Consider the following 55,914-nt stretch of genomic DNA (forward strand, 5'->3'; position numbering starts at 1 on the left):
GGGCCTATTTTATCACAAAAGATAAGAGAAAGCTATGTGGGATGTCAGAGGAATACTTTTAAATCAGGAAAGTAGTAAAAAAGCAACCGTACCTGCAGTTGCTTTTATAATTCTCTTAATAACGTGTTGGCCCTGCACTTGCGCTGCGGATGTTCAAGCGTTTTTTGAGATAGAAGCGAAGGGCTAGGAGGGCTGCTCCGATAATAGCCAGTGGCAATGGAGCAAGTACTGGATTAAGGCTAGCTGGTAGGAAGCTTGTTGCAAAGAAGACAAGCAACCAAAGGAACATAGAAGCTAGGATAACCAGTACAGATTTCCAGAAAGGTGGGCGTTGACTGCGATCCATGTCTGGTCCATAATACTGGTAAACAAAGTAGTACATCAAGTAGAAGGCAAATCCACCAACCAGTCCAACTAATAGGAGAGTAATTAAACCGTAACCGATAGCTTGATCTGCTGAGAAGAAGGTTGTGAGAGCGCTGACGAGGGCAAAGAGGCTAGTGATGAAAAGGGCTGAATCCATAATCATGAGTTTTGGATCATCATTTTCTTTTGGATGCTCTTTTTCGTACTGCTCTTTGACAGTAAAGCTATGAGCCCAGTGAGTTGGCGCGCCATAGAGGGAACGAGCAGTCGTACCCTTGGCTTGCTCTTCAAGGATTTGGGGAATGACTTCCTCAAAAATAGTCTTGATTTCAGCGTCTGATTTCCCATCTTTGATGAATTGTTGGGTAGCGATGTGGATAAATTCTTGGTTTTTCTTAGTTAATTTTTGTAGATCAATCTGAGACATAGGAACTCCTCTTAGAACCATTTTTTATGGATGAGATAGAGAGTGAGCGAAACACTCATAGCAAAGGCGATAAAGACGATTAACCAGAAGGCATTTGGCTCTCCGTTTAGGGGGATTTCATTATCCTTAAAGTTCATCCCGTAGGCAGAAAAGACCATGGTTGGGATGGACATAACGATGGTCACAAGGGCCAAGGTTTTCATGATGTTGTTCTGGTTGTTAGAAATGATAGAGGCGAAGGTCTCTGTCATAGAATGCAAGACGTTTCCATAAATATCTGCCATCTCGATGGCCTGTTGGGTTTCAATCAGGGTATCTTCAAGCAGGTCCTCGTCTTCAAGGTATTTCTTGATATTGCTGGTTGAGCTGGTCAATTTCTTAATCACGCGCTCATTTGTTTTGAGGGAAGCCTTGAAATAGACGATAGTTTTTTCTAATTCCATGAGCTCAATCAATTCTTCATTACGAGTTGATTGATGCAGTTGACTTTCGATTTGTTCACTCTTACGGTCAATCGAACGAAGGGCTGTTAGGTATAGTTCTGCATTGCGATAAAGAATCTGGAAGATAAAACGCGAACGCATAAAAGTATAGAAATTACGCAATCGACGGTTGATAAAGACATCAAGGACAGGTAATGGTTCCAAACACGTAGTGATAATGGTTTCCTCAGTGATGATAATACCAAGCGGGATGGTTACGTAGTAGGTGCGGTTATTTCTTTCCTCTGTGACCGGCACGTCAACGATAATCAGGGTATACTCGTCTTCAATGGTAATACGAGACATTTCTTCCGCATCGAGCGGTGCTCGAAGGTCCGCAATATCGATATCGAAGGCGTTAGCGATTTCGAGTGATTCATTTTGAGTCGGATTGACGAGATTGATCCAAGTACCCGGTTCAAGCGTATCGATCTCTTTAAATTCAGTTGTTGTAGAGAGAAAAACTTGTTTCATATCCCTTATCCTTTCTCATTTTTCAGATTTTTTCACACCGTACTATTATACTACAAAATCGGCCTTTTGGGTAATAGAATCTCACTTTTTTTGGTATAATGGTAAGCAATAATGGACTAGAAAGAACAAAAATGCAAGATAAAATTGTCATTCATGGGGCGCGTGCCCATAATTTAAAAAATATTGATGTGGAGATTCCGCGAGACAAGCTGGTTGTCGTGACCGGCTTGTCAGGTTCAGGGAAATCCAGTCTGGCCTTTGATACCCTCTATGCGGAGGGACAACGTCGCTATGTGGAGAGTCTATCAGCCTATGCTCGTCAATTCTTGGGAAATATGGAGAAGCCTGATGTAGATGCTATTGATGGTCTCAGCCCAGCTATTTCCATCGACCAGAAAACGACTAGTAAAAATCCTCGCTCGACCGTAGGAACCACGACTGAAATCAATGACTATCTGCGTCTCCTCTATGCGCGTGTGGGGACGCCTTACTGTATCAACGGGCATGGAGCTATCAAGGCTTCTTCTGTGGAGCAAATCGTGGATAAGGTTTTGGAGTTACCTGAACGCCAGCGCTTGCAGATTTTGGCCCCTGTCATCCGCAAGAAAAAAGGCCAACATAAGAGTGTTATCGAGAAGGTTCAGAAAGATGGGTATGTTCGTGTCCGTGTGGATGGGGAAGTCTATGATGTGACCGAAGTGCCAGAGTTGTCTAAGAGCAGGCAACACAATATTGATGTCGTGGTTGACCGTATTGTCATCAAGGAGGGTATTCGTAGTCGTCTCTTTGATTCCATTGAGGCTGCCCTTCGTATTGCAGAAGGTTATGTCATTATCGACACCATGGACGACTCTGAGTTGCTCTTCTCTGAGCATTATGCCTGTCCAGTTTGTGGCTTTACTGTTCCAGAGTTAGAGCCACGTCTCTTCTCATTCAATGCTCCTTTTGGTTCTTGTAGTGAGTGTGATGGCTTGGGCATCAAGCTGGAGGTGGATACTGATTTGGTAGTGCCTGATGCCAGCAAAACCTTACGTGAGGGAGCCTTAGCTCCTTGGAATCCTATCTCATCCAACTACTATCCAAATATGCTAGAGCAGGCTATGACAGCTTTTGGAGTGGATATGGATAAACCTTTTGAGGACTTGTCAGAAGAGGATAAGAACTTGATTCTCTATGGATCTGATGGTAAGGAATTCCATTTCCACTATGAGAATGAATTTGGTGGTGTGCGCGATATCGATATTCCTTTTGAGGGAGTTGTTAATAATATCAAGCGTCGCTATCACGAGACAAACAGCGATTATACTCGCACCCAGATGCGCCTCTACATGAATGAACTGACCTGCGGAACCTGTCATGGTTATCGCCTCAATGACCAGGCTTTGTCTGTACGTGTTGGTGGTGAGAAAGGACCACATATCGGAGAAATTTCAGACCTGTCTATCGCAGACCACTTGGACTTGGTGAGCCAGTTAACCTTGTCTGAAAATGAAGCCATCATTGCTCGACCTATTCTCAAGGAAATCAAGGATCGTTTGACCTTCCTTAATAACGTGGGTCTTAACTATCTGACCCTGTCTCGTTCGGCAGGAACTCTTTCAGGTGGAGAAAGTCAGCGTATTCGTTTGGCAACCCAGATTGGCTCAAACCTATCAGGTGTCCTTTATATATTGGATGAGCCGTCAATCGGTCTCCACCAGAGGGACAATGATCGTCTGATTGCCAGTCTCAAAAAGATGCGTGATTTGGGTAATACTCTCATAGTAGTGGAACATGATGAAGATACCATGCGTGAGGCTGATTATCTGATTGACGTTGGTCCCGGTGCCGGTGTTTTTGGTGGGGAAATTGTTGCGGCAGGTACGCCCAAGCAGGTGGCTCGCAACAGTAAGTCTATCACAGGCCAGTACTTGTCAGGCAAACGTGCCATTCCAGTGCCAGAAGAGCGACGTGTCGGAAATGGTCGTTTTATCGAGGTGACAGGAGCGCGTGAGAACAACCTGCAAAATGTCACAGCTCGCTTCCCACTAGGAAAATTTATCGCAGTGACAGGGGTATCAGGTTCAGGGAAATCGACCCTAATCAATAGCATTCTCAAAAAAGCTATTGCTCAGAAGCTCAACCGTAATTCAGACAAGCCTGGTAAATTCAAGACCATCACAGGGATTGAGCATGTAGACCGCTTGATTGACATTGACCAAAGTCCTATCGGACGAACGCCGAGGTCCAACCCAGCTACCTATACAGGAGTTTTTGACGATATACGTGACCTCTTTGCCCAGACAAACGAAGCCAAGATTCGAGGCTACAAGAAAGGGCGTTTCAGTTTCAACGTCAAGGGTGGTCGTTGTGAAGCCTGCTCAGGTGACGGGATTATCAAGATTGAGATGCACTTCTTGCCAGATGTTTATGTGGCTTGTGAAGTCTGCCACGGAACCCGCTACAACAGTGAAACTCTAGAAGTTCACTATAAGGAAAAAAATATCTCGCAGGTCTTGGATATGACCGTCAACGATGCGGTAGCATTCTTCCAACACATTCCAAAGATTCAACGCAAACTTCAGACCATCAAGGATGTGGGGCTGGGCTATGTGACGCTAGGGCAACCAGCTACCACCCTTTCTGGAGGAGAAGCCCAGCGTATGAAGCTGGCTAGTGAACTCCACAAACGATCGACAGGAAAATCTTTCTACATTCTGGACGAGCCGACGACAGGGCTTCATACTGAGGACATCGCTCGCTTGCTCAAGGTTTTAGCTCGCTTTGTAGACGATGGCAATACAGTCCTCGTTATCGAGCACAATCTAGATGTTATTAAGACGGCAGACCATATTATTGACTTGGGACCTGAGGGCGGTGTCGGTGGTGGAACCATCATCGCAACAGGAACTCCAGAAGAAGTAGCGGCCAACGAAGCCAGCTACACAGGACATTATTTGAAAGGAAAGTTACATCATGAATAAACGTGTACAAGCATTTCTAGCTAAAATGCAAGAAAAAGAACTAGATGGCATCATCATCAATAACCTTAAAAACGTCTATTACCTGACTGGTTTTTGGGGTTCAAACGGAACAGTCTTTATCAGCCGTGACCGTCAGGTCTTGGTGACAGACTCTCGCTATATCATTGCAGCCAAGCAAGAAACCAGTGGTTTTGAGATTGTGGCTGACCGTGATGAATTAGCTGTCATTGCAGGCATTGTCAAGGACATGGGCTTGTCTCGAATCGGTTTTGAGGACGAGATTTCAGTATCTTATTACCACCGTATGCAGGCAGCTTTTGCAGGTTTGGACTTGTTTCCACAGACTCAGTTTGTCGAAGGTCTTCGAATGATTAAGGATGAAGCGGAGATTGCAGCGATTCGCAAGGCTTGTTCTATCTCAGACCAAGCTTTCCGCGATGCGCTTGACTTTATTAAGCCAGGAAAGACTGAAATTGAGATTGCCAACTTCCTTGACTTCCGCATGCGTGAGTTGGGAGCATCTGGCTTGTCTTTTGATACGATTCTAGCTAGCGGTATCAATTCTTCTAAACCTCATGCCCATCCTATGCACAAACCAGTAGAGTTAGGGGAAGCTATTACCATGGACTTCGGTTGCCTTTATGACCACTATGTCAGCGATATGACACGGACTATCTATCTAGGGCATGTTAGCGATGAGCAGGCAGAAATTTACAATACGGTTTTGAAAGCCAACCAAGCCTTGATTGACCAGGCTAAGGCAGGATTAGGTTTCCGTGACTTTGACAAAATCCCTCGTGATATTATCATTGAGGCAGGTTATGGCGACTACTTTACTCACGGTATTGGCCACGGTATTGGACTGGATATCCATGAGGAACCATACTTTAGCCAAACTTCTACAGAAACTATTAAGGCAGGTATGGCCTTGACAGATGAGCCAGGTATCTATATCGAAGGCAAATATGGCGTTCGTATTGAGGATGATATCCTGATTACAGAGACAGGTTGTGAATTATTGACCCTAGCTCCAAAAGAGTTGATAGTTATTTAAGAGTCAAACAACTCAAATGATTGACTTTTAAATTTTAAAGGTTTATACTGAAAGACGAAAACGGTAGGTGAGGCTACCATAGGGATACGGATGACTACCGCAAAGCAGTGGAGACACTACTCGTTGGTCAACAGTCCTGGTCGCGAAGGCCAAGACTAAGCTCATTACATTGCCCTATGGAGTTAAAGCTTGAACGAAAAACAGATAATTAGTTTTTTAATCCTGCCATTTTATGGTGGGATTTTCTACTGTTTAAATCAAAGAAAGGAGATAAACGATGCAAATTGACGATCATCCGGAACCGCACATACACAGCCAATCGCTGATTTGTGTCGTTCTGTCCTTATAAAGTGATTGGTCTCTGTGTATGAAACACATCATTCATACAGATAGGAGAAACCAATGAAAACTACAAAAGAAAGATTAGCAACAGCTATTCATACATCTTTAAACGAAACTCTATCTTTTTATAAGACAAGTCTAACAGGCCTGACTGAGGAGCAGGTGGAGAAAAATCGTGACCTATATGGCGAAAATACCATCACAAAGGGTCAAGAAGACAGTATCCTCAAAAAGATTTACGAATCCATTATCAATCCTTTTACAATCATCTTGCTGGTCATCGCCGTGATTTCCTTGGTGACCAATGTCTGGTTGGCAAAACCAGGTCAAGAAGATCCGACAACTTCCATTATCATCGTTGTCCTAGTCCTCATTTCTGGTAGCATACGCTTTGTCCAAGAACTCCGTAGTGATAAGGCTGCGACCAATCTATCAAAAATGATTGTCAACACAGCGACTGTCATTCGTCAAGGAGAAATCCAAGAAGTACCTATCGATGATTTGGTAGTGGGTGACGTGGTTAAATTAAGCGCTGGAGACATGATTCCAGCAGATCTTCTTTTATTTGAGTCGCGCGATTTCTTTGTACAACAGTCGGGCTTGACAGGTGAAAGTGAATCGGTTGAAAAATTGGCCTTGACCAAGGCAACAGTTCAACAATCTGATAGTCTGCTAGAAGCAGAAGCGCTCGCTTTTATGGGCACCAATGTCTTATCTGGTAGTGCCAAGGCCGTGGTTTTAGCAGTTGGTGATGATACCATGATGGGAGCCATTGAGCAGACTTTGAACACCTATGACGAGCCTACTTCGTTTGAGCGGGAGATGAATAGTATTTCGTGGCTCTTGATTCGTTTGATGCTGGTCATGGTGCCCATCGTTTTCTTGTCCAATGGTTTAACAGATGGCGACTGGTTAGAAGCTGGCGTATTTGCTTTGAGTGTTGGTGTTGGATTGACACCTGAGATGCTTCCTATGATTATCACGGCCAGTCTAGCAAAAGGCTCCATCATTATGGCCAAGGAAAAAGTGGTTATCAAGAAACTCAATGCCATACAGGACTTAGGGGCGATTGATATTTTGTGTACAGATAAGACAGGAACTCTAACCCAAGACGAAATTGTCCTTGAATATCCCTTGGACATCCACGGACGCTTGGATTTGACCGTCTTGAGACGAGCTTATCTCAATTCTTATTTTCAAACGGGCTTGAAAAATTTGATGGACAGAGCCATCATCAAACGGACTGAAAAGGAAGCCAAAGAACACACCCTCTTGCAAAATCTGGCTCAAACTTTTCAAAAAATAGATGAGCTTCCCTTTGATTTTGAACGTAGACGGATGAGTGTTATCGTTAAGGATGAACACGAAGTTGTTAGTTTGGTAACCAAGGGTGCCCTAGAGGAAATGTTGACGATTTCTAGTCATGCAGAATACCAAGGAGTGATTACTCCCTTGACAGATATTATTAGAGAAGAAATTTTAGCAGAAGTCCGACAACTAAATCAACAAGGTTTGCGTGTCTTGGGAGTGGCCTATAAGTCAGGTTTGAGGGAAGGTCATGCCTATACAGTTGATGACGAAGGGGATATGATTCTAACTGGTTATTTAGCCTTCCTAGATCCTCCTAAACCATCTGCAGCACCAGCAATTAAGGCACTGTTAGAACATGGGGTTCAAACAAAGATTTTGACGGGAGACAATGAAAAAGTTACCCAAGCAGTCTGTGAAAAGGTTGGATTAGATATTAATCAGATGCTGTTAGGGTCTGAAATTGACCAGATGAGTAATCAAGAATTGGCCCAAGCTGTAGAGGAGGTAACAGTCTTTGCCAAACTTTCTCCTGACCAAAAAGCAAGGATTATTTTGCAATTTAAAGCCAATGGTCATGCTGTTGGCTATATGGGAGATGGAATCAATGATGCCCCTTCTATGAAAGTAGCAGATGTTGGGATTTCTGTTGATACAGCAGTAGATATTGCCAAAGAAACAGCTGATGTTATCCTACTTGATAAGGATCTCATGGTGCTTGAAAAAGGACTTGTTGAAGGGCGTAAGGTCTATGCCAATATGACCAAATATATCAAAATGACAGTGAGTTCTAATTTTGGAAATATCTTATCCCTATTGGTCTCTGGAATCTTTTTACCCTTTTTACCAATGGCACCAGTCCATTTGATTATCCTAAATCTAGTTTATGATTTGTCTTGCATTGCCTTGCCTTTTGACAAGGTGGACAAAGATTTTTTGAGAAATCCGCATACCTGGGAAGCCAAGTCCATCACACGTTTCATGGTTTGGATGGGGCCTATCTCTTCTGCCTTTGATATTTTGACCTTTATTTTGCTCTATTTTATCATTGTACCCATGACGACAGGTCATGCCTATGTTCATGGAGCAGAGTCGGCCGTAGGCTTTATTGTCTTGTTCCAGACAGGTTGGTTTATCGAATCTATGTGGTCACAAACTATGGTTATCCATATGCTGCGTTCAGCCAAAATTCCCTTTTTACAAAGTCGTCCAGCTTGGCTAGTCCTTGTGACAACCTTATTGGCTGCAGCCTTTGTGACCTTCCTTCCCTACAGTCCACTAGCTAGCCTTCTCCATCTAACTCCTTTAAAACCGATTTATTTCATCTTTTTACTTTTCATCATTATTTTGTATATGATTAGCGTGACAATTGTGAAAAAAATCTATATCAAAAAATATCAAGAATGGCTGTAAATTTCATTTTGTCAAGAAAAAAGTACGAAAATGACGAAAAAAGTCAAAAAAATTTAAAAATAGGTCGCAAGTCGGATGTTTTTTATGGTATAATAGACTAAACTGATAGTAACATGTAGCGAAAGGGGTAGGTACATGATTAAAATTTATACAGTCTCAAGTTGTACTAGCTGTAAAAAAGCAAAAACCTGGCTCAATGCCCACCAGTTAAGTTATAAAGAACAAAACCTTGGTAAAGAAGGAATTACGAGAGAAGAATTACTGGATATTCTAACTAAAACAGATAACGGAATAGCCAGCATCGTTTCATCTAAAAATCGCTATGCCAAAGCCCTTGGAGTGGATATTGAAGATTTGAGTGTCAACGAAGTCCTCAATCTGATTATGGAAACACCGAGAATTTTAAAGAGCCCAATTCTTGTGGATGAAAAACGTCTGCAAGTTGGCTACAAGGAAGACGATATTCGTGCCTTCCTACCACGCTCTGTCCGTAATGTAGAAAATGCAGAAGCACGTTTGCGTGCAGCTCTATAAACATCAAGGCTGGGAGCAACTCCCAGTCTTATTTTAATTTCAAAAAGAAAGAAGAAAGAAATGAAAAAAATAGTTCTTGTTAGCCTAGCTTTCCTTTTTGTCCTGGTTGGTTGCGGACAGAAAAAAGAAACTGGAACAGCTACAAAAACAGAAAAGGATACGCTTCAGTCGGCGTTGCCAGTTATTGAAAATGCCGAGAAGAATACAGTTGTGACCAAGACTTTGGTCTTGCCCAAGTCAGATGATGGTAGCCAGCAAACTCAAACCATTACTTATAAAGACAAGACTTTTTTGAACTTAACCATTCAACAAAAGCGTCCAGTCTCAGATGAGTTGAAGACCTATATTGACCAACACGGAGTGGAAGAAACTCAAAAAGCTCTTCTGGAGGCAGAGGAGAAGGATGAGGCTATCATAGAAGCTCGTAAATTAGCAGGATTTAAGCTTGAAACTAAACTATTGAGTGCAACCGAACTTCAAACAACGACTAGTTTTGATTTTCAAGTTTTGGATGTCAAGAAGGCTTCTCAGTTAGAATATTTGAAGAACATTGGTTTAGAAAATCTCCTGAAGAATGAACCAAGCAAGTATATTTCAGACAGATTGGCAAATGGTGCGACAGAACAATAGAAAATCCAAATAAATAGACTGCCTGAATTGTAGAACGTAAGGAATTATGCTATAATGGTACTATTCTAAGGAAAGAGGGTGTTAGAATGGGATTTACTGAAGAAACAGTACGTTTTAAATTGGACGATTCCAATAAAAAAGAAATTAGCGAAACTTTGACTGATGTCTATGCTTCGTTGAACGATAAGGGCTACAACCCAATTAACCAAATCGTAGGTTACGTATTGAGTGGAGACCCTGCCTACGTTCCTCGTTATAATAATGCACGAAATCAAATCCGTAAATATGAGCGTGATGAAATCGTTGAGGAATTGGTCCGCTACTACCTTAAAGGACAAGGAGTCGATCTATAACCTATGAGAATTATGGGATTGGATGTTGGTTCAAAAACGGTAGGGGTGGCCATTAGCGATCCGCTCGGTTTTACAGCTCAAGGACTTGAGATCATCCAAATCAATGAGGAGCAAGGCCAATTTGGTTTTGACCGCGTTAAGGAGTTGGTTGATACTTACAAGGTGGAACGATTTGTAGTGGGCTTGCCTAAAAACATGAACAATACAAGCGGACCGCGCGTGGAAGCTAGTCAAGCATACGGAGCAAAGCTAGAAGAGCTTTTTGGTTTACCAGTAGACTATCAAGATGAACGCTTGACAACAGTGGCTGCTGAGCGCATGTTGATTGAACAAGCAGATATCAGTCGCAATAAGCGAAAGAAAGTCATTGATAAGTTAGCAGCTCAGCTGATTTTACAAAATTATTTAGATAGAAAATTTTAATATAAAGGAGAGGCTATGTCACACGATCATAACCACGACCACGAAGAACGTGAATTAATTACACTAGTAGATGAGCAAGGAAATGAAACCTTGTTTGAAATCCTTTTGACGATTGACGGAAAAGAAGAATTTGGTAAAAACTATGTTCTTCTAGTACCAGTTAACGCAGAAGAAGACGAAGACGGACAAGTTGAAATCCAAGCTTACTCATTCATCGAAAACGAAGATGGAACAGAAGGCGAATTGCAACCAATCCCAGAAGACTCAGAAGACGAATGGAACATGATTGAAGAAGTCTTCAACAGTTTTATGGAGGAGTGATACAGTCTGGGAGACTGTATCACCCCAACTCCCAGAAATTGGGAAGAGTTGGAACATCCAGTGGACGTTTTTAGCCTGACGCTAAAAATAAAAACCGTCAGTAAGTTTGGGGGATGTTTTTAGCCCAGCTCTTTGAAATAAAAAAGAGCTGGTAAGTCTGGGAGACTGTATCAGCTCAACTCCTAGAAATTGGAAGAGTTGGAACATCCAGTGGATGTTTTTAGCCCACGTTAACATTTATAGTAGCTAGTTATTAGCTAACCAGGTGAGAGGTCGGGACGAAAATCCTGGCCTCGTTTTGTTATCTACGGAATTTTGCTAGGTAATTGATTAGACTTTTATAAAGGAGATGTGTATGTTTGAAGTAGAAGAATGGCTTCATAGTCGGATTGGTTTGAATTTTCGATCAGGTTTGGGCCGAATGCAACAAGCGGTGGATTTGTTAGGAAATCCTGAGCAGTCTTACCCTATTATCCACGTAACAGGGACTAATGGGAAAGGATCTACCATTGCTTTTATGAGGGAGTTATTTATGGGGCATGGCAAAAAAGTTGCGACCTTTACCTCCCCTCATATCATTTCCATCAATGACCGAATCTGCATTAGTGGGCAACCTATAGCAGACACAGACTTCATCCGTTTAGCTGAGCAGGTCAAGGAGATGGAAAAAACGCTTCTGCAAACCCATGATCAGTTGTCCTTTTTTGAATTGCTGACCTTGATTGCTTTTCTTTATTTTAGAGAGCAAGAGGTGGATTTGGTTTTATTAGAAGTGGGAATTGGAGGCTTACTTGACACGACTAATGTGGTAACTGGAGAGATTGCTGTCATCACCTCCATCGGGTTCGATCATCAAGAAACCTTGGGTGATAGTCTAGAAGCAATTGCAGAGCAGAAAGCTGGTATTTTCAAGGCTGGTAAAAAGGCAGTGATTGCGAAATTGCCTCCAGAAGCTAGGCTTGTCTGTCAGAAAAAAGCCGAATCTTTAGCTGTTGACCTTTATCAGGCAAGCCAAGATTTTTCAATGCTGAATGGGGATTTTTCAAGTTCTTTACTAAATATTTCGCAGTTGAAAATAGGCTTAGAAGGAGCTTATCAGCAGGAAAATGCAGCTTTGGCGTTGCAAACTTTTCTTCTTTTTATGGGAGAAAGAAAGGAATCTGTTGATGAGCAGGTTGTAAGAAAGGCTTTGGAGAAGACCCATTGGGCTGGTCGCTTGGAGCGTATTCGCCCTCAGATATACTTGGACGGTGCCCATAACCTCCCTGCCTTGACTCGCCTGGTGGAGTTTATCAAAGAAAAAGAGCAGGAAGGATATCGTCCTCAAATCCTCTTTGGAGCCTTGAAACGGAAGGATTATCAAGGAATGTTGGGTTATCTGACTGAAAATTTACCTCAGGTGGAACTCAAGGTGACTGGTTTTGACTATCAAGGTTCTTTAGATGAGACGGATGTAACAGGTTACGATATAGTTTCTTCTTACCGAAAATTTATTAGCGATTTTGAAGAAAGGGCAGATGCCCAGGATTTGTTGTTCATTACAGGATCTCTCTATTTTATTTCAGAAGTACGGAGCGACATACTGGGGCATGAGCAGATAAATTGACCTCTCTAGCAAGTCTTAGTCTCTTAGTAGCTTGTTCACAAAGAGTTCAACAGGTTCAACAACCAGCAGCTCAACCGCAAACACAACAAACTCAGCAATCTCAATCTGCTGCTTCATCTTCCACAGAAAATACAAACCGGGCAACGACAAGTTCTTCACAAAATGCGCCTGAGGCTCAACCAACTAATATTGATGGGACTTATACCGGTTAGGACGAAGGAGACCGTATCACTTTAGTGGGAACTGGAACAACTGGTACATGGATACAGGTAGAAACTGATGGGGAACAAGAAATCAAGCAGGTTAGCTTCGACGCCGCTAATCAACGCATGATTATTGGGGATGATGTCAAGATTTATGCAATCAATGGTAATCAGATGATTATCGACGATATGGATAGAGAAGCGTCTGATCGCATCGTTTTATCAAAATAGACTAGAAGGAGACTGGATTTTTTGGTCTCTTTTGCTTTTGCTCAGAAAAATGATTATAAATACTTGCCTTCTACCGAATACCTGAGTTATACTAGTTTTAATTACCTGTTTTTATCATTCAAAATATCAAGGAGGGGATATGAAATATAGAAAATTTCAATTATTGATGTCCAAGTATGGCTTTAGTCTTTCGATTATGCTACTTGAACTTTTTCTTGTTTTTGGTCTCTTTCTCTATTTAGGGCGTATGGCCCCTATTCTTTGGGTTATTCTCTTAATCTTTATGAGTATGGCGACTATTGTCGCAATTGTCAATCGTTCCATGGCGCCTGAAAGCAAAGTGATGTGGTTAGTGGTGACTTTTGTTCCTGTCATTGGCCCCTTGCTCTATCTGATGTTTGGTGAAAGACGATTATCCAAAAAAGAAATCAGGCAGTTGGACAAACTTGGTTCTATGCATTTTCGGGAGGATAACAGTAAAGCTCTCCGCCAGAAATTGAAGGAAGATGATAAGGCGGCTTACGGAGTTATCAAATCTTTGTTAAGTATGGATAGTAACGCCGATGTCTATGATCGAACAGACTCACAATTCTTTTCTTCGGGTGAAAGCATGTGGCAATATATGTTGGAAGACCTCAAGAAAGCTGAAAAGTTTATCTTTCTAGAGTACTATATTGTCGAAGAAGGTCTGATGTGGAATAGCATACTAGACATACTAGAGCAAAAGGCAGCTCAAGGTGTAGAGGTCAAGATGCTCTATGATGATATCGGCTGTATGGCGACTTTGCCTGGAGACTATACTATTCAGCTTCGTAGTCGAGGAATTGAAGCACATAAGTTTAACAAGGTGGTTCCTCGCTTGACGGTGGCTTACAACAATCGGGACCATCGGAAAATCCTTGTCATAGATGGTCAGGTAGCCTATACAGGAGGTATTAACTTAGCTGATGAGTACATCAACCATGTAGAACGTTTTGGATACTGGAAGGACAGTGGTATTCGCTTAGATGGCCCTGGTGTCAAGGCTCTCACCCGTCTCTTTTTGATGACTTGGTACATCAATCGTGGGGAAATCAGCGATTTTGACCAGTATCACTTGGAAAATCAGCCTTGTTCTGGCCAAGGGCTCTGCATTCCTTACGGTAGTGGGCCCAAGCCCATCTTCCGTACCCAGGTAGGGAAAAAAGTCTATCAAAGTTTGATTAATCAGGCCACTGATTCGGTCTATATTACAACGCCCTATTTGATTATTGACTATGACTTAACAGAGAGTATTAAAAATGCGGCCATGAGGGGTGTTGATGTCCGCATTGTGACCCCTTTTATTCCAGATAAAAAATTGATCCAGCTCATCACAAGAGGGGCCTATCCGGATTTGTTGTCAGCAGGAGTAAGGATTTTTGAGTATAGTCCAGGCTTTATCCACAGTAAACAAATCCTAGTGGATAAGGACTTTGCTGCAGTTGGGACCATTAACTTAGACTATAGAAGTTTGCTTCACCACTATGAAAATGCAGTCTTGCTATATAAAACAGAATCAATCGCTGAGATTCAAAAAGATTTTCAAGAGATTTTTTCAGCATCGCAAGAAATTTTCCCTCATACGATAAAAAATAGCTGGTATCAAAAGCTTGTAAAAGAAATCGCCCAGTTATTCGCCCCTATCTTATAAGAAATCTAGGACTGAGGACACAAACCAGTCCTATTTTTCTTGTCTTTTACGAATAAGAAGATGCAGGAGGAAAGATGATGACCCAGAAAGAATTGAACTATATCATGACATTTAAACAGACGCATTTACACCGATTTCGGGAAATTGAAACCTTTGTGAAACTATGTAAAAAATCACTCAAACAGCCATCGCAAGCTGACAATCCTAGGACTTTTTGATATACTAAGACAGATAAATTAAATAGGAGAAACGATATGAGTGTGTATGGTAGAGTAGAAGAAGTTCATCAGGAGAATCGTGAACCTCTAGAATACCAAATCGAACAAGAATCGCATCATCGTGAATCAAGTCGTCTTCCTTTGGTGAAAATTTTACTATGGAGTACGCTTGTAACGGGGATAACTCTAGGAGTACCGCTATTACTCGATTTAATGAGTGTACAGGAAGTGCAGGATTTTTATGCAGGTTGGGCCCTTCATCAGACAGGGAAGATTTACAGCGACTATTATGGAAGTCAAGGTTTGCTTTATTATTTGCTGATTTACGTGACTCAGGGCGGATTTTTCTTTGCCATTTTTGAGTGGTTAGCCTTGGTAGCAGGAGGATTTTTCCTCTTTCGATCGGCGGACACCTTGACAGAGCAAGGAGACCAAGCTGGACAACTGGTGACTATTTTTTACATGCTAGTTACAGGTCTTGCTTTTGGTGGAGGTTATGCGACTCTTTTAGCGCTTCCTTTCTTATTCGCGGCCTTTAGTTTAGTTGCGGCTTACCTAAGCAATCCAAGTCATGACAAGGGATTTGTACGGATTGGGCTGGCTTTGGCAGGCGGATTTTTCTTTGCTCCCTTGGCATCGCTCCTGTTTATTGCTGTAGTGAGTTTAGGCTTGTTGGTCTTTAACCTTGGGCATAGACGTTTTGCACATGGATTTTATCAGTTTCTTGCAGTGGCTTTAGGTTTTTCACTGGTCTTTTACCCAACTGCCTACTATAGTGTTGCAACAGGAAGTTTTGAGGATGCGATTAGTGGAATTTTGTATCCAATTCATTCCATTCGTTTGACTTCTGTTTCGGCATTGTTAGAAAATGTTTTGTTTTACGGGTTGTTGGCTCTTGGCATGGGAGTTTTGGTTTTTATCTTTTTAGGTCTCTTTCAATCTAAATCCTCTAAACTATATGTCATCTCAGTGCCTGCGAGTCTATTCCTGATTTTAGGTTTGGTAGTGATTTTCTTTACACAGGATCCCCTACATGCATCCCGTTTGATGCTCATTTTCCCTGTCTTTCTTCTACTTTTAGTGTCCAATATCAAGGGGCAACAGAGTGGTCGTAGTGTTAGAAGAAGACGCAGAGAAGAGCCTGTTAGTCTCTGGCATCGCTATACTAAAGGAAATCTTTACCTACCGATTTTAACTTTGTTATATCTTTTGGCTGTTCCTTTTTTGATGAGATTTGTCCTTTATCCGGTACCTTATCAAGAACGTGATCGTCTTGCTGATTTAGTGAAAGAGGAGACAAGTACGGAAGATGCTGTATATGCATGGGATGATACTGCAACTCTTTATCGTAAGAGTGAGCGCTTGTCGCCATCGGCTATTTTGTCCCCGTTGCACTATACAGCAACTGAGGAAAATCGGAATAAGCTACTCAATGACTTGAAAGAAAAACAACCTAAGGTGATTGTGGTGAACGATAAGGTAGCAGTCTGGTCTGAAGTGGAAACAATTTTGAAAGAAAATTACCAACCAGTAAAGACAGATTACTCAGAATTCAAAGTCTATAAAATCAAATAACTAAATCAATATCTTGTGTATTTTTAAAAATTTTAGGATTTTTAACACAAGATATTGATTTTTCTTTTTAGAGTGGTATAATACTTTTTAGAAAGAACATTTTAGAAAAGAGCATACATATGATTGCACTAGAAGAAAAAATTACAATTTTGCCAACTCTCTTCGTCGAGAAGCGAGATGGGAGACGTGTTGTATTTGATGTGGACAAGATTGATAAGGCTCTCCACAAGGCGGCTGACAAGGTTATGGATGTGACACCCTTGGTTGAAAAGCGCCTCAATGCTCTGACCGAGCGAATTGTCACAGAAATTCATAGTCGCTTTCCAAAGGGGGTTAAGATTTACGAAATTCAAAATATCGTAGAACATGAACTCCTTGAAGCTAAAGAATATGCGCTGGCTGAGGAGTATATTACTTATCGAACGCAGAGGGATTTTGAGCGCTCGAAAGCGACGGATATCAACTTTAGTATCCATAAACTTCTCAACAAAGACCAGGCAGTTGTCAATGAAAATGCTAATAAAGACAGCGATGTCTTCAACACCCAGCGTGATTTGACAGCAGGGATTGTTGGGAAATCAATCGGACTGCAAATGCTTCCTAAGCACGTAGCCAATGCCCACCAAAAAGGGGATATCCACTATCACGATTTGGACTACAGTCCCTATACACCTATGACCAACTGCTGTTTGATTGATTTCAAGGGGATGTTGGAAAATGGTTTTAAGATTGGGAATGCAGAGGTAGAAAGTCCTAAGTCTATCCAGACTGCAACAGCTCAGATTTCCCAAATCATTGCCAACGTTGCTTCTAGCCAGTACGGGGGATGTTCAGCTGACCGTATCGATGAAGTCTTGGCGCCGTACGCAGAGAAAAATTACCAAAAACACCTCAAAGATGCAGAAGAGTGGGTCTTGCCTGAAAAGCGGGAAGATTATGCCTGGAAGAAAACGCAAAAAAACATCTATGATGCTATGCAATCTCTTGAGTATGAAATCAACACTCTCTTCACTTCAAATGGCCAAACGCCCTTTACTTCACTAGGTTTTGGTCTAGGAACCAATCGTTTTGAGCGAGAAATTCAAAAGGCAATTTTAAACATTCGTATCAATGGGCTTGGTTCAGAACACCGTACAGCTATCTTTCCTAAACTTATTTTCACGCTTAAAAGAGGCCTTAACTTAGAGGAAGGGACACCCAACTACGATATCAAGCAGTTGGCTCTAGAGTGCGCAACCAAGCGGATGTACCCAGATGTTTTGTCCTATGATAAGATTGTTGAGTTGACAGGTTCTTTCAAAGTTCCTATGGGCTGCCGTTCTTTCCTTCAAGGATGGAAAGACGAGAATGGCGTAGAAGTCAATTCAGGTCGGATGAATCTAGGCGTTGTGACGGTCAATCTTCCTCGCATCGCCCTCGAGTCTGATGGTGACATGAATAAGTTCTGGGAAATCTTCAACGAGCGTATGAATATCGCGGAAGATTCTTTGGTTTATCGTGTCGAACGCACTAAAGAGGCGACACCAGCCAATGCTCCTATCCTCTATCAGTACGGTGCTTTTGGCCATCGTCTAGGTAAAGAAGAAAGTGTTGACCAGCTCTTTAAGAATCGTCGAGCAACCGTTTCGCTTGGTTACATCGGTTTGTATGAAGTGGCTACTGTCTTCTTTGGAAATAGCTGGGAACACAATCCAGAAGCCAAGGAATTCACGCTGGATATCATTCGTGATATGAAACGCCGTGTAGAAGAGTGGTCTGACCAATATGGCTATCATTTCTCTATCTACTCAACACCGTCTGAAAGTTTGACAGACCGTTTCTGCCGACTAGATACAGAAAAGTTCGGCTCTATTCCTGATATTACGGACAAGGAATACTACACCAATTCTTTCCACTACGATGTTCGTAAAAATCCAACACCGTTTGAAAAATTAGACTTTGAGAAAGTCTATCCAGAAGCAGGTGCATCAGGTGGTTTCATCCATTATTGTGAGTATCCAGTCCTTCAACAAAATCCAAAGGCCTTGGAAGCTGTCTGGGATTATGCCTATGACCGTGTGGGTTATCTGGGGACTAATACTCCAATTGACCGTTGCTACAAGTGTGACTTTGAAGGGGATTTTGAACCAACTGAGAGAGGATTTGCTTGTCCAAACTGTGGCAATAGCGACCCTAAAACCGTAGATGTGGTCAAACGAACTTGTGGCTACCTAGGCAATCCTCAAGCGCGTCCGATGGTTAATGGACGTCACAAGGAAATCGCTGCGCGTGTCAAACACATGAATGGCTCAACGATTAAAATGGCTGGTCATCAAGTAACCAATTAGAAAGAACTGAAATGGGAAAATATCAATTAGACGATAAGGGTCGAGCACAAGTGACCCGTTATCACGAGAAACACTCTAAAGGTGGAGCTGGTAAAAAAGAACGCTTGCTCAGCCTCAGAGAACAATTTTTAAACAAGAACAAGAAAAAATAAAAGTGATACTCAATGAAAATCAAAGAGCAAACTAGGAAGCTAGCCGCAGGTTGCTCAAAGCACTGCTTTGAGGTTGTAGATAAGACTGACGAAGTCAGTAACATATATCTACGGTAAGGTGACGCTGACGTGGTTTGAATTTGACTTTCGAAGAGTATGAGAGTCAGCTCTCGCTTTTCTCATAGTGGGAGGTAAGGATGGAATTACGCAGACCGACAATAGTAGATAGAGAAGCTGTTTTAGACATGATGGCAGAGTTTGAAAAGAGCCAATCAGCCCATGATGGTGGATTTTGGGATACAGAGAACTTTGTGTATGAAGGGTGGTTGGAAACAAATATGCAAAAAGAGATGGGAATAAACTTGCCTGAAAATCGTGTTCCTTCTATTCAATTTGTATTATTTGATGATGCAGGTCGTGCTCTAGGATTTTTGAATCTGCGATTGAGACTGAATGAGGAATTACTGAATTGTGCTGGTTACATTGGCTACTCCATTCGTCCATCAGAAAGAGGCAAGGGTTATGCTAAGGAAACTCTCCGTCAGGGCTTGCAAGTTGCTAAGGCAAAGAACATCAAGAAAACTCTTGTGACATGTAGCGTGAGTAACTCTGCTAGCAGAGCAGTCATTCTAGCAAATGGAGGAATTCTTGAAGATGTTCGTAATGGAGTTGAGCGTTATTGGATAGAGGTAGCGAATGAATAATCCAAAACCACAAGAATGGAAAAGTGAGGAGCTAAGTCAAGGCCGTATCATTGACTACAAGGCCTTTAACTTTGTGGACGGAGAAGGCGTGCGCAACTCTCTCTATGTAGCAGGTTGCATGTTTCACTGCGAGGGGTGTTATAATGTAGCGACCTGGTCCTTCAATGCTGGCATTCCCTATACAGCAGAATTAGAAGAACAGATCATGGCAGATCTCGCTCAACCTTATGTTCAAGGCTTGACCTTGCTGGGAGGGGAGCCCTTTCTCAATACGGGAATTCTCTTGCCACTCGTTAAGCGCATTCGGAAGGAATTGCCAGATAAAGACATCTGGTCCTGGACGGGCTACACTTGGGAAGAAATGATGTTGGAAACTCCAGATAAATTGGAACTCTTGTCGCTGATTGACATTCTTGTTGATGGAAGATATGACCGAACTAAGAGAAATCTCATGCTCCAGTTTCGAGGTTCCTCCAATCAACGAATTATCGATGTGCAAAAATCGCTCAAAAGTGGGCAAGTAGTGATTTGGGACAAGCTCAATGATGGAAAAGAAAGCTATGAACAGGTGAAGAGAGAGTAACTTTCTTCTATAGAGAATAGTTAAATAAATGACCTATAAAAAAAGAAAACAGTTTCATTGTAAAAAAACGAAAAAACAGCAACAAATCCCTTGCAATCGCAGGGGCTTTGTGTTATTCTATTATGGTGCTGTAAATTACAGTCTTAGCTTTGATGCAAGAGGTTGCGACACGCTCGGTTGCATTGCCACGCAACTCCGCGTCGGTTTTCTTGTGGAGCTAGCCTATTATCTTAAATAGACGAAAAGGAGAAAAAGATGGCAAACAAAAAAATCCGTATCCGTTTGAAAGCTTACGAACACCGTACGCTTGATACAGCGGCTGCAAAAATCGTAGAATCAGCTACTCGTACAGGTGCACAAGTTGCGGGTCCAATCCCACTTCCAACTGAACGTAGCCTCTACACAATTATTCGTGCGACTCACAAATACAAAGACTCTCGCGAACAATTTGAAATGCGTACACACAAACGTTTGATCGATATCGTTAACCCAACTCAAAAAACAGTTGATGCGTTGATGAAATTGGATCTTCCAAGTGGTGTAAACGTAGAAATCAAACTTTAATCTAAAGCTTGATACCTTGAGCATAAAAAACGCTCGTTAAAAACTTTTTGAATAAAAAATATAGAAAAGGAACTATTTTCTCATGACAAAAGGAATCTTAGGGAAAAAAGTGGGAATGACTCAAATCTTCACTGAAGCTGGCGAATTGATCCCTGTAACAGTTATTGAAGCAACTCCAAACGTTGTTCTTCAAGTTAAAACTGTTGAAACAGACGGATACAACGCTATCCAAGTTGGTTTCGATGACAAACGCGAAGTATTGAGCAACAAACCTGCTAAAGGACATGTAGCGAAAGCTAACACGGCTCCTAAGCGCTTCATTCGTGAATTCAAAAACGTTGAAGGCTTGGAAGTTGGTGCTGAAATCACAGTTGAAACATTCGCAGCTGGAGACGTTGTTGACGTAACTGGTACTTCTAAAGGTAAAGGTTTCCAAGGTGTTATCAAACGCCACGGACAATCACGTGGACCAATGGCTCACGGTTCTCGTTACCACCGTCGTCCAGGTTCTATGGGACCTGTTGCACCTAACCGCGTATTCAAAGGTAAAAACCTTGCAGGACGTATGGGTGGCGACCGTGTAACAATTCAAAACCTTGAAGTTGTACAAGTTGTTCCAGAAAAGAACGTTATCCTTATCAAAGGTAACGTACCAGGTGCTAAGAAATCTCTTATCACTATCAAATCAGCAGTTAAAGCTGGTAAATAATAAGGAAAGGGGAATACAGTCAAAATGGCAAATGTAACATTATTCGACCAAACTGGTAAACAAGCTGGCGAAGTTGTTCTTAACGATGCAATCTTTGGTATCGAACCAAACCAATCTGTTGTGTTTGATGTGATCATCAGCCAACGTGCTAGCCTTCGTCAAGGAACTCACGCAGTTAAAAACCGCTCAGCTGTTTCAGGTGGCGGACGCAAACCATGGCGTCAAAAAGGAACTGGACGTGCTCGTCAAGGTTCTATCCGCTCTCCACAATGGCGTGGTGGTGGAATCGTCTTCGGACCAACTCCACGTAGCTATGCGTACAAACTTCCTCAAAAAGTTCGTCGCCTTGCGCTTAAATCTGTTTACTCAGAAAAAGTTGCTGAAAATAAATTTGTAGCCGTTGATTCTCTTGAATTTACAGCTCCAAAAACTGCTGAATTTGCAAAAGTTCTTGCAGCTTTGAGCATCGATTCTAAAGTCCTTGTTATTCTTGAAGAAGGAAACGAATTCGCAGCTCTTTCAGCTCGTAACCTTCCAAACGTGAAAGTTGCGACTGCTACAACTGCAAGTGTTCTTGACATCGCAAATAGTGACAAACTTCTTGTTACTCAAGCAGCTATCTCTAAAATCGAGGAGGTTCTTGCATAATGAATTTGTATGATGTTATCAAAAAACCTGTCATCACTGAAAGCTCAATGGCTCAACTTGAAGCAGGAAAATATGTATTTGAAGTTGACACTCGTGCACACAAACTTTTGATCAAGCAAGCTGTTGAAGCTGCTTTCGAAGGTGTTAAAGTTGCTAATGTTAACACAATCAACGTAAAACCAAAAGCTAAACGTGTTGGACGTTACACTGGTTTTACTAACAAAACTAAAAAAGCTATCATCACACTTACAGCTGATTCTAAAGCAATCGAGTTGTTTGCTGCTGAAGCTGAATAATCTAAGGAGGAAATATCGTGGGAATTCGTGTTTATAAACCAACAACAAACGGTCGCCGTAATATGACTTCTTTGGATTTCGCTGAAATCACAACAAGCACTCCTGAAAAATCATTGCTTGTTGCATTGAAGAGCAAGGCTGGTCGTAACAACAACGGTCGTATCACAGTTCGTCACCAAGGTGGTGGACATAAACGTTTCTACCGTTTGGTTGACTTCAAACGTAACAAAGACAACGTTGAAGCAGTTGTTAAAACAATCGAGTACGATCCAAACCGTTCTGCAAACATCGCTCTTGTACACTACACTGACGGTGTGAAAGCGTACATCATCGCTCCAAAAGGTCTTGAAGTTGGTCAACGTATCGTTTCAGGTCCAGAAGCAGATATCAAAGTCGGAAACGCTCTTCCACTTGCTAACATCCCAGTTGGTACTTTGATCCACAACATCGAGTTGAAACCAGGTCGTGGTGGTGAATTGGTACGTGCTGCTGGAGCTTCTGCTCAAGTATTGGGTCAAGAAGGTAAATACGTTCTTGTTCGTCTTCAATCTGGTGAAGTACGTATGATCCTTGGAACTTGTCGTGCTACAGTTGGTGTTGTCGGAAACGAACAACATGGACTTGTTAACCTTGGTAAAGCAGGACGTAGCCGTTGGAAAGGTATCCGCCCAACAGTTCGTGGTTCTGTAATGAACCCTAACGATCACCCACACGGTGGTGGTGAAGGTAAAGCACCAGTTGGTCGTAAAGCACCATCTACTCCATGGGGCAAACCTGCTCTTGGTCTTAAAACTCGTAACAAGAAAGCGAAATCTGACAAACTTATCGTTCGTCGTCGCAACGAGAAATAATATTAAACTAGTCGCTTAAGCAACTAGTAAATCCGCCAGCTCGGTAGCGCTCCATAGGAGCGCAAGCCGCTGTGGTACAACATTTAAAGGAGAAAATATAAAAATGGGACGCAGTCTTAAAAAAGGACCTTTCGTCGATGAGCATTTGATGAAAAAAGTTGAAGCTCAAGCTAACGACGAAAAGAAAAAAGTTATTAAAACTTGGTCACGTCGTTCAACGATCTTCCCAAGTTTCATTGGTTACACTATCGCAGTTTATGACGGACGTAAACACGTACCTGTTTACATCCAAGAAGACATGGTAGGTCACAAACTTGGTGAATTTGCACCAACTCGTACTTACAAAGGTCACGCTGCAGACGACAAGAAAACACGTAGAAAATAAGGAGAACATAAATGGCAGAAATTACTTCAGCTAAAGCAATGGCTCGTACAGTACGTGTTTCACCTCGTAAATCACGTCTTGTTCTTGATAACATCCGTGGTAAAAGCGTAGCCGATGCAATCGCAATCTTGACATTCACTCCAAACAAAGCTGCTGAAATCATCTTGAAAGTTTTGAACTCAGCTGTAGCTAACGCTGAAAACAACTTTGGTTTGGATAAAGCTAACTTGGTAGTATCTGAAGCATTCGCAAACGAAGGACCAACTATGAAACGTTTCCGTCCACGTGCGAAAGGTTCAGCTTCACCAATCAACAAACGTACAGCTCACATCACTGTAGCTGTTGCAGAAAAATAAGGAGGTAAAATCGTGGGTCAAAAAGTACATCCAATTGGTATGCGTGTCGGCATCATCCGTGATTGGGATGCCAAATGGTATGCTGAAAAAGAATACGCGGATTACCTTCATGAAGATCTTGCAATCCGTAAATTCGTTCAAAAAGAACTTGCTGACGCAGCAGTTTCAACTATCGAAATCGAACGCGCAGTAAACAAAGTTAACGTTTCACTTCACACTGCTAAACCAGGTATGGTAATCGGTAAAGGTGGTGCTAACGTTGATGCACTCCGTGCAAAACTTAACAAATTGACTGGAAAACAAGTACACATCAACATCATCGAAATCAAACAACCTGATTTGGATGCTCACCTTGTAGGTGAAGGTATTGCTCGTCAATTGGAGCAACGTGTTGCTTTCCGTCGTGCACAAAAACAAGCAATCCAACGTGCAATGCGTGCTGGAGCTAAAGGAATCAAAACTCAAGTATCAGGTCGTTTGAACGGTGCAGATATCGCCCGTGCTGAAGGATACTCTGAAGGAACTGTTCCACTTCACACACTTCGTGCAGATATCGATTACGCTTGGGAAGAAGCAGATACTACATACGGTAAACTTGGTGTTAAAGTATGGATCTACCGTGGTGAAGTTCTTCCAGCTCGCAAAAACACTAAAGGAGGTAAATAACCAATGTTAGTACCTAAACGTGTTAAACACCGTCGTGAATTCCGTGGAAAAATGCGCGGTGAAGCAAAAGGTGGAAAAGAAGTAGCATTCGGTGAATACGGTCTTCAAGCTACAACTAGCCACTGGATCACTAACCGCCAAATCGAAGCTGCTCGTATCGCCATGACTCGTTACATGAAACGTGGTGGTAAAGTTTGGATTAAAATCTTCCCACACAAATCATACACTGCTAAAGCTATCGGTGTGCGTATGGGATCTGGTAAAGGGGCACCTGAAGGTTGGGTAGCACCAGTTAAACGTGGTAAAGTGATGTTCGAAATCGCTGGTGTATCTGAAGAGATCGCTCGCGAAGCGCTTCGTCTTGCTAGCCACAAATTGCCAGTTAAATGTAAATTCGTAAAATGTGAAGCAGAATAAGGAGAAGGCATGAAACTTAATGAAGTAAAAGAATTTGTTAAAGAACTTCGTGGTCTTTCTCAAGAAGAACTCGCGAAGCGCGAAAACGAATTGAAAAAAGAATTGTTTGAACTTCGTTTCCAAGCTGCTACTGGTCAATTGGAACAAACAGCTCGCTTGAAAGAAGTTAAAAAACAAATCGCTCGTATCAAAACAGTTCAATCTGAAGCGAAATAATAGACTAGGGAAGGAGAAATTTCAATGGAACGCAATAATCGTAAAGTTCTTGTTGGACGTGTTGTATCTGACAAAATGGACAAGACAATCACAGTTGTAGTTGAAACAAAACGTAACCACCCAGTCTATGGTAAACGTATTAACTACTCTAAAAAATACAAAGCTCATGATGAAAACAATGTTGCCAAAGAAGGCGATATCGTACGTATCATGGAAACTCGCCCGCTTTCAGCTACAAAACGTTTCCGTCTTGTAGAAGTTGTTGAAGAAGCGGTCATCATCTAATCAAACCTGAAAGGAGAAAACTGAAATGATTCAAACAGAAACTCGTTTGAAAGTCGCAGACAACAGCGGTGCTCGCGAAATCTTGACTATCAAAGTTCTTGGTGGTTCAGGACGTAAATTTGCAAACATCGGTGATGTTATCGTGGCATCTGTAAAACAAGCTACTCCTGGTGGTGCGGTTAAAAAAGGTGACGTTGTTAAAGCAGTTATCGTTCGTACTAAATCAGGTGCTCGTCGTGCTGATGGTTCATACATCAAATTTGACGAAAACGCAGCAGTTATCATCCGTGAAGACAAAACTCCTCGCGGAACACGTATCTTTGGCCCAGTTGCACGTGAATTGCGTGAAGGTGGCTTCATGAAGATCGTGTCACTTGCTCCAGAAGTACTTTAATTTTTAGAAACAAACTAGTCCCCTGGATTTACCTCCAGGGTGCCCTTATGGGCGTAAGAAAAATCAAGGAGAAACCTAATGTTTGTAAAAAAAGGCGACAAAGTTCGCGTAATCGCTGGTAAAGATAAGGGAACAGAAGCTGTTGTCCTTACTGCCCTTCCAAAAGTAAACAAAGTTATCGTTGAAGGTGTTAACATCGTTAAGAAACACCAACGTCCAACTAACGAACTTCCTCAAGGTGGTATCATCGAGAAAGAAGCAGCTATCCACGTATCAAACGTTCAAGTTTTGGACAAAAATGGTGTAGCTGGTCGTGTTGGTTACAAATTTGTAGACGGTAAAAAAGTTCGCTACAACAAAAAATCAGGCGAAGTGCTTGATTAATCACGAAGGAAAGGAGAAGTATAATGGCAAATCGTTTAAAAGAAAAATATCTTAATGAAGTAGTTCCTGCTTTGACAGAACAATTCAACTACTCATCAGTGATGGCTGTGCCTAAAGTAGATAAGATCGTTTTGAACATGGGTGTTGGTGAAGCTGTATCAAACGCTAAAAGCCTTGAAAAAGCTGCTGAAGAATTGGCGCTTATCTCAGGTCAAAAACCACTTATCACTAAAGCTAAAAAATCAATCGCCGGCTTCCGTCTTCGTGAAGGTGTTGCGATCGGTGCAAAAGTTACCCTTCGTGGTGAACGTATGTACGAATTCTTGGATAAATTGGTTTCAGTTTCACTTCCACGTGTACGTGACTTCCACGGTGTTCCAACAAAATCATTTGATGGACGCGGAAACTACACACTTGGTGTGAAAGAACAATTGATCTTCCCAGAAATCAACTTCGATGACGTTGACAAAACTCGTGGTCTTGACATCGTTATCGTAACAACTGCTAACACTGACGAAGAGTCACGTGCATTGCTTACAGGCCTTGGAATGCCTTTTGCAAAATAATATAGGAGGTAAATCTAATGGCTAAAAAATCAATGATTGCTAAGAACAAACGTCCAGCGAAGTTCTCTACTCAAGCTTATACTCGTTGTGAAAAATGTGGTCGTCCACATTCAGTTTACCGCAAATTTAAACTTTGCCGTGTTTGCTTCCGTGAATTAGCTTACAAAGGACAAATCCCTGGTGTAACAAAAGCATCTTGGTAATTTAAGATATCAAGGACGTCAAAACTCTAAGTGAAAATAGGAAATTTGACGAAGAAACTGAAGTTTCTTGGATAGTTTATCTTTTTCACACAGAGTTTAGCCCGGGTTCAGTTGGACTTGCCAATTTGAACACGAGCTAGAGCTTTGGCAAAAAAGACCAATTTTCTTTGGAGCATCGCTCCTACATCAAATTGCCTATTTTTGCTCTTGCTCTTACGCTCTTTGTATCATGTATTAACTAGCAAGTGCAACTTGCAAACTACTAGTAAGAGGAGAAAAACAAAATGGTTATGACTGACCCAATCGCAGACTTCCTAACTCGTATTCGTAACGCTAACCAAGCTAAACACGAAGTACTTGAAGTACCTGCATCAAACATCAAAAAAGGGATTGCTGAAATCCTTAAACGCGAAGGTTTTGTAAAAAACGTTGAAATCATCGAAGATGACAAACAAGGCATCATCCGTGTATTCCTTAAATACGGACCAAACGGTGAAAAAGTTATCACTAACTTGAAACGTGTTTCTAAACCAGGACTTCGTGTCTACAAAAAACGTGAAGATCTTCCAAAAGTTCTTAACGGACTTGGAATTGCTATCCTTTCAACTTCTGAAGGTTTGCTTACTGATAAAGAAGCACGCCAAAAGAATGTTGGTGGAGAAGTTATCGCTTACGTTTGGTAATGTTTAGCTCCCAATTTCTTTGTGACTCTTCGTTATCGTCTCTTGCCTAACCCAAAGTTATGCCTGCGAGACGATGCCTAGATTCACTTTGAAATTGAAACTAAATGTTCCTTTAAATCGAGAAATCGATTTAACCCCGTGAAAACTGGCCGTTCTGGCCTGACAATTTAACAGGAGAAAATAAACATGTCACGTATTGGTAATAAAGTTATCGTGTTGCCTGCTGGTGTTGAAATCACTAACAATGACAACGTTGTAACTGTAAAAGGACCTAAAGGAGAACTTACTCGTGAGTTCTCAAAAGATATTGAAATCCGTGTGGAAGGTACTGAAGTAACTCTTCACCGTCCAAACGATACAAAAGAAATGAAAACTATCCACGGAACTACTCGTGCCCTTTTGAACAACATGGTTGTTGGTGTATCAGAAGGATTCAAGAAAGAACTTGAAATGCGCGGGGTTGGTTACCGTGCACAACTTCAAGGATCTAAACTTGTTTTGGCTGTTGGTAAATCTCATCCAGACGAAGTTGAAGCTCCAGAAGGAATTACTTTTGAACTTCCAAACCCAACAACAATTGTTGTTAGCGGAATTTCAAAAGAAGTAGTTGGTCAAACAGCTGCTTACGTACGTAGCCTTCGTTCACCAGAACCATATAAAGGTAAAGGTATCCGTTACGTTGGTGAATTCGTTCGCCGTAAAGAAGGTAAAACAGGTAAATAACGTTGAGTGGTTGATTCTCAACCACCAACCTATTTACCAACTTTGTGCATAGCACACGATTTAAAACTAAAGAGGTGAAAACTGTGATTTCAAAACCAGATAAAAACAAACTCCGCCAAAAACGCCACCGTCGCGTTCGCGGAAAACTCTCTGGAACTGCTGATCGCCCACGTTTGAACGTATTCCGTTCTAATACAGGCATCTACGCTCAAGTGATTGATGACGTAGCGGGTGTAACGCTCGCAAGTGCTTCAACTCTTGACAAAGAAGTTTCAAAAGGAACTAAAACTGAACAAGCCGTTGCTGTCGGTAAACTCGTTGCAGAACGTGCAAACGCTAAAGGTATTTCAGAAGTGGTGTTCGACCGCGGTGGATATCTATATCACGGACGTGTGAAAGCTTTGGCTGATGCAGCTCGTGAAAACGGATTGAAATTCTAATAGGAGGACACTAGAAAATGGCATTTAAAGACAATGCAGTTGAATTAGAAGAACGCGTAGTTGCTGTCAACCGTGTTACAAAAGTTGTTAAAGGTGGACGTCGTCTTCGTTTCGCAGCTCTTGTTGTTGTTGGTGACCACAACGGTCGCGTAGGATTTGGTACTGGTAAAGCTCAAGAAGTTCCAGAAGCAATCCGTAAAGCAGTAGATGATGCTAAGAAAAACTTGATCGAAGTTCCTATGGTTGGAACAACAATCCCACACGAAGTTCTTTCAGAATTCGGTGGAGCTAAAGTATTGTTGAAACCTGCTGTAGAAGGTTCTGGAGTTGCCGCTGGTGGTGCAGTTCGTGCCGTTGTGGAATTGGCAGGTGTGGCAGATATTACATCTAAATCACTTGGTTCTAACACTCCAATCAACATTGTTCGTGCAACTGTTGAAGGTTTGAAACAATTGAAACGCGCTGAAGAAGTTGCTGCCCTTCGTGGTATTTCAGTTTCTGATTTGGCATAAGAAAGGGGATAAAATGGCTCAAATTAAAATTACTTTGACTAAGTCTCCAATCGGACGCATTCCATCACAACGTAAAACTGTTGTAGCACTTGGACTTGGCAAATTGAACAGCTCTGTTATTAAAGAAGATAACGCTGCTATCCGTGGTATGATCACAGCAGTATCTCACTTGGTAACAGTTGAAGAAGTAAACTAATGAATTTTTAGGGGATGTGCACTATACCATCCCCTAAAACTAGATATAGTCATCTATGATGACGTCGTATAGGCGAGTTGATGGGGGAGACAACCTTTTCTCCCTTATCGGCGCTAGCATTTTACAAAAGAGGAGAAAATAAAAATGAAACTTCATGAATTGAAACCTGCAGAAGGTTCTCGTAAAGTACGTAACCGCGTTGGTCGTGGTACTTCATCAGGTAACGGTAAAACATCTGGTCGTGGTCAAAAAGGTCAAAAAGCTCGTAGCGGTGGCGGAGTTCGCCTTGGTTTTGAAGGTGGACAAACTCCATTGTTCCGTCGTCTTCCAAAACGTGGATTCACTAACATCAACGCTAAAGAATACGCAATTGTGAACCTTGACCAATTGAACGTCTTTGAAGATGGTGCTGAAGTTACTCCAGTTGTTCTTATCGAAGCAGGAATTGTTAAAGCTGAAAAATCAGGTATTAAAATTCTTGGTAACGGTGAGTTGACTAAGAAATTGACTGTGAAAGCAGCTAAATTCTCTAAATCAGCTGAAGAAGCTATCACTGCTAAAGGTGGTTCAGTAGAAGTCATCTAAGAGAGGTGACCTATGTTTTTTAAATTATTAAGAGAAGCTCTTAAAGTCAAGCAGGTTAGATCAAAAATTTTATTTACAATTTTTATCGTTTTGGTCTTTCGTATCGGAACTAGCATTACAGTTCCTGGTGTGAATGCCAATAGCTTGAATGCTTTAAGTGGATTATCCTTCTTAAACATGTTGAGCTTGGTATCAGGGAATGCCATGAAAAACTTCTCAGTTTTTGCTCTTGGTGTTAGTCCCTACATTACGGCCTCTATCGTTGTCCAACTCTTGCAAATGGATATTTTACCCAAGTTTGTAGAGTGGGGTAAACAAGGGGAAGTAGGTCGAAGAAAATTAAATCAAGCTACTCGTTATATTGCTCTTGTTCTAGCCTTTGTGCAATCTATCGGGATTACAGCTGGTTTTAATACTTTGGCTGGAGCTCAATTGTTGAAAACAGCTCTTACTCCACAAGTCTTTATCATGATTGGTATCATCTTAACAGCTGGTAGTATGATTGTGACTTGGTTGGGAGAGCAAATTACAGATAAGGGATACGGAAATGGTGTTTCTATGATTATCTTTGCCGGGATTGTTGCCTCAATTCCAGAGATGATTCAGGGCATCTATGTGGACTACTTTGTGAACGTCCCAAGTAGCCGTATCAACTCATCTATCATTTTCGTAATCATTTTGATTATTACTGTATTGTTGATTATTTATTTTACAACTTATGTTCAACAAGCAGAATACAAAATTCCAATCCAATATACTAAGGTTGCACAAGGTGCTCCTTCTAGCTCTTACCTTCCTTTGAAGGTAAACCCTGCTGGAGTTATCCCTGTTATCTTTGCAAGTTCGATTACTGCGGCGCCAGCAGCTATTCTACAGTTTTTAAGCGCTACAGGTCATGATTGGGCTTGGGTAAGAACAGCACAAGAAATGTTGGCAACAACTTCACCAACTGGTATCGCCATGTATGCTTTATTGATTATTCTCTTTACATTCTTCTATACGTTTGTGCAGATTAATCCTGAAAAAGCGGCAGAAAACCTACAAAAGAGCGGGGCCTATATCCACGGAGTCCGTCCTGGTAAAGGTACAGAAGAATATATGTCTAAACTTCTTCGTCGTCTTGCAACAGTTGGTTCCCTCTTCCTTGGTGTGATTTCCATTTTACCGATTGTAGCAAAAGATGTTTTCGGACTTTCAGAAGCAGTTGCTTTTGGAGGAACAAGTCTTTTGATCATTATTTCTACAGGTATTGAAGGAATCAAACAATTGGAAGGTTACCTATTGAAACGTAAGTATGTTGGTTTCATGGATAGAACAGAATAAAAGTATTTACTGATACTCTTCGAAAATCAAATTCAAACCACGTCAGCTTCACCTTGCCGTACTCAAGTACAGCCTGCGGCTAGCTTCCTAGTTTGCTCTTTGATTTTCATTGAGTATGAATCAGTAAATGCTGAGAGAGTGGAGGTTTAAACTCTGACATTTGTGAGAGTTTGGTCTCCCCTCTTCTATTTTGTTTTTAAATAGGGGTGAAAAGATTTTTTGCTTCTATTTAAAAATAAAATAAGGAGATCAAATCATGAATCTTTTGATTATGGGCTTACCTGGTGCAGGTAAGGGAACTCAAGCAGCAAAAATCGTAGAACAATTCCATGTTGCACATATCTCAACAGGTGATATGTTCCGTGCTGCTATGGCAAATCAAACTGAAATGGGTGTTCTTGCTAAGTCATATATTGACAAGGGTGAATTAGTTCCTGACGAAGTTACTAATGGAATCGTAAAAGAACGTCTTTCACAAGATGATATTAAAGAAACAGGATTCTTGTTGGATGGTTACCCACGTACAATCGAACAAGCTCATGCTTTGGACAAAACATTGGCTGAACTTGGCATCGAACTAGAAGGTGTTATCAACATTGAAGTGAATCCAGATAGCCTCTTGGAACGTTTGAGTGGCCGTATCATCCACCGCGTAACTGGAGAAACTTTCCACAAGGTCTTTAACCCACCAGTTGACTATAAAGAAGAAGATTACTACCAACGTGAAGATGATAAGCCTGAGACAGTCAAACGTCGTTTGGATGTGAATATTGCTCAAGGAGAACCAATCATTGCTCACTACCGTGCCAAAGGTTTGGTTCATGACATCGAAGGTAATCAAGATATCAATGATGTCTTCTCAGATATCGAAAAAGTATTGACAAATTTGAAATAAAGCGTTTTTCACACTTGCAAAAATCCGCTACAAATGTTATACTGAGATAGTCTGACTTATAATTGTTGTCTCTGTGTCTAGAGGCATCGAATCGAAATTTATGGAGGTGCTTTTGCGTGGCAAAAGACGATGTGATTGAAGTTGAAGGCAAAGTAGTTGATACAATGCCGAATGCAATGTTTACGGTTGAACTTGAAAATGGACATCAGATTTTAGCAACAGTTTCTGGTAAAATTCGTAAAAACTATATTCGTATTTTAGCGGGAGATCGTGTTACTGTCGAAATGAGTCCATATGACTTGACACGTGGACGTATCACTTACCGCTTTAAATAATCGAAAAACTTGGAGGGATAAGAAATGAAAGTAAGACCATCGGTCAAACCAATTTGCGAATACTGTAAAGTTATTCGTCGTAATGGTCGTGTTATGGTAATTTGCCCAGCAAATCCAAAACACAAACAACGTCAAGGATAAGATAGAAAGGAGAAAACATGGCTCGTATTGCTGGAGTTGACATTCCAAATGACAAACGCGTAGTAATCTCATTGACTTATGTTTATGGTATCGGACTTGCAACATCTAAGAAAATTTTGGCTGCTGCTGGAATCTCAGAAGATGTTCGTGTACGTGATCTTACATCAGATCAAGAAGATGCTATCCGTCGTGAAGTGGATGCAATCAAAGTTGAAGGTGACCTTCGTCGTGAAGTAAACTTGAACATCAAACGTTTGATGGAAATCGGTTCATACCGTGGTATCCGTCACCGTCGTGGACTTCCTGTCCGTGGACAAAACACTAAAAACAACGCTCGCACTCGTAAAGGTAAAGCTGTTGCGATTGCTGGTAAGAAAAAATAATATAGGAGGTAAAAGTCTTGGCTAAACCAACACGTAAACGTCGTGTGAAAAAGAATATCGAATCTGGTATTGCTCATATTCACGCTACATTTAATAACACTATTGTTATGATTACTGATGTGCATGGTAATGCAATTGCTTGGTCATCAGCTGGTGCTCTTGGTTTCAAAGGTTCTCGTAAATCTACACCATTCGCTGCTCAAATGGCTTCTGAAGCTGCTGCTAAATCTGCACAAGAACACGGTCTTAAATCAGTTGAAGTTACTGTAAAAGGTCCAGGTTCTGGTCGTGAGTCAGCTATTCGTGCGCTTGCTGCCGCTGGTCTTGAAGTAACAGCAATTCGTGATGTGACTCCAGTGCCACACAATGGTGCTCGTCCTCCAAAACGTCGCCGTGTATAATCATCGCATTACACTGCTTTTCGTTTAAGAGGGAGTAACTAAATGATCGAGTTTGAAAAACCAAATATAACAAAAATTGATGAAAATAAAGATTATGGCAAGTTTGTAATCGAACCACTTGAACGTGGCTACGGTACAACTCTTGGTAACTCTCTTCGTCGTGTACTTCTAGCTTCTCTACCAGGAGCAGCTGTGACATCTATCAACATTGATGGTGTGTTACATGAGTTTGACACAGTTCCAGGTGTTCGTGAAGACGTGATGCAAATCATTCTGAACATTAAAGGAATTGCAGTGAAATCGTACGTTGAAGACGAAAAAATCATCGAACTAGATGTTGAAGGTCCTGCTGAAGTAACAGCTGGTGACATTTTGACAGATAGCGATATTGAAATTGTAAATCCAGATCATTATCTCTTTACAATCGGTGAAGGTTCTTCTCTAAAAGCGACTATGACTGTTAACAGTGGTCGTGGATATGTACCTGCTGATGAAAATAAAAAGGATAATGCACCAGTTGGAACACTTGCTGTAGATTCTATTTATACACCAGTTACAAAAGTCAACTATCAAGTGGAACCTGCTCGTGTAGGTAGCAATGATGGATTTGACAAATTAACCCTTGAAATCTTGACAAATGGAACAATTATTCCAGAAGATGCTTTAGGGCTTTCAGCACGTATTTTGACAGAACATCTTGATTTGTTTACAAATCTTACTGAAATTGCTAAGTCAACTGAAGTGATGAAAGAAGCTGATACTGAATCTGACGACCGTATTTTGGATCGTACGATTGAGGAACTGGACTTGTCTGTGCGTTCATACAACTGTTTGAAACGTGCCGGTATCAATACTGTGCATGATTTGACAGAAAAATCTGAAGCAGAGATGATGAAAGTACGAAATCTTGGACGCAAGAGTTTGGAAGAAGTGAAACTCAAACTCATTGATTTGGGTCTTGGATTAAAAGATAAATAAAGGAGGAATACATGGCTTACCGTAAACTAGGACGCACTAGCTCACAACGTAAAGCAATGCTTCGCGATTTGACAACTGACCTTTTGATCAACGAATCAATCGTGACAACTGAAGCTCGTGCTAAAGAAATCCGTAAAACTGTTGAAAAAATGATTACTCTAGGTAAACGTGGTGATTTGCATGCACGTCGTCAAGCAGCTGCTTTCGTACGTAATGAAATCGCATCTGAAAACTATGATGAAGCAACTGATAAGTACACTTCTACTACAGCACTTCAAAAATTGTTCTCAGAAATCGCACCTCGTTATGCTGAACGTAACGGTGGATACACTCGTATCCTTAAAACTGAACCACGTCGTGGTGATGCAGCGCCAATGGCGATCATCGAATTAGTATAAAATCATCAATTTTGTTGAGTGTTATGATGATGGAGTCTTGTGCTCTTAGTCTAGCTCTGGTCTACCGCTAGGATTTCGGTCCTAGCGGGAACACTCATCATAAGTTGGGATAGTAGACGCTTGTTTACGAAATTGTTTTTTGCTTAAGAACAACTTCGTAAGCAGGCGTTTTTGAGTATTTTCGTTAGAATTATGCTATACTATTTGAAAAGAATCCTGTTTAATGTTCAGGTTTCTTATTTTAAGAAGAATTGGAGTTTGCTTATGAAAGCGATTATAACTGTTGTTGGTAAAGATAAATCTGGAATTGTTGCAGGTGTTTCTGGTAAAATTGCAGAATTGGGTTTGAATATTGATGATATCTCTCAAACTGTCTTGGATGAATATTTCACGATGATGGCTGTCGTCTCTAGTGATGAAAAGCAGGATTTTACTTATCTGCGAAATGAGTTTGAAACTTTTGGGCAAACTTTGAATGTGAAAATCAATATTCAGAGTGCAGCGATTTTCGAAGCTATGTATAATATCTAGGAGGTTATCATGGATATTAGACAAGTTACTGAAACCATCTCCATGATTGAGGAGCAAAACTTCGATATTAGAACTATTACCATGGGGATTTCCCTATTAGACTGTATTGATCCGGATATCAATCGTGCTGCGGAGAAAATTTATCAAAAGATTAGGACCAAGGCGGCTAATTTAGTGGCTGTTGGTGATGAAATTGCAGCTGAGTTGGGAATTCCTATCGTTAATAAGCGTGTATCGGTGACACCTATTTCTCTGATTGGGGCAGCGACAGATGCGACGGACTACGTGGTTCTGGCAAAAGCGCTTGATAAGGCTGCGAAAGAGATTGGAGTGGACTTTATTGGTGGTTTCTCTGCCTTGGTACAAAAGGGGTACCAAAAGGGAGATGAGATTCTCATCAATTCTATTCCTCGTGCTTTGGCCGAAACGGACAAGGTCTGCTCGTCAGTCAATATCGGCTCAACCAAGTCTGGTATTAATATGACGGCTGTCGCAGATATGGGACGAGTTATCAAGGAAACGGCAACTCTATCTGATATGGGGGCAGCTAAGTTGGTTGTATTCGCTAATGCTGTTGAGGACAATCCATTTATGGCGGGTGCCTTCCATGGTGTTGGGGAGGCAGATGTTATCATCAATGTCGGAGTTTCTGGTCCTGGTGTGGTGAAACGTGCCTTGGAAAAAGTTCGTGGAGAGAGCTTTGACGTAGTAGCAGAAACAGTTAAGAAAACTGCCTTTAAAATCACTCGTATCGGTCAATTGGTTGGTCAAATGGCCAGTGAGAGACTGGGTGTGGAGTTTGGTATTGTGGACTTGAGTTTGGCGCCAACTCCTGCGGTTGGAGATTCTGTTGCACGTGTCCTTGAAGAAATGGGGCTAGAAACAGTTGGAACACATGGGACGACGGCTGCCTTGGCTCTCTTGAATGACCAAGTTAAGAAGGGCGGAGTTATGGCCTGCAACCAAGTTGGTGGTTTGTCTGGTGCCTTTATCCCTGTTTCAGAGGATGAAGGAATGATTGCTGCAGTGCAAAATGGCTCTCTTAATCTAGAAAAACTAGAAGCTATGACGGCTATCTGTTCCGTTGGCTTGGATATGATTGCCATTCCGGAGGATACACCTGCTGAAACCATTGCGGCTATGATTGCAGATGAAGCGGCAATTGGTGTCATTAACATGAAAACAACAGCTGTTCGTATTATTCCAAAAGGAAAAGAAGGCGATATGATTGAATTTGGTGGCCTATTAGGAACTGCGCCTGTTATGAAGGTCAATGGGGCTTCGTCTTTCGATTTCATCTCTCGTGGAGGACAAATCCCAGCACCAATTCATAGTTTTAAAAATTAAGAAAATAGGAGAAAATGATGAAAAAAGAAATGAAACATGCTTTAGTAGCTTTGGGACTGTCGACTTTACTAGTACCAACGTTTGCCAATCAAGTAGTTTATGCGCAGGAAGAAAGCCATGAAACTACCACTAGTGTGAGTCCAGAAGAGATTAAGAAAGAAATAGATAAAATTAAAAAATCTTATATAGAATTACAGGATAAGAATAAGCAGAAGCTATTAAATGAGATTGAGCAAATTGATTGGAAGATAATTTCTTTTTCTCAGGATGATGTAAAAGAAATCAAGAACAAAATCCCTGAAATATTGTCAAATCGTAATCAATGGATGTTCGAATCTTTGAAGAGACAAGAAGAGGAAATTGCAAATTATCCTCATTTTCCAGATTGGAAATCTAGATTATATGATATTGTTCCACTTGAAAGAAATGAAGCATTGCTGAAAGTGCTTAGGAGAGACATTAACGGAGTGATTTTCCATATTGCAGTTCTAAAAAAGAAAGAGCGCATCATTTCACAAATAACTAACAATCCATATTATACAAATGTCGAGAGAGAAAACATGCTAAAAGAAGCTTCATTAGCATATAATAGTTACGACGGTCCAGGTGGGCCTAGATGGATTTCTATATATTTGCCTTCATATTCTGATGTAAATGAAGATGTAAATATATATACTAAAAAAATAGTTTCTATGTTGTCTGACGATTTTCAAGCATTTTCATTAGCACCTACTGAAAAGAATATCAGAGAAGTTAATGCTGTTGCCTTTATGGAGAAGACGGCCATTAGTAATGATGATTCACTTTCGAAAGCAGATAAAGTTTCTATGTTTAGTAAGATTGATGACATAGTAGAAGAAGCTGTTAAAAAGATCAAAACAGAAGCGGATATACATGAGGATGGTAATTACAAAAATAGTCGAATGCTATCCCCTGAAGAGTTATCTGTCTTTACTAAGCGTATCGAAGATGTTTACCAAGGCAAAGCTAAGCCTAAGGTGACAAAAGAAGAGGCTATTCAAGCAGTTTCTACTGGAACTTCATCCTCAGTTTCAACTTCAACTCAATCTACCGTTACCTCTAATGGAGAGACTAAGAAAGATCATCAAGCAAGTAAGTGGTTTAAAGAGTCTGGGAAATGGTACTACAATGACCTCTCTGGCAATCTTGTAAGAAATCGTTGGGTAGGCCGTTATTATCTAAAAGCAGATGCTTCAATGGCTGCAAGCGAATGGATTTATGATGAAGATTATAAGAGCTGGTTTTATGTAGATTCAACTGGTAGTTATGTGGAGAAAGCTTGGCAGGGCGAATACTACCTAAAACGTGGCGGTTACATGGCTAAGAGTGAGTGGGTATTTGATTCTCAGTATGATAGTTGGTATTATCTGAACCAAGATGGTAAGTACGCTCGTAACCAATGGATTAAGGATGGGGATAAGTGGTATTACTTGTTAGCTGATGGGAAATTGGCAAAAAATATGACCATTAACGGCTATAAAGTAAATGAAAAAGGTGAATGGGTATAATTTTTTAAGTTCTATTTAAGGTTAGGTGTGTATACTATAGTCATTAAATAAAGACCTCCTAATATTATTTGAAACAGATAACACTGATTTAGTTTGAATTTGATTTTCATCTAATATCTTTATTTAATGAACTCCTAAACTTTTTCATAATAATCTCCTGCAAAAGTCGCCTGTATGGGTGGCTTTTGTTTTATCATCCATGATATAATAGAAACAAACGGAGGACGGAAAATGGTAAAAGTACGATTGTATTTGGTACGTCATGGCAAGACTATGTTTAACACGATTGGTCGAGCGCAAGGTTGGAGCGATACTCCCTTAACAGCTGAAGGTGAACGAGGGATTCAAGAATTAGGAATCGGCTTGCGGGAATCTGGTCTACAGTTTGAGCGTGCTTATTCGAGTGATTCTGGTCGCACCATTCAGACTATGGGAATCATCCTTGATGAACTTGGTTTGCAGGGGAAAATCCCTTATCGCATGGACAAGCGTATCAGAGAATGGTGTTTTGGTAGCTTTGACGGAGCCTACGACGGTGATCTTTTCATGGGTATTATTCCTCGTATCTTTAATGTGGACCACGTTCACCAATTGTCTTATGCTGAACTGGCTGAGGGTTTGGTAGAGGTCGATACAGCTGGTTGGGCTGAAGGATGGGAAAAACTCAGTGGCCGCATCAAAGAAGGTTTTGAAGCGATTGCCAAAGAAATGGAAGAACAAGGTGGGGGCAACGCTCTCGTTGTCAGCCATGGAATGACCATTGGAACCATTGTTTATCTGATTAATGGTATGCATCCGCATGGTCTCGATAATGGTAGCGTGACAATCCTTGAATATGAGGACGGCCAGTTTAGCGTTGAAGTCGTCGGCGATCGTAGTTACCGAGAACTAGGACGTGAGAAGATGGAGGAAGTCTCCATTTAATCAGTCTAGACTTGCTTGCCATGAGCTAGGAATTTGATAAGAATATCAAGATAAGAAAAAACAGCCGAGAATTCTTTCGGCTGTTTTTGATGGGGAAAACTAAAGTGTAATGCTATTGCTTTTAGATATTTTCATAAACAAGAGCAAGGAACCTACTGTTAGAACAGTTAGGATAGTTGACAAGGCTGCCGCAACACCGTAATTTCCTCTGAGAACCTCTGTATAAATGGCTACAGTCATTGTTCTTGTTTTGACATTGTAGAGGAGGATAGAAGTAGAGAGTTCTGAAATCATTGTGACCCAAGATAGGATGGCTCCAGAAATAATACCAGATAGCATCATTGGAGTTGTAATCTTGGCAAAGGTATTGAGACGGCTACTTCCTAAGCTTTCAGCAGCTTCTTCAATACTTGGTGCTATTTGTTGCAAGCTAGCAACAGATGAGCGAATAGTATACGGCAATCTTCTGACAGATAGGGACATAATTAAGATGAAAGCTGTCCCTGTAATCATAAGAAATCCACTTCCAAATAGACCGGTATTGAAGGAAGAAATGAAGGCAATCCCTAGAACGGTTCCTGGTACAATATAAGGGACCATACTGAGGCTGTCAATCAAGTTTGTAAACAAATTCCGTTTTCTAACGGCTAGGTAGGAGATAAATGTTGCGAATAGGACAACTAGAACTAAGGCAATCAAAGGGATACGAATGGTATTGAAAATAGCAGATCCCATACGATTGAAAGCTACCTTGTAACTGTTTAGAGAATAGCCTTTGACAAATACCATACCTGATGTTTTTAGGAAAGAAGTATAAATCAAGTAGACTTGAGGTAGAACAGAGAACAAGATAATTCCGTAGACTGTTGCATAAATGGCAACCATTTTTCCTTTTGTAGTTTTTTTAGGCTCAATTGGATGGAGCGAATTCATGCTGAAACTGTAGCGGTTTGAGATGTATTTTTGGATAAGGAAAATCGCCAAGGCAATGATAATCGCCATAATTGCTAAAGCAGATGCAAAAGCAGAATTTCCTCCAACCTCGCTAATAAATTGGGTATAAATCAAGACTGGGAAAGTTCGATATCCTTCACCAATTAACATCGGTGTTCCAAAGTCTGAGAATGCTCTCATAAATACAAGTAGGGCAGCTGCTAGTAAGGTTGGAACTAGGAGAGGCAAAACAACCGTTACGATACGCTTAAATCCAAAGGAACCCATGCTTTCAGCAGCTTCAAGTAGAGAATTGTCAATACTTTTCATTGTCCCAGCAACGTATAGAAATACCAGTGGGAATAGTTGCAGTGTAAAGACAAGTACAATTCCTTTGAATCCATAAATATCAATAGCTGGAAGATGAAGGGTATTTGTCAGGAATTTAGTAATGACCCCATTTCGTCCCAGCAAGAGAATCCAGGAGTAGGCTCCCACGAAAGGAGCTGACATAGAAGCAATGATAATCAATATTTGTAGAAATTTCTTCCCCTTGAAATCATACATGGAAAAGAGATAAGCTAATAGGGTTCCTACAACTAAGGAAGTGACAGTAGCGGTAATGGAAACCTTGAAACTGTTGACAAGTGTCTCAGAGTAGTAGGCTTTACTAAAGAAAGTGACAAAATTAGCTAGTGAGAATTGTCCTTCATGTATAAGTGCTTGCTTGAGCACGGTAACGATAGGATAAACGAGAAAGACAAGATAGGTAAGAAAGATGAAGAAAGAGGAGGCTGTCCAAATATTTAGTTTTTTACGTTCCATGGTTGACTCCTTTTATCAGGTTTTGGGAACCATCTGCAGAAAAGACGTTTAATTTTTGAGTATTGATTCGTAGACGAATACGATCGCCTTTTTGTAGATCTTCTTCAAAAGTTGATTCTTCGCTAACTTGAATTTTTGAGGCAAAACCTGTCTCAATGAAATACTCCGTATTTAGTCCAAGATAGACGCTATCGCTAATAGTTCCTTCAATATCTCCAGATTCATCTTTGATAAACTCTTCAGGACGAATGCTTACATGAATGGCTTGTTCCTCAGCCTGATCAAGAGATGGCATTCGAAGAGCATAGCCATCTGAAAAGACGATATAAGCGCCGTCGCTCCGTTTTTCAAGATTGGCAGGGATAATATTTGTGCGTCCGATAAAGGTAGCCACAAACTCATTAGCTGGTTTATGATAGAGTTCTTTTGGTCGGCCGATTTGTTGGATGACTCCGTCTTTCATAACAGCAATTTGGTCTGAAATAGCCATGGCTTCTTCTTGGTCGTGGGTCACATAAACAGTTGTAATTCCCACTTCGTGTTGGATTTCTCGAATAGCTTGACGCATATCCAAGCGAAGTTTGGCATCTAGGTTACTAAGCGGCTCGTCCATGAGGAGAACACTTGGATTAACAGCTAAGGCGCGTGCCAAGGCGACACGTTGTTGTTGTCCACCACTAAGTTTATCGGGCTTTCGATCCGCATATTGAGCAATTTGCATGAGTTCAAGATACTTGTTGGTCTGTTGAATCAATTCTTCTTTTGGAACCTTCTTTTGCTTGAGACCAAAAGCAACATTGTCTCGAACAGTCAAATGTGGGAAAATAGCGTAGTTTTGGAAAACCATCCCGATATTGCGTTTGCTGGGTTCCATATTATTGATTTTTGTATCATCGAAGTAAAATTCTCCGCCTTCGATACTATTGAAACCTGCAATCATACGAAGAAGAGTCGTTTTCCCACACCCTGAAGGCCCAAGAAGGGTAAAGAGACTTCCTTTTGGAATTGTAATGTTCAAGTTCTCAATAACAGGGACATCGTGGTAGATTTTTTTGGCGTTAATAATTTTGATCTCACTCATAGTGAACCTCTTTTACTGTTTAGATTGGATATCTGTAAAGACTTCGTTGTATTTCTTAACAATATCTGATTTATTCTTGATGACATAATCATAATCTTCAGTGAGTGTTTTGATTTTGTCAATTGGTTTCATATTTTCGCTTGTTTTGGCATTTTTACGAACAGGACGGTTAGTAGTAGTTGTACCAAGTGTATCTTGTACTTCTTGAGAGATAATAAAATCGATAAATTTCTTGGCATTTTCCATATTTTTCGCTTTTTTAACGATAGCAGCACTAGCAGGTAGGAAGACTGTTCCTTCTTTTGGATAGACTACCTTGATATTAGCTCCGTCATTTAAGAGTTTAACTGCTGGATCTTCATAAGAGAGACCAACAGCCATTTCTCCGTCAGCGACTGCTTTATAGACACCAGATGAGCTTGAACCGATTTTACCATCAATAAGTGTGAAGAGATCTTTTACATAAGACCAAGCTTTATCATCTTTGTAACCACCTTGAGCTTGTAGCATATTTGTTAATTGAGCAAATGCGCTAGAAGAGTTTGCTGGGTCAGCAGTTGCAATTTTTCCTTTTAGTTCAGGTTTGAGAAGGTCGCTATATCCTTCGATATTCATGCCTTTCGTTAAATCAGGGTTGACGATTAAAACACTACCATCTAGCGTATAAGGAGTAGAGTAGCCAGTTGTGTTTTGATATTCTTTGATAACATTATCATTTTCTTTTGAAGTATAGTTTTCAAAGAGTTCTCCGTGGGTAGCATACTGTGTATAAGAACCACCAAAGATGACATCAGCTACAGGAGCTTCTTTTTCTGACTCTAGTTTTTTGAAAAGTTCTCCAGTACCAGCTTGAATCAGTTCTACTTTGATACCATATTTTTCTTCAAAGGCAGGAATAGTTGCTCCGATTAAGCCCTCTGAGTTTGGTGAATAAACGACTAGCGAACCGCCGTCTCCTTTATCAGATGAACCGCCATCGGCAGATTCATTAGAAGAACAAGCGGCAAGACCAAAAAGAGCTAGTCCGCAAGCAGCATAATACATCCATTTCTTTTTCATGATGGATACCTCCGTTGTGTTATTTAAGTTTATTTTAAAACAATGTAAGCGTTTTTAAAACCGATAATTCTATTCTATTAGAGTAAAATTCTCTACAAAAACGGAAGTAATCTTTTTGATTTTATAGTAGGGTTTGACAGTTAATCATTGGAAAGTCAAATTTTATTTTTTAGATTGGATATCTGTAAAAATGTCATTGTACTTTTTAAGAATAGTAGATTTATTTTTAATGACATAATCGGAATCTTCAGTGGCAATATTGATTTCTGTCATAGCCTTCATATTTTTATTGGTTCTAGCATTTTTACGAATGGGTCTGATTGTAGTTTCAGTTCCTAGTTTATCTTGGATTTCTTGAGAAAGGAGGAAATCGATAAATTTCTTAGCATTGTCCATGTGTTTGGCATTTTTGACGATAGCAGCGTTACCAGGTAAAAAGACGGTTCCTTCTTTTGGATAAATGACTTTTACATCAACTCCGTCGTTTAAGAGTTTTAAGGCAGGATCTTCATAGGTGAGTCCTACAGCCATTTCTCCATCGGCGACAGCTTTGTAAACATTTGAAGAACTAGATGCAATCTTTCCATCTACTAGGGTAAATAGATTTTTTACATAGGTCCAAGCTTGTTCATTTTCGTATCCACCTTGGTCTACAAGCATGTTTGTTAATTGAGCAAAAGCGCTAGAAGCATTACTTGGATCAGCAGTTGCGATTTTTCCTTTTAATTTAGGATTGAGTAGATCATTGTAGCCTTCAATTTTTATATCTTTTGTAAGAGCTGAATTGGCAATGATGACACTGACATCAAGTGTATAGGGAGTGTAGAATCCTGTTTTATTTTGATATTCAGGGATTATCTGGTCGTTCTCTTGGGAAATATAAGGTTCAAAAAGTTTTTCGTTAGTAGAGAAGAGAGCGTAGGAGCCTCCGAAAATGACATCGGCTACAGGGGATTCTTTTTCGGCCTCAGCTTTTTTGAACAATTCACCAGTGCTGGCTTGTACTAAGTCAACCTTAATACCATATTTTTCTTCGAAGGCTGGGACTGTTTCTTCGATAAGGTCTTCAGGGTTAGGCGAGTAGACAACCAAAGTGCTATCTGAATCTTTTTCAGTGCTAGTTTCCGCTTCTATAGGAGAAGAACATCCTGATAAAGAAAGGAATATCCAGCCACAAGAGAGAAAGAATAGTATTTTTTTCATAAGTATCTCCTTTTTTACGAACATTTTCTCTACCTAGATTATTAATGTTTTCAAATTGTAGAGTTCTACAGGATATAATAAAAACCTTAAAGAAATCTAAAACGAAAAATAGGAAATGAGTTCCTAGAGCAAGGATGGGTGAATTGTAGCTGAGATTTTGATGGTAATCCTCTTCAAAACACGTCACTTTATCTGTGATCTCAAAGCTATGATTTGAGTAGTTAGCACTTTGATTTTCATTGAGTATAAGTACAAAATAAAAAGATTGCCTGAGCTGAGCAATCCTTTTACATCAATGATTTTTATCCATAAGTTTTAATTCTTTTGGAGAAATATGGAGATACTTTTTAAAAACTTTTGCAAAATATTTATAGTCTGAAAATCCAACTTGTTCAGAGATATCGCTTAGGGGGGAATTGGGGGACTCAGCTATTTTATCTATAGCTTGCTTGAGGCGGTAGCGTAAGATATATTCATTTAGCGTCATTGGGAAGTCTTCTTTGATAACCTTATATAGATAACTTTCACTATATCCTAGATTCTCTGCAATGCTAGAAATGGTAAAGTGCATGCAGTAGTGTTGGTGCACAAATTCAAGAATTTGCTGAATGATTTGGTTTTGTGTATCCACTTGTTGGATAGAGGTGAGTAAAGTTTGATATTCTTCTAAAAAAGGAGTTTCTTGATAAGTGCTAACTCGTAATCGCAAAACAATTTTTTGAAGACATTCTGTCAATTCCTTGGTATCAATTGGTTTGGATAAGAAATCTACCGCGCCATATTGCATGGCTTTTTTGGCATTTTGAAAATCGTTATAACCTGATAAGATAACTTTTTCATAGGAGAGAGTACGAGTGGTTTCAAACATCATAAAAGCATCCATAATTGGCATGGTGATGTCTGTTAAGACAATATGAGGTTCTTTTTCTTGGATGAGTTTCATTCCCTCTTGACCGTGACTGGCAGTTCCTACGACTTGGATACCTAGGGCAGAGTAGTCTACGGCAATCTCTAGCCATTTTCGAATGAGGTGTTCATCTTCTACGATAATGAGCTTAAACATGAGTTAGTCCTTTCGTTATAAATTTGACCCAAGTTTCTCCATGGCGATTGACTCCTAAATCTAGCTGGACATCAGAAAAGAAATTGCTCAATCGTTTATAGCTGTTAACGATGCCATGCTGGGTATGAGGGCTTTCTAAAGAGTCTAAAATAGCGAGTCGCTCTTGTTTTGTGAGTCCTCCAGCATTATCCTTGACTAAAAAAATTAGAGAATCTGATTCCAAGGTAATTTGGATATCAATATGAAGATCAATACGGTATTGCATCCCATATTTTATAGCATTTTCTACTAGAGGAAGTAAGAAAAGTTTAGGAATAGGCTGATTATCAACAGTTTCTGGGCAGACAATATCATATGAAAAGTGCTCGAAACGAATCTTATGAATAATAAGGTAATCCTCTATAATCTTTAAATCTTGGCAAATGGTTGTTTCTTTTTCTAAATCGGTGATACTGTAGCGAAGAATGCGCGTGAGGTTTTGAATTAGGTCTTGTGTGAGGGCGGCATCCATTAAAGAAGTAATTTTAATTGTCTCAAGTGTATTGTAGAGAAAATGAGGATTGAACTGAGCTTCCAGCATTTTTCTTTCAAAAATCCACTTTTCTTTTTCGATGGTCAACATTTTCTGATGAAGTTGATCTAATTCATACAACATATTATTAATTTTTTCTGCCATAAATTCAAACTCATCACCTGTTTGTAGAGAAAGCCTTTTTTCTGCTTGTTTAGGAATTTCTTGAAGTTGGTAAACCAAACTTTCAATAGGAACAGCATTGTGTGTCGCAATTTTATGAGCAATTCGCCTTGCTTGCCAAAAGTAGAGGAAGAATATACATAAGGTGAGAATGGAGGCTAGACCAAGTAAGCTAGGAATGGGAAAGAAGGATTGAAAAGTATAGATTGAAAAAATAGCACCGACTTTTTCTTTTTGAACAATAAGCGGTTCATTCGCATACCAGTGGGTGCGAGAGTGTAGGAGTTTTTCATCAAATTTTTCCAGAGTGGAACGAGTAAACTGATTTGTATTATTGGAAAACATATTTCCAAAGCTATCGGTAATGATGTATTTGGAATTGATCATTGGGAAACTTGAGATGAAATCATTCTCATTTACGAAAGCAATAGTATAGGCCTTAACTCGTTGGTTTTGAAGTAGTGGTTTGATAAAGAGTGTGTAATGTTGCTTATCTGAAGAAAGTGCAATTTTTTCTGTCACTTTATCTTGAGAAGGATTTTGAATGAGCAGTTTTAGATAGTAGGGAGATAAAATACTTTCTTGATGATTGCGATTGGTACTAAATAGTAATTCACCTGTATCACTTAGGATAATGAGGTCAGAACTAAGTTTTAATTTAGCTTTTGTCTCGTAAAATAAGCTAAAGACTTCTCTCTCTGTGTGTTTGCCATCCAAAAATCCTGGAATCATTTTATGGTTCATAGTAGTCAGGAGCTCATTATTTGCTTCTTTCATTTCTTGAACCTGTTTTACAATCTGTCTCGTGTCTTTGGATAGTTGTTGCTTTTGTAAAACATAGGAAAAACCAAAAAGTAAAATGAGTAGTAAAAGAGAGGTCACAAAGGCTGCGATAGAGCTTCTATGGAGAATTTCTTTTTGGAGAGATTTTTTAAAGGAATGAGACATCCGCTACCTCCTTGGAAGGGTTTTCTGTTATAAGTATAGCAGTTTAAAAATTCTAGAGCAAGGTAAAATAGAAAAGTATAGAATAGAACGAGACCAAATTCTCTCAAAAATGGTATAATAGTAACATCACAAAATTGGAGAGAGACCATGAGTTTTTACAATCATAAAGAAATTGAGCCTAAGTGGCAGGGCTACTGGGCAGAACATCATACATTTAAGACAGGAACAGATGCATCAAAACCTAAGTTTTATGCTCTCGATATGTTCCCTTACCCGTCTGGAGCTGGTCTGCACGTAGGACATCCAGAAGGCTATACTGCAACCGATATCCTCAGCCGTTTCAAACGTGCGCAAGGCTACAATGTTCTTCACCCAATGGGGTGGGATGCTTTTGGTTTGCCTGCAGAGCAATACGCTATGGATACGGGTAATGACCCAGCAGAATTTACAGCTGAGAACATTGCTAACTTCAAACGCCAAATCAATGCGCTTGGATTTTCTTATGACTGGGATCGTGAAGTCAATACAACAGATCCAAACTATTACAAGTGGACTCAATGGATTTTCACCAAGCTTTACGAAAAAGGCTTGGCCTATGAAGCGGAAGTACCAGTAAACTGGGTTGAGGAATTGGGAACAGCCATTGCTAACGAAGAGGTTCTTCCTGACGGAACTTCTGAGCGTGGAGGCTATCCAGTTGTCCGCAAGCCAATGCGCCAATGGATGCTCAAAATCACGGCCTACGCAGAGCGCTTGCTTAATGATTTGGATGAACTTGACTGGCCGGAGTCTATCAAGGACATGCAACGTAACTGGATTGGGAAATCAACTGGTGCTAATGTAACCTTCAAGGTTAAGGGAACTGATAAGGAATTCACTGTCTTTACTACTCGTCCTGATACTCTTTTCGGTGCGACTTTCACTGTTTTGGCTCCTGAGCATGACTTGGTTGACGCCATCACAAGCACAGAGCAAGCAGAAGCAGTTGCAGACTATAAACACCAAGCTAGCCTCAAATCTGACTTGGCTCGTACCGACCTTGCCAAAGAAAAAACTGGTGTTTGGACTGGTGCTTATGCCATCAACCCTGTCAATGGCAAGGAAATTCCAATCTGGATTGCGGACTATGTTCTTGCTAGCTATGGTACAGGTGCGGTCATGGCTGTTCCTGCCCATGACCAACGTGACTGGGAATTTGCCAAACAATTTGACCTTCCAATCGTAGAGGTGCTGGAAGGTGGAAATGTTGAAGAAGCTGCCTACACAGAAGATGGCCTTCACGTTAATTCAGACTTCCTAGATGGACTCAACAAAGAAGACGCTATTGCCAAGATTGTGGCTTGGTTGGAAGAAAAATGCTGTGGACAAGAGAAGGTTACCTACCGTCTCCGCGACTGGCTCTTTAGCCGTCAACGATACTGGGGTGAGCCAATTCCAATCATTCATTGGGAAGATGGGACTTCAACAGCTGTTCCTGAAAGTGAATTGCCACTTGTCTTGCCAGTAACCAAGGATATTCGCCCTTCAGGTACAGGAGAAAGTCCACTAGCTAACTTGACAGACTGGCTTGAAGTGACTCGTGAAGATGGTGTCAAGGGTCGTCGTGAAACCAACACCATGCCACAATGGGCAGGTTCAAGCTGGTACTACCTCCGCTATATTGACCCACACAATACTGAGAAATTGGCTGACGAGGATCTTCTCAAACAATGGTTGCCAGTAGATATCTATGTGGGTGGTGCAGAGCATGCCGTTCTTCACTTGCTTTACGCTCGTTTCTGGCATAAATTCCTCTATGACCTCGGTGTTGTTCCAACTAAGGAACCATTCCAAAAACTCTTTAACCAAGGGATGATTTTGGGAACCAGCTACCGTGACCACCGTGGGGCTCTTGTGGCGACTGACAAGGTTGAAAAACGTGACGGTTCCTTCTTCCATGTAGAAACAGGGGAAGAGTTGGAGCAAGCACCAGCTAAGATGTCTAAATCGCTTAAGAACGTTGTTAACCCAGACGATGTGGTGGAACAATACGGTGCCGACACCCTTCGTGTCTATGAAATGTTCATGGGGCCACTTGATGCTTCAATCGCTTGGTCAGAAGAAGGTCTGGAAGGAAGCCGTAAGTTCCTTGACCGTGTTTACCGTTTGATTACAAGTAAAGAAATCCTTGCGGAAAACAATGGCGCTCTTGACAAGGTCTACAACGAAACAGTCAAATCTGTAACAGAGCAAATCGAGTCCCTCAAATTCAACACAGCTATTGCCCAACTCATGGTCTTTGTCAACGCTGCCAACAAGGAAGACAAGCTCTATGTAGACTACGCCAAAGGCTTCGTTCAGTTGATTGCACCATTTGCACCTCACTTGGCAGAAGAGCTCTGGCAAACTGTTGCAGCAACAGGTGAGTCAATCTCTTACGTGGCTTGGCCAACATGGGACGAAAGTAAATTGGTTGAAGACGAAATCGAAATCGTCGTCCAAATCAAAGGTAAAGTCCGTGCCAAACTCATGGTTGCTAAAGATCTATCACGCGAAGAATTGCAAGAGATTGCTCTAGCTGATGAAAAAGTCAAAGCAGAAATTGACGGTAAGGAAATCGTGAAAGTGATTGCGGTACCGAATAAATTGGTTAATATTGTTGTGAAATAACCAATTTATTGGCTCGTTTGCAACCTCAAACAGTTCCCCAAACTGTTTGAGCCAACTAAACTCGTTAATATCGTTGTGAAATAAGATAGGAATCCTTCAGAGTAGAATCTGGAGGATTTTTTGAATGAAAATATAATTCTGTTTCCACCATCTCACCACTTAACCTCTCATTTTAACCACTTATCTCAAAAGTCGATTTTTCTTTCATACTTTTTGCTAAACTAGTGAGATAAAAGGAGGGAAGAAATATGATTTTACAAGCTAAACATTTGACTAAACGGTACGGCGATCATATGGCTGTTGATGATATTCAGTTAGAGTTTGAAAAAGGGAGTTTTAATGCTATTTTGGGTCCCAATGGTGCAGGAAAATCAACCACCATTTCCATGTTAATCGGTTTGAAAAAGCCTACAAAAGGTCAGATTCGATATGCGCCAAATACGAAAATAGGAGTTGTTTTTCAAGCTAGTGTACTGGATGAGATGTTGACGGTTAGGGAAAATCTTACGATTCGTGCTCAACAGTATAAGGAGATTGCAGCAAGTCGTGTGGATGATTTGATCCATCAACTGGGTTTGACTGCTTTCCAGAAGCAACTATATGGGACTTTGTCAGGTGGGCAAAAACGTAGGGTTGATATTGCGCGTGCTCTTCTTTCACAGCCAGATATTCTTTTCTTAGATGAACCAACGACAGGTCTAGATATTCAGACTCGCAAAGCCATTTGGGATTTACTGTCTCGACTACAAAAGGATGAAGGGATGACTATTATCTTAACGACTCATTATCTGGATGAAGCGGATGAAGCGGATCAGATTTATATCGTTGATCATGGGAAAGTGATTGCGCAAGGTTCTGCGACGGCTATTAAAAGTCAGTATGCATCTAATATTCTAAAAATTCGTTTTAAAGAAATGAAGGATTTAGAAAAGTTGCTACAGACTGGAATGACAGTAAAGGAAGAAAATGAGTTGGAATATCTTTTTTATCCAAGGACATCACTGGAAGCTATTGAATATTTGGCAAAAGTACGAGAAGAAATTGATTCTTTTGAGTTTCGTCCAGGTACCATGGATGATGCCTTTATTGCACTTACAGGAAGAGAGGTTCGCTAATGCTAGCTTTATTGAAACGGAATTTTATCTTATATTTTCGTAATCGTTCAGGAGTATTTTTCTCATTATTGGGGGCATTGATTTCCTTCCTCCTTTATATCATTTTTTTGCAGAAGAACTTGACAGATGCTTGGTCCCAACTCCCTGATAATACGAACCTTTTAAATAACTGGTTGATGGGTGGGACCTTGGCTGTGACTGGGATTACAACCAGTTTTACGGCTCTTACACAAATGGTACAGGATCGTGAAAATCAAGTGGATCAAGATCTCTTCTTGACAGATTTAGGTAGCTGGGGGTTACAGGTGTCCTATCTAATCAGTAGTATTGCCATCTCTTTTGTCATGCAGGTGTTTATGTTTGCTGTTATGGGGCTTTATTTTAAAGAAAGTCCAGTTATCAGTCATTTACCGGAAATTGCTTTGATTATGTTGTTAAGTAGTCTGCTTTCAAGTTTGATAAATATTCTCTTGATTTATCGTTTTCAATCTGTAGATAGTCTTGGTAAACTGGCAACTATAGTGGGAACTGCTTCTGGATTTTTAGTAGGAACTTATGTCCCTATTGGAGTTTTACCTGATTTTGCACAGATTATCATGAAGTGTACTCCTGCAACTTATATTGCTTCTCTTTATCGACAAATTTTAATGAAAGAACCATTAGAGACCGCATTTACAGGAAATAGCAGCTTGTTAAAGGAATTTCAAGAAAAAATGGGAATCCAAATCAACTGGCAAGAACTATTGACAAAGGAAGAGACATACTTTATAGTGGTTATTATCAGTCTCATCGCTATTCTTCTTTGGCTTTTGTTTGTTAAAGTATTTAGCAAGAGAAAATAAAAGTACATTGGAGAGAAAATGAAGATTCGTTTTGAAATGAAGGCAGAGTTTTCAGAAAAGGACCCACATATTGTAATTCAGGCAGCTCAGTTAACCGACCAAGCAAGGGAAGTCATGGAGTATTTAGAACAATTTTCAACGACCAATCAGGTGGTCATTCCTATTCGAACGGATGATCATCTGGTCATGGTGAAGATTGAGGATCTTATTCTAGCAGATATCGATAAGAACTTGTTAACCATTTATACGGTAGATGGGATTTATAAAACTAAGGAAACATTGACAAACTTTCAGAATCGGATTAATCGGCGTAACTTTATACAGATATCACGCCATTCAATTATAAACATTGACCACTTAGAATCGTTATCAGATAGTTTTTCAGGGAACATGATGGCTAAAATGACTCGGGGCATAAAATCTAGTGTGAGTCGGAAATACGTTAAGTCCTTAATGAATTATCTAGGTTTATAGGAGAAAATCATGAAACGATTAATTGATTATTTTGTATCGGGAATGCGCACGGCTTCCTTCTTTTATTTGAGTATGATGTTATTAGCTCAGTGTTATCCAAGCATTACCTATCCTGCACCAATGGTAAAAAATATTCTAGCTCTGTTTTTAATGGGTGGAATTATGGGGGTATTGACTTTAATACTTGAAAAGCTAGAGTTTCTTGCTTTTAGTATACGTGTAGGAGTTCATTTATTAGTTACAGCTACTATCTTAGTATTGACCTCTCTATTTTTTGGTTGGGGTTCAGCCTTGTGGAGTCCCTTGATTTGGTTCTTTTTCTTGTTAATTTATGGATTGATATGGTTGTATCAAGTCTGGCAAACTCACAAACTCACCCAACGAATTAATCAAGCCTTAGAGGATAAAAGACAGAAAACGGGTCACTAATATAGTGTTGAGGATGAAGTTTGAAGACAGTGCCAGTTTCCAAAGAGAACAATTTGTGATATAGTATTTTCAGCGTAAAACAAGGAGAAGAAAAATGCCAGTAAATGAATATGGTCAAATGATTGGGGAGTCAATGGAAGGTTATACACCAGGTGAATTGCCTTCTATTAATTTCTTAGAAGGGCGTTATGCTCGAATAGAAGCTCTTTCAGTGGAGAAGCATGCGGAGGATTTGCTAGCTGTTTATGGTCCAGATACTCCGCGGGAGATGTGGACTTACCTCTTTCAGGAACCAGTGGCAGATATGGAGGAGCTGGTTGCCGTTTTAAATCAGATGTTGGCTCGTAAGGATCGCTTTTACTATGCAATTATAGACAAGGAAACTGGTAAGGCCTTGGGAACTTTTTCTCTCATGCGTATTGACCAGAATAACCGAGTAATAGAAGTGGGAGCTGTCACTTTTTCTCCAGAGCTAAGGGGCATACGGATAGGAACTGAAGCTCAGTATCTCCTAGCTCGCTATGTTTTTGAGGAGCTTAACTATCGTCGCTATGAGTGGAAATGCGATGCTCTTAACCTGCCATCAAGACGAGCAGCGGAACGTTTGGGCTTTATTTATGAAGGAACCTTCCGTCAGGCAGTGATTTATAAGGGGCGTACGAGGGATACGGATTGGTTGTCTATGATTGATAAGGACTGGCCAAAAATCAAAGCTCGTTTGGAAACATGGTTGTGTCCTGAAAACTTTGATAAAAATGGACAGCAGTACAAGAGCTTGAGAGAACTCTAAGAGGTGATGACATGATCACTATTAAAAAGCAAGAAATTGTCAAGCTAAAGGACGTTTTGCATCTCTATCAGGCTGTCGGTTGGACAAATTATACAAATCAACCTCAGATGCTGGAGCAGGCCTTATCTCATTCATTAGCGATTTATGTGGCGCTTGATGGCGATGCTGTGGTGGGCTTGATTCGTTTGGTTGGAGATGGATTTTCATCAGTTTTTGTACAGGATTTGATTGTTTTGCCTAGCTATCAGCGCCAAGGGATTGGTAGTGCCCTAATGAAAGAGGCTTTAGAGGATTACAAAGATGCCTATCAAGTCCAGCTGGTGACAGAACAGACAGAAAAAACCTTGGGATTCTATCGTTCTATGGGCTTTGAAATCTTATCCACCTATAATTGTATAGGGATGACTTGGGTGAATCGAGAAAAATAACAAAACTTATTTTTTCTTAAGCAAAGTTTAAGGATGGTCTAGTATTATATAGTCATTAAATAAAGACCTCCTAACTTTATTTAATGAAATCCTAAAACTTTTTTTCATCATAATCTCCTAATGAAGCCACCCAATCAGGTGGCTTTTTTGTGGGGTGAGGTGATGCTGATAGAAATTTTTAAAAAATGCTAGAATTTGAGAAAAGTTAAGCTAGTTTTAAGCTTTGTCTTGTATCATATAGTTATTAAATAAAGACCTCCTAACTTTATTTAATAAAATCCTAAACTTTTCTTTTTCATAATAATCTCCCTTAACTCCACCCAATCAGGTGGAGTTTTTTGGCTCTATTTCAGGCTTTTTGGGACTATTCTAAAAATCATTTTTCGATAATTTTCGGTATTTTCGGATTTTGGTCGGGGAATTGACGGGGATCTTTTTAGCGAATATGACTAAGAAATAGGTTTGCTGTTACTTCAGCTACTTCAACCTCACTTTGATTGTAAGTGACTGTTAATTGAAGGACTGGAACTACTGTAATAATGATTTTGCTTGTCTAGTAGTGGCGTATTAAATGAGAAGTGACATATAAGATTGTCTCTTCGTTTACTAAATCAAAATTTCTATGAAATTGATAGAATCCTTAACTTTCTCTTAAACTTGAAAGTCTTGTTGTAAAGAGGTTAAAGCTTGAGAAGCTGGGGATGTAAAGTTTTGACAAATTTTGTGAACTGTGGGATAATGGAGAGGAATTAAGGATTAGTTCTATATCATGGACTAGAAAAGACCCCAAGCTAACTTCCACATTAAGCTTGGGGTCTTTTTTGACACTATCTATCTTTGTTTAGCCATTTATCGACTAAGCGAAGAACAACACCGACCACAATTGGTCCGATGATAGTTTTAAGGATTAGTTCCATCATGGGCTATCTCACCTCCTTTCGTAGGCGGTGTAGCAGTGCCGTAGAATATTATACCACATAAGTGTTAAATTCGGGAGTCACCCAATCTGGTGGAGTTTTTTGGCTCTATTTCAGGCTTTTCGGGAGTTTTCTAAACATCATTTTCCGATAGCTTTCGCTTAATCTTGAACGTCTTGTAGTACAGAGGTTCAAGAGGATATAAACCTTTGACAAATTTTGTGAACTATGGGATAATAAAAGGGAATTAAGTATTGTGTCTATATCATAGGCTAGAAAAGACCCCAAGCTCACGTCCAAATAAGCTTGGGGTCTTTTTGACACTATTTGTCCTTGTTTAGCCATTTATCGACTAAGCGAAGAACGACACCGACCACAATTGGTCCGATGATAGTTTTAAGTATTGTATCCATCATGGGCTATCTCACCTCCTTTCGCAGGCGGTGTAGAAGTGCCGTAAAATATTATATCACATATGTGCTAAACTCGGGAGTCACCCAATCAGGTGGATTTTTTGGCTCTATTTCAGGCTTTTGGGGACTATTCTAAAAATCATTTTCCGATATTTTTCGGTATTTTTCGGTATTTTTCGGATTTTGGTCGGGGAATTGGCGGGGATCTTTTTAGCGAATATGACTAAGAAATAGGTTTGTTGTTACTTCAACCTCAAATTGATTGCAAGCGTCTGTGAATTGAAGGGTTAGAACTACTTTAATAATGTTCTTGGTTGTCAAGGAGTGAGTCATCATATTGTTGTAAAGCGGTTAAAGCTTGAGAAGCTGAGAATGTAAAGTTTTGACAAATTTTGTGAACTATGGGATAATAAAAAGGAATTGAGT

The 55,914-nt window shown here is 40.5% G+C and carries 65 protein-coding genes, 1 pseudogene and 1 riboswitch; of the genes and pseudogenes, 56 read left to right on the plus strand and 10 right to left on the minus strand.

What is annotated here, in order from left to right; all coding sequences use genetic code 11:
* Positions 1-115: 115 nt before the first annotated feature.
* Positions 116-793: a DUF1129 domain-containing protein gene (locus SMSK564_RS08735; protein WP_000077989.1), complete on the minus strand. Its 678-nt coding sequence runs from the start codon at positions 791-793 to the stop codon at positions 116-118.
* Between the two features lie 11 nt (positions 794-804).
* Positions 805-1,749 (minus strand): magnesium transporter CorA family protein, encoded by a 945-nt coding sequence (locus SMSK564_RS08740; RefSeq protein WP_000815623.1) that lies wholly within the window; start codon positions 1,747-1,749, stop codon positions 805-807.
* Between the two features lie 131 nt (positions 1,750-1,880).
* Between SMSK564_RS08740 and uvrA the strand changes: the two genes are divergently transcribed.
* From uvrA to SMSK564_RS08995, 49 genes and pseudogenes are all read left to right on the plus strand, one after another.
* Positions 1,881-4,712 (plus strand): excinuclease ABC subunit UvrA, encoded by a 2,832-nt coding sequence (gene uvrA, locus SMSK564_RS08745; RefSeq protein WP_001152878.1) that lies wholly within the window; start codon positions 1,881-1,883, stop codon positions 4,710-4,712.
* Positions 4,705-5,766, plus strand: coding sequence for a M24 family metallopeptidase (locus SMSK564_RS08750; RefSeq protein WP_001042842.1), 1,062 nt, complete (start codon positions 4,705-4,707; stop codon positions 5,764-5,766). The genes uvrA and SMSK564_RS08750 overlap by 8 nt, the downstream gene beginning before the upstream one ends.
* 57 nt (positions 5,767-5,823) lie before the next feature.
* Positions 5,824-5,974: riboswitch (M-box (ykoK) riboswitch) on the plus strand.
* Positions 5,975-6,168: 194 nt separating this feature from the next.
* Entirely contained in the window at positions 6,169-8,829 is a 2,661-nt protein-coding gene (gene mgtA / locus SMSK564_RS08755) for a magnesium-translocating P-type ATPase (RefSeq protein ID WP_000858858.1), read from the plus strand.
* Between the two features lie 135 nt (positions 8,830-8,964).
* Positions 8,965-9,363: a transcriptional regulator Spx gene (gene spx / locus SMSK564_RS08760; RefSeq protein ID WP_000591165.1), complete on the plus strand. Its 399-nt coding sequence runs from the start codon at positions 8,965-8,967 to the stop codon at positions 9,361-9,363.
* A 60-nt stretch (positions 9,364-9,423) separates the two neighbouring features.
* Positions 9,424-9,993: an SP0191 family lipoprotein gene (locus SMSK564_RS08765; protein ID WP_000725151.1), complete on the plus strand. Its 570-nt coding sequence runs from the start codon at positions 9,424-9,426 to the stop codon at positions 9,991-9,993.
* Positions 9,994-10,079: 86 nt separating this feature from the next.
* Complete coding sequence (locus SMSK564_RS08770) at positions 10,080-10,346, plus strand: IreB family regulatory phosphoprotein (RefSeq protein ID WP_000507059.1); 267 nt, start codon at positions 10,080-10,082, stop codon at positions 10,344-10,346.
* Positions 10,347-10,349: 3 nt separating this feature from the next.
* The gene (gene ruvX, locus SMSK564_RS08775) at positions 10,350-10,769 is read left to right on the plus strand and encodes a Holliday junction resolvase RuvX (RefSeq protein WP_004239076.1); all 420 of its coding nucleotides are present in this window, start codon (positions 10,350-10,352) and stop codon (positions 10,767-10,769) included.
* 15 nt (positions 10,770-10,784) lie between these two features.
* Positions 10,785-11,090, plus strand: coding sequence for a DUF1292 domain-containing protein (locus tag SMSK564_RS08780; protein ID WP_000017620.1), 306 nt, complete (start codon positions 10,785-10,787; stop codon positions 11,088-11,090).
* Positions 11,091-11,445: 355 nt separating this feature from the next.
* A complete protein-coding gene (locus SMSK564_RS08785; protein WP_000464322.1) occupies positions 11,446-12,696 on the plus strand; it encodes a folylpolyglutamate synthase/dihydrofolate synthase family protein in 1,251 nt (416 codons plus the stop codon).
* Positions 12,693-13,130: pseudogene (locus SMSK564_RS08790) on the plus strand (SP_0198 family lipoprotein). The gene SMSK564_RS08785 and the pseudogene SMSK564_RS08790 overlap by 4 nt, the downstream one beginning before the upstream one ends.
* Positions 13,131-13,269: 139 nt before the next feature.
* Positions 13,270-14,802 (plus strand): cardiolipin synthase, encoded by a 1,533-nt coding sequence (gene cls, locus SMSK564_RS08795; RefSeq protein WP_000877347.1) that lies wholly within the window; start codon positions 13,270-13,272, stop codon positions 14,800-14,802.
* A 254-nt stretch (positions 14,803-15,056) separates the two neighbouring features.
* Positions 15,057-16,595 carry a hypothetical protein gene (locus tag SMSK564_RS08805; RefSeq protein ID WP_000118113.1) on the plus strand — a complete coding sequence of 513 codons (1,539 nt, stop codon included), beginning with the start codon at positions 15,057-15,059 and terminating at the stop codon, positions 16,593-16,595.
* A 119-nt stretch (positions 16,596-16,714) separates the two neighbouring features.
* Positions 16,715-18,922: an anaerobic ribonucleoside-triphosphate reductase gene (nrdD, locus tag SMSK564_RS08810; protein WP_000560891.1), complete on the plus strand. Its 2,208-nt coding sequence runs from the start codon at positions 16,715-16,717 to the stop codon at positions 18,920-18,922.
* 11 nt (positions 18,923-18,933) lie between these two features.
* Positions 18,934-19,074: a hypothetical protein gene (locus tag SMSK564_RS08815; protein ID WP_000521621.1), complete on the plus strand. Its 141-nt coding sequence runs from the start codon at positions 18,934-18,936 to the stop codon at positions 19,072-19,074.
* Between the two features lie 197 nt (positions 19,075-19,271).
* Complete coding sequence (locus SMSK564_RS08825) at positions 19,272-19,778, plus strand: GNAT family N-acetyltransferase (RefSeq protein WP_000423431.1); 507 nt, start codon at positions 19,272-19,274, stop codon at positions 19,776-19,778.
* Positions 19,771-20,361: an anaerobic ribonucleoside-triphosphate reductase activating protein gene (gene nrdG, locus SMSK564_RS08830; protein WP_001064208.1), complete on the plus strand. Its 591-nt coding sequence runs from the start codon at positions 19,771-19,773 to the stop codon at positions 20,359-20,361. The genes SMSK564_RS08825 and nrdG overlap by 8 nt, the downstream gene beginning before the upstream one ends.
* 255 nt (positions 20,362-20,616) lie before the next feature.
* Positions 20,617-20,925 carry a 30S ribosomal protein S10 gene (rpsJ, locus tag SMSK564_RS08835; RefSeq protein ID WP_001284513.1) on the plus strand — a complete coding sequence of 103 codons (309 nt, stop codon included), beginning with the start codon at positions 20,617-20,619 and terminating at the stop codon, positions 20,923-20,925.
* A gap of 82 nt (positions 20,926-21,007) precedes the next feature.
* Positions 21,008-21,634 (plus strand): 50S ribosomal protein L3, encoded by a 627-nt coding sequence (rplC, locus tag SMSK564_RS08840; protein WP_000160197.1) that lies wholly within the window; start codon positions 21,008-21,010, stop codon positions 21,632-21,634.
* Positions 21,635-21,658: 24 nt separating this feature from the next.
* Positions 21,659-22,282 carry a 50S ribosomal protein L4 gene (rplD, locus tag SMSK564_RS08845; protein ID WP_000024549.1) on the plus strand — a complete coding sequence of 208 codons (624 nt, stop codon included), beginning with the start codon at positions 21,659-21,661 and terminating at the stop codon, positions 22,280-22,282.
* On the plus strand, positions 22,282-22,578 hold the full coding sequence (locus SMSK564_RS08850) for a 50S ribosomal protein L23 (RefSeq protein ID WP_001055347.1): 297 nt from the start codon (positions 22,282-22,284) through the stop codon (positions 22,576-22,578). Before rplD ends, SMSK564_RS08850 begins: the two co-directional genes overlap by 1 nt.
* A gap of 17 nt (positions 22,579-22,595) precedes the next feature.
* The gene (gene rplB, locus SMSK564_RS08855) at positions 22,596-23,429 is read left to right on the plus strand and encodes a 50S ribosomal protein L2 (RefSeq protein WP_000512910.1); all 834 of its coding nucleotides are present in this window, start codon (positions 22,596-22,598) and stop codon (positions 23,427-23,429) included.
* 103 nt (positions 23,430-23,532) lie between these two features.
* Complete coding sequence (gene rpsS / locus SMSK564_RS08860; RefSeq protein ID WP_000533766.1) at positions 23,533-23,814, plus strand: 30S ribosomal protein S19; 282 nt, start codon at positions 23,533-23,535, stop codon at positions 23,812-23,814.
* 11 nt (positions 23,815-23,825) lie between these two features.
* Positions 23,826-24,170, plus strand: coding sequence for a 50S ribosomal protein L22 (rplV, locus tag SMSK564_RS08865; protein ID WP_000818137.1), 345 nt, complete (start codon positions 23,826-23,828; stop codon positions 24,168-24,170).
* Positions 24,171-24,182: 12 nt separating this feature from the next.
* Positions 24,183-24,836 (plus strand): 30S ribosomal protein S3, encoded by a 654-nt coding sequence (gene rpsC / locus SMSK564_RS08870; protein WP_000529936.1) that lies wholly within the window; start codon positions 24,183-24,185, stop codon positions 24,834-24,836.
* Between the two features lie 3 nt (positions 24,837-24,839).
* The gene (gene rplP / locus SMSK564_RS08875) at positions 24,840-25,253 is read left to right on the plus strand and encodes a 50S ribosomal protein L16 (protein ID WP_000960945.1); all 414 of its coding nucleotides are present in this window, start codon (positions 24,840-24,842) and stop codon (positions 25,251-25,253) included.
* A gap of 9 nt (positions 25,254-25,262) precedes the next feature.
* The gene (rpmC, locus tag SMSK564_RS08880) at positions 25,263-25,469 is read left to right on the plus strand and encodes a 50S ribosomal protein L29 (protein ID WP_000772918.1); all 207 of its coding nucleotides are present in this window, start codon (positions 25,263-25,265) and stop codon (positions 25,467-25,469) included.
* 24 nt (positions 25,470-25,493) lie between these two features.
* Positions 25,494-25,754 (plus strand): 30S ribosomal protein S17, encoded by a 261-nt coding sequence (rpsQ, locus tag SMSK564_RS08885; protein WP_000440801.1) that lies wholly within the window; start codon positions 25,494-25,496, stop codon positions 25,752-25,754.
* A gap of 25 nt (positions 25,755-25,779) precedes the next feature.
* Positions 25,780-26,148, plus strand: a complete 369-nt coding sequence (gene rplN, locus SMSK564_RS08890; RefSeq protein ID WP_000616545.1) for a 50S ribosomal protein L14 — start codon at positions 25,780-25,782, stop codon at positions 26,146-26,148.
* Positions 26,149-26,226: 78 nt separating this feature from the next.
* Entirely contained in the window at positions 26,227-26,532 is a 306-nt protein-coding gene (gene rplX / locus SMSK564_RS08895) for a 50S ribosomal protein L24 (protein WP_000497691.1), read from the plus strand.
* Between the two features lie 23 nt (positions 26,533-26,555).
* Entirely contained in the window at positions 26,556-27,098 is a 543-nt protein-coding gene (gene rplE / locus SMSK564_RS08900) for a 50S ribosomal protein L5 (protein ID WP_000013542.1), read from the plus strand.
* A 17-nt stretch (positions 27,099-27,115) separates the two neighbouring features.
* Positions 27,116-27,301, plus strand: coding sequence for a type Z 30S ribosomal protein S14 (locus tag SMSK564_RS08905; RefSeq protein ID WP_001085697.1), 186 nt, complete (start codon positions 27,116-27,118; stop codon positions 27,299-27,301).
* A gap of 284 nt (positions 27,302-27,585) precedes the next feature.
* A complete protein-coding gene (gene rpsH, locus SMSK564_RS08910) occupies positions 27,586-27,984 on the plus strand; it encodes a 30S ribosomal protein S8 (protein ID WP_000245504.1) in 399 nt (132 codons plus the stop codon).
* 186 nt (positions 27,985-28,170) lie between these two features.
* Positions 28,171-28,707 (plus strand): 50S ribosomal protein L6, encoded by a 537-nt coding sequence (gene rplF / locus SMSK564_RS08915; protein WP_000086629.1) that lies wholly within the window; start codon positions 28,171-28,173, stop codon positions 28,705-28,707.
* An 83-nt stretch (positions 28,708-28,790) separates the two neighbouring features.
* Positions 28,791-29,147, plus strand: coding sequence for a 50S ribosomal protein L18 (rplR, locus tag SMSK564_RS08920; RefSeq protein WP_000624044.1), 357 nt, complete (start codon positions 28,791-28,793; stop codon positions 29,145-29,147).
* 17 nt (positions 29,148-29,164) lie between these two features.
* Entirely contained in the window at positions 29,165-29,659 is a 495-nt protein-coding gene (gene rpsE / locus SMSK564_RS08925; RefSeq protein WP_000874202.1) for a 30S ribosomal protein S5, read from the plus strand.
* 13 nt (positions 29,660-29,672) lie between these two features.
* A complete protein-coding gene (gene rpmD / locus SMSK564_RS08930) occupies positions 29,673-29,855 on the plus strand; it encodes a 50S ribosomal protein L30 (protein WP_000057241.1) in 183 nt (60 codons plus the stop codon).
* Between the two features lie 144 nt (positions 29,856-29,999).
* Entirely contained in the window at positions 30,000-30,440 is a 441-nt protein-coding gene (gene rplO / locus SMSK564_RS08935; RefSeq protein WP_000766087.1) for a 50S ribosomal protein L15, read from the plus strand.
* A gap of 12 nt (positions 30,441-30,452) precedes the next feature.
* Positions 30,453-31,763, plus strand: a complete 1,311-nt coding sequence (gene secY, locus SMSK564_RS08940) for a preprotein translocase subunit SecY (RefSeq protein ID WP_000465403.1) — start codon at positions 30,453-30,455, stop codon at positions 31,761-31,763.
* Between the two features lie 256 nt (positions 31,764-32,019).
* Complete coding sequence (locus SMSK564_RS08945; RefSeq protein WP_001050436.1) at positions 32,020-32,658, plus strand: adenylate kinase; 639 nt, start codon at positions 32,020-32,022, stop codon at positions 32,656-32,658.
* 116 nt (positions 32,659-32,774) lie between these two features.
* Positions 32,775-32,993: a translation initiation factor IF-1 gene (infA, locus tag SMSK564_RS08950; RefSeq protein WP_001029883.1), complete on the plus strand. Its 219-nt coding sequence runs from the start codon at positions 32,775-32,777 to the stop codon at positions 32,991-32,993.
* A gap of 24 nt (positions 32,994-33,017) precedes the next feature.
* Complete coding sequence (gene rpmJ / locus SMSK564_RS08955; RefSeq protein WP_001808836.1) at positions 33,018-33,134, plus strand: 50S ribosomal protein L36; 117 nt, start codon at positions 33,018-33,020, stop codon at positions 33,132-33,134.
* 17 nt (positions 33,135-33,151) lie between these two features.
* Positions 33,152-33,517: a 30S ribosomal protein S13 gene (gene rpsM, locus SMSK564_RS08960; RefSeq protein WP_000090781.1), complete on the plus strand. Its 366-nt coding sequence runs from the start codon at positions 33,152-33,154 to the stop codon at positions 33,515-33,517.
* A gap of 17 nt (positions 33,518-33,534) precedes the next feature.
* Entirely contained in the window at positions 33,535-33,918 is a 384-nt protein-coding gene (gene rpsK / locus SMSK564_RS08965; protein WP_001118385.1) for a 30S ribosomal protein S11, read from the plus strand.
* A gap of 42 nt (positions 33,919-33,960) precedes the next feature.
* On the plus strand, positions 33,961-34,896 hold the full coding sequence (locus SMSK564_RS08970) for a DNA-directed RNA polymerase subunit alpha (RefSeq protein ID WP_000568988.1): 936 nt from the start codon (positions 33,961-33,963) through the stop codon (positions 34,894-34,896).
* Positions 34,897-34,907: 11 nt separating this feature from the next.
* Complete coding sequence (gene rplQ / locus SMSK564_RS08975) at positions 34,908-35,294, plus strand: 50S ribosomal protein L17 (RefSeq protein WP_000331493.1); 387 nt, start codon at positions 34,908-34,910, stop codon at positions 35,292-35,294.
* Positions 35,295-35,558: 264 nt separating this feature from the next.
* Positions 35,559-35,825 carry an ACT domain-containing protein gene (locus SMSK564_RS08980; protein ID WP_000644126.1) on the plus strand — a complete coding sequence of 89 codons (267 nt, stop codon included), beginning with the start codon at positions 35,559-35,561 and terminating at the stop codon, positions 35,823-35,825.
* Between the two features lie 9 nt (positions 35,826-35,834).
* On the plus strand, positions 35,835-37,172 hold the full coding sequence (locus SMSK564_RS08985; RefSeq protein ID WP_000354925.1) for a PFL family protein: 1,338 nt from the start codon (positions 35,835-35,837) through the stop codon (positions 37,170-37,172).
* Positions 37,173-37,189: 17 nt separating this feature from the next.
* Complete coding sequence (locus tag SMSK564_RS08990; RefSeq protein WP_000711930.1) at positions 37,190-38,701, plus strand: N-acetylmuramoyl-L-alanine amidase family protein; 1,512 nt, start codon at positions 37,190-37,192, stop codon at positions 38,699-38,701.
* A gap of 231 nt (positions 38,702-38,932) precedes the next feature.
* Positions 38,933-39,625, plus strand: coding sequence for a histidine phosphatase family protein (locus SMSK564_RS08995; protein WP_000241549.1), 693 nt, complete (start codon positions 38,933-38,935; stop codon positions 39,623-39,625).
* 99 nt (positions 39,626-39,724) lie between these two features.
* Here the strand turns inward: SMSK564_RS08995 and SMSK564_RS09000 are convergent, their stop codons facing one another.
* The 6 genes from SMSK564_RS09000 to SMSK564_RS09020 all read right to left on the minus strand — a co-directional run bounded on the left by SMSK564_RS09000 (position 39,725) and on the right by SMSK564_RS09020 (position 47,431).
* Positions 39,725-41,383: an ABC transporter permease gene (locus tag SMSK564_RS09000; RefSeq protein ID WP_000440017.1), complete on the minus strand. Its 1,659-nt coding sequence runs from the start codon at positions 41,381-41,383 to the stop codon at positions 39,725-39,727.
* On the minus strand, positions 41,373-42,464 hold the full coding sequence (locus tag SMSK564_RS09005) for an ABC transporter ATP-binding protein (protein WP_001289694.1): 1,092 nt from the start codon (positions 42,462-42,464) through the stop codon (positions 41,373-41,375). Before SMSK564_RS09005 ends, SMSK564_RS09000 begins: the two co-directional genes overlap by 11 nt.
* A 12-nt stretch (positions 42,465-42,476) precedes the next feature.
* On the minus strand, positions 42,477-43,523 hold the full coding sequence (locus SMSK564_RS09010; RefSeq protein WP_000731166.1) for an ABC transporter substrate-binding protein: 1,047 nt from the start codon (positions 43,521-43,523) through the stop codon (positions 42,477-42,479).
* A gap of 162 nt (positions 43,524-43,685) precedes the next feature.
* Positions 43,686-44,726 carry an ABC transporter substrate-binding protein gene (locus SMSK564_RS09015; protein WP_000721794.1) on the minus strand — a complete coding sequence of 347 codons (1,041 nt, stop codon included), beginning with the start codon at positions 44,724-44,726 and terminating at the stop codon, positions 43,686-43,688.
* Between the two features lie 292 nt (positions 44,727-45,018).
* On the minus strand, positions 45,019-45,789 hold the full coding sequence (locus tag SMSK564_RS12805; RefSeq protein WP_000475412.1) for a response regulator transcription factor: 771 nt from the start codon (positions 45,787-45,789) through the stop codon (positions 45,019-45,021).
* Positions 45,782-47,431, minus strand: coding sequence for a sensor histidine kinase (locus tag SMSK564_RS09020; protein WP_000019717.1), 1,650 nt, complete (start codon positions 47,429-47,431; stop codon positions 45,782-45,784). Before SMSK564_RS09020 ends, SMSK564_RS12805 begins: the two co-directional genes overlap by 8 nt.
* A gap of 147 nt (positions 47,432-47,578) precedes the next feature.
* Here SMSK564_RS09020 and leuS point away from each other — a divergent pair, with 147 nt between their 5' ends.
* From leuS to SMSK564_RS09055, 7 genes are all read left to right on the plus strand, one after another.
* On the plus strand, positions 47,579-50,080 hold the full coding sequence (leuS, locus tag SMSK564_RS09025; protein ID WP_000011721.1) for a leucine--tRNA ligase: 2,502 nt from the start codon (positions 47,579-47,581) through the stop codon (positions 50,078-50,080).
* Positions 50,081-50,328: 248 nt separating this feature from the next.
* Positions 50,329-51,195, plus strand: coding sequence for an ABC transporter ATP-binding protein (locus SMSK564_RS09030; RefSeq protein ID WP_000602873.1), 867 nt, complete (start codon positions 50,329-50,331; stop codon positions 51,193-51,195).
* The gene (locus SMSK564_RS09035; RefSeq protein WP_000880491.1) at positions 51,195-52,037 is read left to right on the plus strand and encodes an ABC transporter permease; all 843 of its coding nucleotides are present in this window, start codon (positions 51,195-51,197) and stop codon (positions 52,035-52,037) included. The genes SMSK564_RS09030 and SMSK564_RS09035 overlap by 1 nt, the downstream gene beginning before the upstream one ends.
* Positions 52,038-52,055: 18 nt before the next feature.
* A complete protein-coding gene (locus SMSK564_RS09040; RefSeq protein ID WP_000701930.1) occupies positions 52,056-52,511 on the plus strand; it encodes a LytTR family DNA-binding domain-containing protein in 456 nt (151 codons plus the stop codon).
* 9 nt (positions 52,512-52,520) lie between these two features.
* Complete coding sequence (locus SMSK564_RS09045; protein WP_000825500.1) at positions 52,521-52,940, plus strand: DUF3021 domain-containing protein; 420 nt, start codon at positions 52,521-52,523, stop codon at positions 52,938-52,940.
* A gap of 94 nt (positions 52,941-53,034) precedes the next feature.
* Positions 53,035-53,730 (plus strand): GNAT family N-acetyltransferase, encoded by a 696-nt coding sequence (locus tag SMSK564_RS09050; RefSeq protein WP_001144929.1) that lies wholly within the window; start codon positions 53,035-53,037, stop codon positions 53,728-53,730.
* 11 nt (positions 53,731-53,741) lie between these two features.
* Positions 53,742-54,158 carry a GNAT family N-acetyltransferase gene (locus SMSK564_RS09055; RefSeq protein ID WP_000628410.1) on the plus strand — a complete coding sequence of 139 codons (417 nt, stop codon included), beginning with the start codon at positions 53,742-53,744 and terminating at the stop codon, positions 54,156-54,158.
* An 827-nt stretch (positions 54,159-54,985) separates the two neighbouring features.
* Here SMSK564_RS09055 and SMSK564_RS0102580 read toward each other — a convergent pair.
* The gene (locus SMSK564_RS0102580) at positions 54,986-55,078 is read right to left on the minus strand and encodes a type I toxin-antitoxin system Fst family toxin (RefSeq protein WP_000970296.1); all 93 of its coding nucleotides are present in this window, start codon (positions 55,076-55,078) and stop codon (positions 54,986-54,988) included.
* 320 nt (positions 55,079-55,398) lie between these two features.
* Positions 55,399-55,491: a type I toxin-antitoxin system Fst family toxin gene (locus SMSK564_RS0102585; RefSeq protein ID WP_000969509.1), complete on the minus strand. Its 93-nt coding sequence runs from the start codon at positions 55,489-55,491 to the stop codon at positions 55,399-55,401.
* Positions 55,492-55,914: the final 423 nt, after the last annotated feature.

The sequence above is a fragment of the Streptococcus mitis SK564 genome, assembly GCF_000148525.1.
Lineage (GTDB): Bacteria > Bacillota > Bacilli > Lactobacillales > Streptococcaceae > Streptococcus > Streptococcus mitis_H.

Bases quoted from the DNA above. Each gene is read 5' to 3' on its own strand.
- rplP (WP_000960945.1), top strand. From the start codon at position 24,840: ATGTTAGTACCTAAACGTGTTAAACACCGTCGTGAATTCCGTGGAAAA.
- SMSK564_RS08945 (WP_001050436.1), top strand. From the start codon at position 32,020: ATGAATCTTTTGATTATGGGCTTACCTGGTGCAGGTAAGGGAACTCAA.
- SMSK564_RS08770 (WP_000507059.1), top strand. From the start codon at position 10,080: ATGGGATTTACTGAAGAAACAGTACGTTTTAAATTGGACGATTCCAAT.
- rpsH (WP_000245504.1), top strand. From the start codon at position 27,586: ATGGTTATGACTGACCCAATCGCAGACTTCCTAACTCGTATTCGTAAC.
- rpmC (WP_000772918.1), top strand. From the start codon at position 25,263: ATGAAACTTAATGAAGTAAAAGAATTTGTTAAAGAACTTCGTGGTCTT.
- rplQ (WP_000331493.1), top strand. From the start codon at position 34,908: ATGGCTTACCGTAAACTAGGACGCACTAGCTCACAACGTAAAGCAATG.
- SMSK564_RS08980 (WP_000644126.1), top strand. From the start codon at position 35,559: ATGAAAGCGATTATAACTGTTGTTGGTAAAGATAAATCTGGAATTGTT.
- SMSK564_RS08990 (WP_000711930.1), top strand. From the start codon at position 37,190: ATGAAAAAAGAAATGAAACATGCTTTAGTAGCTTTGGGACTGTCGACT.
- rplX (WP_000497691.1), top strand. From the start codon at position 26,227: ATGTTTGTAAAAAAAGGCGACAAAGTTCGCGTAATCGCTGGTAAAGAT.
- rplD (WP_000024549.1), top strand. From the start codon at position 21,659: ATGGCAAATGTAACATTATTCGACCAAACTGGTAAACAAGCTGGCGAA.
- SMSK564_RS09005 (WP_001289694.1), bottom strand. From the start codon at position 42,464: ATGAGTGAGATCAAAATTATTAACGCCAAAAAAATCTACCACGATGTC.
- SMSK564_RS12805 (WP_000475412.1), bottom strand. From the start codon at position 45,789: ATGTTTAAGCTCATTATCGTAGAAGATGAACACCTCATTCGAAAATGG.
- SMSK564_RS08985 (WP_000354925.1), top strand. From the start codon at position 35,835: ATGGATATTAGACAAGTTACTGAAACCATCTCCATGATTGAGGAGCAA.
- spx (WP_000591165.1), top strand. From the start codon at position 8,965: ATGATTAAAATTTATACAGTCTCAAGTTGTACTAGCTGTAAAAAAGCA.
- rplF (WP_000086629.1), top strand. From the start codon at position 28,171: ATGTCACGTATTGGTAATAAAGTTATCGTGTTGCCTGCTGGTGTTGAA.
- SMSK564_RS09000 (WP_000440017.1), bottom strand. From the start codon at position 41,383: ATGGAACGTAAAAAACTAAATATTTGGACAGCCTCCTCTTTCTTCATC.
- SMSK564_RS09010 (WP_000731166.1), bottom strand. From the start codon at position 43,523: ATGAAAAAGAAATGGATGTATTATGCTGCTTGCGGACTAGCTCTTTTT.
- mgtA (WP_000858858.1), top strand. From the start codon at position 6,169: ATGAAAACTACAAAAGAAAGATTAGCAACAGCTATTCATACATCTTTA.
- nrdD (WP_000560891.1), top strand. From the start codon at position 16,715: ATGATTGCACTAGAAGAAAAAATTACAATTTTGCCAACTCTCTTCGTC.
- rpsE (WP_000874202.1), top strand. From the start codon at position 29,165: ATGGCATTTAAAGACAATGCAGTTGAATTAGAAGAACGCGTAGTTGCT.
- uvrA (WP_001152878.1), top strand. From the start codon at position 1,881: ATGCAAGATAAAATTGTCATTCATGGGGCGCGTGCCCATAATTTAAAA.
- SMSK564_RS08905 (WP_001085697.1), top strand. From the start codon at position 27,116: ATGGCTAAAAAATCAATGATTGCTAAGAACAAACGTCCAGCGAAGTTC.
- rpsQ (WP_000440801.1), top strand. From the start codon at position 25,494: ATGGAACGCAATAATCGTAAAGTTCTTGTTGGACGTGTTGTATCTGAC.
- SMSK564_RS09045 (WP_000825500.1), top strand. From the start codon at position 52,521: ATGAAACGATTAATTGATTATTTTGTATCGGGAATGCGCACGGCTTCC.
- SMSK564_RS08850 (WP_001055347.1), top strand. From the start codon at position 22,282: ATGAATTTGTATGATGTTATCAAAAAACCTGTCATCACTGAAAGCTCA.
- rpsS (WP_000533766.1), top strand. From the start codon at position 23,533: ATGGGACGCAGTCTTAAAAAAGGACCTTTCGTCGATGAGCATTTGATG.
- SMSK564_RS09040 (WP_000701930.1), top strand. From the start codon at position 52,056: ATGAAGATTCGTTTTGAAATGAAGGCAGAGTTTTCAGAAAAGGACCCA.
- rplO (WP_000766087.1), top strand. From the start codon at position 30,000: ATGAAACTTCATGAATTGAAACCTGCAGAAGGTTCTCGTAAAGTACGT.
- ruvX (WP_004239076.1), top strand. From the start codon at position 10,350: ATGAGAATTATGGGATTGGATGTTGGTTCAAAAACGGTAGGGGTGGCC.
- SMSK564_RS08805 (WP_000118113.1), top strand. From the start codon at position 15,057: ATGAGTGTGTATGGTAGAGTAGAAGAAGTTCATCAGGAGAATCGTGAA.
- SMSK564_RS09035 (WP_000880491.1), top strand. From the start codon at position 51,195: ATGCTAGCTTTATTGAAACGGAATTTTATCTTATATTTTCGTAATCGT.
- SMSK564_RS08825 (WP_000423431.1), top strand. From the start codon at position 19,272: ATGGAATTACGCAGACCGACAATAGTAGATAGAGAAGCTGTTTTAGAC.
- rplV (WP_000818137.1), top strand. From the start codon at position 23,826: ATGGCAGAAATTACTTCAGCTAAAGCAATGGCTCGTACAGTACGTGTT.
- rpmJ (WP_001808836.1), top strand. From the start codon at position 33,018: ATGAAAGTAAGACCATCGGTCAAACCAATTTGCGAATACTGTAAAGTT.
- cls (WP_000877347.1), top strand. From the start codon at position 13,270: ATGAAATATAGAAAATTTCAATTATTGATGTCCAAGTATGGCTTTAGT.
- SMSK564_RS09020 (WP_000019717.1), bottom strand. From the start codon at position 47,431: ATGTCTCATTCCTTTAAAAAATCTCTCCAAAAAGAAATTCTCCATAGA.
- SMSK564_RS08765 (WP_000725151.1), top strand. From the start codon at position 9,424: ATGAAAAAAATAGTTCTTGTTAGCCTAGCTTTCCTTTTTGTCCTGGTT.
- rpsJ (WP_001284513.1), top strand. From the start codon at position 20,617: ATGGCAAACAAAAAAATCCGTATCCGTTTGAAAGCTTACGAACACCGT.
- SMSK564_RS09050 (WP_001144929.1), top strand. From the start codon at position 53,035: ATGCCAGTAAATGAATATGGTCAAATGATTGGGGAGTCAATGGAAGGT.
- SMSK564_RS0102585 (WP_000969509.1), bottom strand. From the start codon at position 55,491: ATGATGGATACAATACTTAAAACTATCATCGGACCAATTGTGGTCGGT.
- SMSK564_RS09015 (WP_000721794.1), bottom strand. From the start codon at position 44,726: ATGAAAAAAATACTATTCTTTCTCTCTTGTGGCTGGATATTCCTTTCT.
- SMSK564_RS09055 (WP_000628410.1), top strand. From the start codon at position 53,742: ATGATCACTATTAAAAAGCAAGAAATTGTCAAGCTAAAGGACGTTTTG.
- SMSK564_RS08995 (WP_000241549.1), top strand. From the start codon at position 38,933: ATGGTAAAAGTACGATTGTATTTGGTACGTCATGGCAAGACTATGTTT.
- rplC (WP_000160197.1), top strand. From the start codon at position 21,008: ATGACAAAAGGAATCTTAGGGAAAAAAGTGGGAATGACTCAAATCTTC.
- rplE (WP_000013542.1), top strand. From the start codon at position 26,556: ATGGCAAATCGTTTAAAAGAAAAATATCTTAATGAAGTAGTTCCTGCT.
- leuS (WP_000011721.1), top strand. From the start codon at position 47,579: ATGAGTTTTTACAATCATAAAGAAATTGAGCCTAAGTGGCAGGGCTAC.
- SMSK564_RS09030 (WP_000602873.1), top strand. From the start codon at position 50,329: ATGATTTTACAAGCTAAACATTTGACTAAACGGTACGGCGATCATATG.
- SMSK564_RS08785 (WP_000464322.1), top strand. From the start codon at position 11,446: ATGTTTGAAGTAGAAGAATGGCTTCATAGTCGGATTGGTTTGAATTTT.
- SMSK564_RS08780 (WP_000017620.1), top strand. From the start codon at position 10,785: ATGTCACACGATCATAACCACGACCACGAAGAACGTGAATTAATTACA.
- nrdG (WP_001064208.1), top strand. From the start codon at position 19,771: ATGAATAATCCAAAACCACAAGAATGGAAAAGTGAGGAGCTAAGTCAA.
- secY (WP_000465403.1), top strand. From the start codon at position 30,453: ATGTTTTTTAAATTATTAAGAGAAGCTCTTAAAGTCAAGCAGGTTAGA.
- SMSK564_RS08740 (WP_000815623.1), bottom strand. From the start codon at position 1,749: ATGAAACAAGTTTTTCTCTCTACAACAACTGAATTTAAAGAGATCGAT.
- rpsM (WP_000090781.1), top strand. From the start codon at position 33,152: ATGGCTCGTATTGCTGGAGTTGACATTCCAAATGACAAACGCGTAGTA.
- SMSK564_RS08970 (WP_000568988.1), top strand. From the start codon at position 33,961: ATGATCGAGTTTGAAAAACCAAATATAACAAAAATTGATGAAAATAAA.
- SMSK564_RS08735 (WP_000077989.1), bottom strand. From the start codon at position 793: ATGTCTCAGATTGATCTACAAAAATTAACTAAGAAAAACCAAGAATTT.
- SMSK564_RS0102580 (WP_000970296.1), bottom strand. From the start codon at position 55,078: ATGATGGAACTAATCCTTAAAACTATCATCGGACCAATTGTGGTCGGT.
- rplN (WP_000616545.1), top strand. From the start codon at position 25,780: ATGATTCAAACAGAAACTCGTTTGAAAGTCGCAGACAACAGCGGTGCT.
- rpmD (WP_000057241.1), top strand. From the start codon at position 29,673: ATGGCTCAAATTAAAATTACTTTGACTAAGTCTCCAATCGGACGCATT.
- SMSK564_RS08750 (WP_001042842.1), top strand. From the start codon at position 4,705: ATGAATAAACGTGTACAAGCATTTCTAGCTAAAATGCAAGAAAAAGAA.
- SMSK564_RS08815 (WP_000521621.1), top strand. From the start codon at position 18,934: ATGGGAAAATATCAATTAGACGATAAGGGTCGAGCACAAGTGACCCGT.